Genomic DNA, 55,092 nt, shown 5'->3' with positions numbered 1-55,092 from the left:
ATGTTGGTAGTTATAGGTTAAGAGTAATTGGATAGAATCCGATAACCATATACCGATAACGAACAACTAAATAATATATAACAAACTTTAGGGTGGTTATAGCGGTGGGGCTCACCTGTTCCCATTCCGAACACAGAAGTTAAGCCCACCAGCGCCGATGGTACTGCTAACGCGGGAGAGTAGGTCGCCGCCAGTTTTTATTTTTGAAAAGCCTTTGCATAGTCATGCAGAGGCTTTTTCGTTTTTAGTACTTATCACTTATCAGTCATCACTTTTTATTCTTGATATTGAAAACAAATACTGAACACAAAATGAATAGAATAGTTACGTAAGCTATAGGGATTATTGTAAACACGTAATTTATAAGACTTAAGGTTATAAAACTATAATAACCATAAGACCTATTAGCCTTACAAACTTATAACTTTCTGATTATAAATAATATATAGTTGAAAATAAATAATACAATTCTAATCCGTGAGAATCGAGTATACTGATATAGGATAAGGAAAACTTATTTTTATAAGATTTTCAGAGATTAATTATACAGCTAAATATTTTTACTTGTTTATGGTTATCCTCAAAATAATATAATAATGTCGCCATACTTTTGATTGTATAACAAATTCAATTTTAAAGTTATGACTACAAAATTTATTAAACCCGGACCTAAGCCTAATAAGCCAGACGGAACTCCGGATAGAAGAAGGAGGGTAACCCCAGAAGTAAAACCTAAGCATCCAGAATTAAAACCACATAAGCATAAACCTGGCGCATAAATAAAAATCCCCGATAATTTTATCGGGGATTTTTTATAGTATATTTTCTGATTTTAGACTTCTGTATTCAGATCCCAATTTTGAAGATAATCATGAACATGCTTTAGGAACATTCCTCCTAAAGAACCATCTACTACACGGTGATCGTAAGAGTGGCTCATGAACATAAGATTTCTGATTGCAATAACATCTCCGTCCGGAGTTTCTAATACTGCAGGTTTCTTAACGATAGCACCTACAGCTAAAATTGCAACCTGTGGCTGAGGAATAATAGGAGTACCCATTAAGTTTCCAAAGCTTCCTACATTAGAGATAGTATAAGTTGCGCCTTGTGTATCTTCAGGTCTTAATTTTTTATTTCTTGCTCTGTAAGCTAGGTCATTAATTGCTTTTGCTAAACCAGAAAGAGAAAGCTGATCTGCATTTTTAATTACCGGAACAATAAGATTACCATCCGGAAGGGCAGTAGCCATACCAATATTGATGTTTTTCTTTTTAATGATTTTGTCACCATCAACAGAAACGTTGATTAATGGGAAATCCTGAATAGCTTTAACAACTGCTTTTATGAAAATCGGCATGAAAGTTAGTTTTTCACCTTCACGTTTTTCGAAAGCAGATTTGTGTTTGTTTCTCCATTTTACAACATTGGTAACATCAGTTTCAATAAATGAAGTTACGTGTGGTGCAATCTGCTTAGCTTTCACCATGTTTTCAGCGATAATTTTTCGCATTCTGTCCATTAGAACAATCTCATCTCCTGCAGCAACAGGGATTGTAGATGTCGGAGTAGATACCGGTGCGCTTTTAGCAGCTACTGATGTAGTTGTTGGTGTTGCAGCATTACCTCTGTTAGAAAGGTATGCCAGGATATCTTCTTTTGTAATTCTGCCTTCAAGGCCAGATCCTTTAATAGACTTTAGCTCTGCTTCAGTAATATTCTCCTGCTGCGCGATAGACTTAACTAATGGAGAAAGATATAAATCTGTACCTGATAATGAATCTGTAGCTACAGTCTGTGCAGCGATAGGCTGCATTAGTTCTTTTTCTACTTCTGGTTCAATAACAGTTGGAGTTGCAGCAACCGAAGCTTCTGCAGTAATATCAGCATTTCCTTCCCCGGCAACTTCTAAAATAGCGATAGCCTCACCAACTTTTGCTACTTCATCTTTTTGCTTTAAAATCTTTACAATTTTACCGGAAACAGGAGTCGGAACATCGGAATCAACTTTATCGGTCGCAATTTCTACAACGGAGTCGTCTTCACTTACTGTGTCGCCTTCGTTATACAACCATGTGATAATTGTCGCTTCCATCACGCCTTCTCCCATTGAAGGAAGTAATAATTTATATTCTGCCATAATTACTTTTTCTATATTTTACAAATATAATCAAAAAAACAGTTGTTGCAAATAATTTAATTTAGAGAGCTTTTTTTTGAAAAAAATATAATTAAAAATTCTAAATAAATAGTTCAAGTATTTGCAAAATAATTATTAATCGGGGGAGTATAAAACTATAATCTAAAAAGAATAAAAGAATTAGAAACAAAATAAATAATAGTATTTAGTATTATTATATCTTGATTAAATAGTAAATCTACAGCTTTCGAACTTACAATTTATAACTTATATTCTCTTTTATATTTACCGATATTATAGGGTTTGACCTCTTTTGGGTCCATATGAATGAATAAAGATAAATGTTATTTTCTGATGATTCTGAAAAAGGAATATTCTGGTATAAATACATTCCTCAAAAAGAACCTTTGTAATTACAATTCGCTCTAGAATTTCAAAAGTAAGAAATTTTACAGCTACTAAATACTATATCCATTCAGTTTGGAATACCTCCTGAAAATGTTTTTTAATTTTTAATTTTACTTCTTCTATATCAACCTCCCTTTCCAGTTCTCTTTTAAGAGATGTTACCTGTTTGTCTTTTATACCACAAGGAATAATATATTCGAAATAGCGAAGATCCGTATTTACATTTAATGCAAAACCATGTATTGTAACCCAACGACTGGCTTTCACACCCATTGCACAAATCTTTCTAGCATATGGTTTACCAACATCCAGCCAAACACCTGTTTCTCCTGGAGAACGCTCTCCTTTTAGCCCATATTCGGCAATAGTCCGGATAATAATTTCTTCCAGCTCCCTCATATAACGGTGAATATCTGTATAGAAATTTTCAAGATCCAAAACAGGGTAGCCTACAATCTGGCCATAGCCATGATAAGTAATGTCTCCGCCACGGTTTGTTTTTACATAAGTTGCGTCAATTTCTTTCAGCATATCATTATTAGCAAGCATATTTTCTTCGTGTCCACTTTTTCCCAATGTATAAACGTGCGGATGTTCAACAAAAAGGAGATGGTTTTCTGTTTCTGTTGTATCTTCCGGCTGAAGCTGTCTGTTATTTATTTTGATATCTATATTACTCTTCAGGAGCTTTTCCTGATAGTCCCAAGCAGATTGGTAATCCAATACACCAAGTTCCTGAAAAATAACATTATGATTGATTTTAGAATTCATTTTTCGTAAAAATTTCTATACAAATTTAAAGGTTTTGTAAAGGGAATGCAAGTATATTCATTGGGAAAAACTATCTCTGTATTCGATAGCTTATTTTGTATAATTTTACAAAATAGAAATAGTAACCATGTTATTTTATAAATTTGTAAAAAAGACTTTCAATGCGAGTATTACTTTTGGAGGATGATTTAGTTTTATCATCAGAGATTTCGACTTTCTTAGCATCTAATGATATTTTGTGTGAGACATCGTCCGATGGGGAGGAGTTTCTGACGAAAACTACCGGGGCGGCTTACGATATCTATCTTCTGGATATTAATGTACCTAAGATAAATGGATTGGAAGCTACACAAATTGTAAGAGATACAGATCCCAATACTCCGATCATTATTATTTCTGCCTACGATGATATTTCAGATAAAAAGGAAGCTTTTTTACGTAAAGCAGATGATTATCTTGTAAAACCTTTTTTACTTGAGGAACTTCTATTGAGAATAAATTCTTTGCTCAGAAGGAGAGAAGCACCCAAAAAAGAGGAAGAAAAAATAGTCATTGATGATCTTGAAATTCTTCCTGCAGATGGTAAAGTATACAGAGATGGAACAGAAATAAGCCTTACCGTAAGGGAATTCCAGCTTTTGATGCTTTTGGCTAATGCCAACGGAAGAACCCTGTCTAAGCAACATATTTCTGATCAGGTATGGCAGAATCATTTCCAGACAACCAATAATACTATTGAGGTTTATATTAACTTTCTTCGAAAAAAAATAGATAAAGATTTTAAGCATAAACTAATCCATACCCGTCCGGGCTTCGGATATTATCTTGCCAGTCTGAAATGACTTTAAAACGTAAAATAGCATTTAACTTTAGTATAGCATATTCTCTGATTTTTGCAGTAGTAATGGCTATTATTTACTATACCAGTTATGACTTCAGGAAAGAAAAATTTCTTGAAAGGATGCATAATAAGCTGGAATTTACGATACAGCTTATTTTAAAAAATGAAAACGTTGATGTTAAAGGTGCTAACTTTGAAGTTGATGAAATTGAGGATGAATTATTCCACGATGAAACATTAATCTTTAACAGTAATAAGAAGCTTATCTACAGTACTGTTAAGGATGAAAATATTACATGGGATGGAAACTTACTGGATCAGCTGGATCAGACAAGTGAGGTGCATATCCAGAATAAAGACAGGGAATTACTGGGGGCTCATGTAAAAATTAGAGACAAAGTCTATTATATTCTGGTAACTGCACGTGACCGTACGGGGCAGCTTAAATTAGACTTTTTAAAATATGTATTGATCATAACATATCTTATTACCACAGTCTTTGTCTGGATCTTCAGTTATAATTTCGTTAAAAAGCTGCTGACTCCTTTAGATAAATTTACCAGGCAGATTACGGAAATTACGGCTCATAAACTGACGACTAAATTAGAAGAAAATAAGTCTGAAGATGAGATTAGTGTTCTTGCAAGAGCTTTTAATACGATGATGATTCGTATTAATGATGTTTTTCAGGCACAGAAAGAGTTTACAGCAAGTGCATCACATGAAATCCGTACCCCATTAACAAGGATTACATTTCAGCTGGAGAATCTGAGTAATAAAAGTGATATTCAGCCCGAGACTAAAACTACATTACAGAACGTTACAAAAGATATTCACCAGTTATCTGATTTAACGAGCTCACTTATCCTGCTTACAAAATTTGACAGAGAAAATATTCAGCAAATTTTTAAAGAAGAACGTATTGATGAGATTATTTTTGATGCCTACGAAGTTGTTCTAAAAACTTATCCTCAGTTATATCTCGATTTTAAAATTAATGAAAACGAGGAACTGACATTGGCTGTAAGGGGAATCAGATCATTACTTGAAATAGTCTTTATCAACCTGTTCAAAAATGCAGTTTTATATAGTGATAATGCGGAAGTATCTGTTTCTATACACGAGACAGATAATGAACTTCGTGTTACTATGGAGAATAATGGACCTGTTATTCCGGATGAAGACAGAAATAAATTGTTTGAAGCTTTTATAAGAGGTCAAAATTCACAAAATATCAATGGTTCCGGTCTGGGATTAAAGATTGTGCAACGTATCCTGGAATATCACAAGGCAAATATTTATTATTCTTCTAATTCTAACATTAATATTTTTACATTAATATTTCCTAGACATTCGATAAATAAGTAATTTTAAGCATATTTTAAGGTGAAATTAAGATTGTTTTAAAAATGTAATGACACTTTTGTAATGTTTAAAAAATATAAAATGAAAAAATGTATTCCGTTTTTTCTGTTAACATCTGTATTTGCTTATAGCCAGCAGCGGATGACAATAGAAGAATGCGAAGAAGCATTCCGTAAAAACAACCTGGAATTATTGGCCCAGCAATATAATATCAATCTTGCAGATGCAGATATTATTCAGGCTAAAATCTGGGATCTTCCTGAAGTAACTTTTCAGGCAAATGCCTATAATCCTGAGGGGAAAAAGTTTTTTGATATTGGGAGAAGCAAGAACGCCACTATCCAGCAGCTTATTTATTTAGGAGGAAAGAAAAAAAATGAAATAGAATTTGCTAAATCCAATAAAGAGCTTGCTCAGCTGCAATTCAGTCAACTCTTAGCAGATCTTAGATCTCAAATGAGGGAAACTTATTATGCACTGTACTTTGAAGAGAAAAAACTTCAGAGTGTAGATATCCAGCTAAGGTATATGAATGATCTGTTGGAAGCATATAGAATACAAACTCAGAAAGGAAATACTTCGCTAAAAGATGAAGTAAGATTACAGTCTGTAGTTATTAATCTGAATAATGATAAGGTTACTATTAATAACAATATCCTTCAACAGCAGCAAAGTATGAAAGTACTTACCGGTATTAATGATACTATGCTTACCGGTTTTGCAGATGAAGAAGCAAACAAACTTATGGCCATGCAGCCATTGATGACTGTTGACGAGATTAAACAAAAGGCTCTGGATAATAATGCAGATTATCTTTTCTCATTAAAAACAATTGATAACAATAAAACATTTCTGAAATGGCAAAAATCTCTTAATGTACCGGATATTAATGTCGGTGGGGCTTGGAGCCAGAACGGAGGAACCTATAATAACGAAATCGATTTTACAATTGGTATCCCTATTCCTTTATGGAAAAAGAATAAAGGTAATGTTGTAAGGGCTCAGGTTCAGATTGAACAAAGTCAAAAAACAGTTGAAATGAAAAAGCAACAACTGGAAACACAACTTGACATGGCATATCAAACATGGCAAAACCAATATCAGCAATATTTCACTTTGAAGCCACAGGATATGGATAATCTTGAAGTTGTTTATCAGGGAATTCTGAAAAACTTTCGGAAGGGTAATGTCAGCCTGATAGAATTTACAGATTTTACAGATAGCTATAGACAAACTATTTTGCAGCTGTACGAGATGAAAAAACAAATCATGATTTCTGCAGAAGAAATTAATCATTTAACACAATCCAAAATCTTTTACTAGAATATGAAGAAGATTATTATAAGTTTAGCAAGTGCAGTCTTACTAATGTCATGTAGTAAAGAAGTACCTCAGAAAAAAGGCAATATTGTAAAAGGCTTTGAGGTAAGCAATGAGATGATGAAAACATTAGAGTTTGCTGAAGCAAAAAAAGAATACATTAAAGAGCAAATGAGCTTTTTTGGTAAGATCTCTGCGGACAGAAACAGCTATATCGATATCTATCCATTAGTAGGAGGGAATGTAATGAGTGTAAATGTAGAGCTTGGAGACTATGTACACAAGGGACAGGTTTTAGCAACTATACGAAGCACGGAAGTGGCAGGTTTTCAGAAAGATCTTAGCGATGCTAAGACGGATCTGGCCGAGGCAAAAAATCAATTGCGTGTTGCTGAAGAAATGTATGAAGGAAAGCTAAATACCAGAAATGATGTACTTACTGCCAGAAGTGAGTTAACAAAAGCTCAGGACCAGCTTACAAGAGCAGAAGCCGTTAGCAGGGTATACAATGTAAAGAGTGGAAATATATACTCCGTTGTTGCCCCTATTAATGGGTATATCGTTCAGAAGAATATTAATAAAGATATGCAGCTCAGAAGTGACCGTTCGGACAATATTTTCGACGTGGCCAACACAAAAGATGTATGGGCTTTGGTTAATATTAATGAATCTGATATAGATAAAATAAGTCTTGGTATGAAAGCTGAAGTTTCAACATTAAGTTACCCGGATAAAGTTTTTCATGGCAGAATCGATAAGATATTTAAAATAATCGATCCGCAAACCAATGCTATGCAGGCAAGAGTTGTTCTGGATAATACAAATGGATTATTAGTACCGGAAAGTAAAGCTACTATAAAGGTTGATAATACACTTAACCAGACTGCAGTATCAATTCCTACAAAATCAGTAATCTTTGATAATAACCGTTACTTCATAGTTGTTTTTAAATCCAGAAATGATATTAAAGTCAGAGAGATTAAAATACTAAAACAAAGCGGAGATACTACATATGTTGAAGATGGAGTATCTGATGGTGAAAAAGTGGTTTCTAGTAATCAATTGTTAATCTACCAGTCACTTAATAATTAAATTATTTAAGGAACAAAAAGTCTTTAATAAAAGAGACATGGTTTAATTCAACTAGTATTATGAACAAGTTTATAAAAAGTATAATTGCTTTTTCATTAAAAAATAAAGTTTTTACTTTTTTCCTGGTAGCCGTTTTAACTATTGGTGGTTTTTTCTCTTATCAGTCCATGGCAATTGATGCCTTTCCGGATGTAACGAATACCCAAATTACCATAATTTCCCAATGGCCCGGGAGAAGTGCTGAAGAAGTAGAACGTTTGGTGACAACACCAATTGAAATTGCAATGCAGCCTCTGCAGAAAAAACTGAATGTCAGAAGCCAGACCATGTTTGGGCTTTCTGTTGTGAAGATTATTTTCGATGATGATGTCGACGACCCCTTCGCCAGAAATCAGGTAAATAACTTACTAAGGTCTGTTAGTTTACCTGATGGTGTACAGCCAGATGTACAGCCTCCTTATGGTCCTACAGGTGAAATTTACAGATATATTATTACCAGTAATGACCGCAATTCCAGAGACCTCCAGACATTACAGAACTGGGTTATTGACAGAAATCTGAGGGGTGTACCCGGAGTTGCCGATATCAATACCTTCGGTGGCGAAACTAAGACGTATAATATCAACCTGGACCCACGGGCATTAGAAAAATACAAACTAACATCGGCGCAGGTATATGATGTTGTAAACGGAAGTAATGTCAATGTAGGCGGAGACATTATAGAAAAAAATAATCAGGCATTTGTAGTAAGAGGATTAGGCTTGCTGAATTCTGTATCGGATATAGAAAATATCATTATTACCACAGTAGAAGGTAATCCGGTATTGGTAAAAAATGTTGCCCGTGTAAGTATTGGATCACTGCCAAGATTCGGACAAGCAGGTTATGACAATAAGAATGATGACGTTGTTGTGGGTATTGTTGTTATGCGTAAAGGAGAAAATCCTTCGGAAGTACTGAAAAGGCTAAAAGCTAAAGTAGAAGAACTCAATACGAAAATACTGCCGAAAGATGTAAAAATAGAAGGTATATACGACAGACAGAACCTTATAGATTACTGTACACATACTATATCTCATAACTTAGTAGAAGGTATTGTTTTGGTAACCGTTATGGTTATTATATTCATGGCAAACTGGAGAACAACAGTTATCGTATCTGTTATTATACCACTATCGCTTTTATTCGCATTTCTTTGTTTAAAGCTTAAAGGGTTAGAGGCTAACCTTCTTTCTCTAGGAGCGATAGACTTTGGTATTATTATCGATGGAGCCGTCGTCATGGTCGAGGGTATATTCGTAATGCTGGATCACCGGGCCGCCAAAATGGGTATGGACCGCTTTAATAAAGCTGCAAAAGGCGGATGGATAAAGCAGACTGCTTCAGAAATGGGGAAAAGTATATTCTTTGCGCAGCTTATTATTATTACAGCTTTATTGCCTATATTCTCTTTCCAGAAAGTAGAAGGAAAGATGTTTTCTCCTTTAGCTTTCACATTCGGATTTGCGCTTTTAGGTTCTCTAATTTTTACATTAACATTAGTGCCTGTATTGTGTCATCTATTACTGAAGAAGAACGTTGTAGAAAAGAAAAATCCATTCGTAGATTTTTGGAATAAATCTGTTCAGAAAGCTTTCAAATTTACATTCAATAATAAGAAACTTACAGTTGTAAGTAGTATTACGATTTTAGTATTGACTCTGTTTTCTTTCAAGTTTATGGGAACAGAATTTTTACCACAGCTTAATGAAGGATCTTTATGGGTAACCGCTAATTTGCCAATGAGTAGCTCGCAGGAGTATAGTGTGAAAATGGCAAAAGAACTATCTAATGAAATAAGAACATTCCCGGAAGTGAAGCATGTTGTTTTTATGGAGGGACGAACAAATGATGGTACCGATCCAAACGGATTTAATTTCATTCAGTTTCAGGTAGAACTAAAGCCTAAAGAAGAATGGAAAAGAAGTATGGATGATATTATTGCAGCAATAGATAAGAAGCTTAAAACACACCAGGGAATTCTTTACAACTATTCTCAGCCCATTTCCGATAACGTTGCTGAAGCAGCAGCCGGAATAAAGGCCAATAATGCAATTAAAATCTATGGAAAAGATCTGAATAAACTAAATGAATACGCAGATCAGGCTTTGGCTGCCATCAAGAATGTAGAAGGTATTCAGGATATCGGAATTATTAAAAATATAGGACAGCCAGAAGTAAATGTTACACTGGACAGATACAAAATGGCTGTATACGGTATACAAGAATCGGATGCACAATCTGTTCTTCAGATGGCAGTAGGTGGTGTTGCAGCAACCGAGCTATATGAGGGAGAAATGAAGTTCGATGTAAGAGTTCGTTATGATAAAGATTACCGGAAGGATATGGATGATATTGGTAATCTAATGGTTCCTACAACAGATGGAACATCTAAAGTACCAATGAGACAGATTTCCACAATTGGTATGAAAACAGGAGCTGCCTTTATTTACAGAGACGAGATGAAGAGATACATTGGTATCAAGTTTTCTGTAAGAGACAGGGATTTGGGAAGTACAATTGCAGATGCCCAGAAGAAGTTCAATGAAAAAGTTCAGCTTCCTGAAGGTTATTCATCTGTATGGACAGGAGAATTTGAAAACCAGCAACGAGCTACCAAGAGACTTTCACAGGTTGTTCCGGTAAGTATTGTTGCAATATTTATCCTGTTATTTGTAATGTTTGGTACAATTAAAGATTCTTTACTTGTTTTAGCCAATGTACCATTTGCACTAATCGGAGGAATCTTAGCGCTATTTGCTACCCATATGAATTTCGGAATCTCTGCGGGTGTAGGATTTATTGCCCTGTTTGGTATCTGTATCCAAAATGGTGTAATATTAAATTCTGAATTTCATAAAAATCTCCGGGAGGGACAAAAATTGGTTGATGCCCTGAAAAATGGAGTTCACGCCAGAACGAGACCTGTAATTATGACTGCTCTTATTGCAATTATAGGATTGTTCCCGGCAGCAATATCCACAGGAATAGGTTCTGAGTCTCAGAAGCCGTTGGCAATTGTTATTATAGGTGGATTGATTACATCTACGATAATTACACTGGTCGTTTCACCTATCTTCTTCTGGTTTTTTAACAAAGGAGAGAAAAAAGGTAAATTGGACTAAAATATATATTGTATAATAAATATATAAGCCCTGTCAGAAATTTCTGACAGGGCTTTTTTATGTAATATATCCTTTCTTAAGTATGAGAGGAGTTTTAGTTATAAATTTCCTTTTTCTTTAATAGTAACATCATAAAGGTCTTTTCTTCTGTCTTTCAATGTTTGTACAGCGCCGTTGTGGTGAAGTTCTTTCAGAAGATTAAGATCTACGTCTACGATTAATGTCATTTCCGTATTCGGAGTAGCTTCACCTTTTATAGCATTGGAAGGGAATGCAAAGTCTGAAGGTGTAAATACAGCAGCCTGCCCGAATTGTATATCCATATTGCTTACACCCGGAAGGTTTCCTACACAGCCGGCGATGGCAACATAACATTCATTTTCTATGGCTCTTGCCGCAGCACATGCTCTTACACGGGTATATGCATTCTGAGTGTCTGTAAGGTATGGAACAAATAATAGCTTCATTCCCTGGTCAGCCAGTATTCTGGTTAATTCAGGAAATTCAACGTCATAACATATCATAATACCTATTTTACCACAATCAGTATCAAAAGCTTTTACTTCATCCCCACCCAGCATACCATAGTATTTCCGCTCATTAGGAGTGATGTGTATTTTTCGGTATTCATCGCGCTTACCATCGCGGTGTAAGAGGTAGCTGGCGTTATACAGATTCCCGTTTTCCAGAATAGGCATGCTTCCCGATATAATATTTACATTATAACTTACCGCAAGCTCTGCAATTTTGTCTACAATTTCTGCTGTCAGTTTAGAGAGCTCTTCCATAGACTCTCTTTCATTCAAATGGTTAAATGCTGCAAGGAGCGGGGTATTGAATAGTTCAGGAAAAACACAGAAATCAGATTCGTAATTACTAATGACATCCACAAAAAACTCGACCTGCTGATAAAAAGCTTCGATATCCCGGAACTGACGCATTTGCCATTGTACCAAACCAATACGGATAACACTATCCTGCATTGTGTTTTTCTTCTGAGTATAATAGATGTTGTTCCATTGTAAAAGAACAGCATACTCTTCGGATTCAGTATCTCCTTTCAGATAACCTTTTAATATTTTAATAGGAGAGAAGTTGTTGGAAAGCTGAAAAGATAAAACCGGATCGTATATTTCTTTCTTACGAACTTTATTAATATACTGGCGTGGTGTCAGCTCATTACTATAGGTGTGATAGTTAGGTATTCTTCCACCAATAATAATAGATTTCAGATTTTTAATTTCACACAGTTCTTTTCTGGCATCATACAGCCTTCGACCCAAACGCAGGGATCTGAATTCAGGATGGACAAAAACTTCTATACCATACAATACACTTCCGTTGTTGGTATGGGTATTAAATGTACCACTACCTGTAATTTCATCATAAGTATGCTGATCTCCGAATAATTCATACTGTACTATTATGGAGAGGGCAGCAGCAGCCAGTTTACCGTCCACCGTAATACACAACTGTCCCTCAGGGAATATGGAAGTTAATTTCTGAATATTTCTTTTAGCCCAGGTATTATCCTCTATATCGGGATAAGCTTCCTGCATGGACTCTACAAGCTCATCATAATCGTCTAAGCTTAATTTTCGGATGTCTACTTGCATAATGCTGTATTTTTTTCAATCTAACTATCCGAAAAACCTTTATATGCTTTATGCTAAAGCTTCGGACAGTGTACTAACGAAGTTAACTAATTTACCTTTATTACACTCATAAATAAAATCTTTCAAGCTCTTACTTTCATAACTGAAACTGCCAATAATGGTAAGTTTCATTTTATAATTGGAAAACTTTTGTAAAATTTCTCCAGCCATTTTATTTTTCAGGTCGAAAAAATCAGGAGTAATGTTCTGTTCACCAATAATGATTTTATCGAAGCCCAGGTAATAAAGATCTGCTAAGAGGTCCAATCCATCCTGTATCTGTTGGATTAGCACCTTATCGGAATTCAATTCTGCAACTTTTATTCCATTAACCGTATGTTCTTTTATCGTATACATTTCAATTTATTTATTAACCGGCTCAGCATAAATTTTATAATTAACATTTGATGAAAATGATGTGTACTCCATTAATGAGATTTTAGAAGTAGGGGTTATCCATATTGCTAATGGTTTTTCTCCATTTAGTTTTGCTGAAAAGTTACTGCTGTATACTTCCTCTAAAGATCCGTTAGCCTCAATAGTATATGTGGGTTTTGAATATAGCTTGGTAATATAGTTCTTTAAAATGTCCTTATTTTGGTTCGTATAAAAAAGGTTGTCTGAACTATTTGGAATATCCCAACGGTTTTGCAGAATTATGGAAGGGATATTATCAATTTGTTGCTTCAGAATAGAAAAATAATGAGGCTTAGCTATATTAGAATATCCTGTAGTTATACCATCTGTACTAAAGTCTTTCCAATTTGTGTTCAGAAAGTTTTTGCTGCTTTTTACATTTACCTTTACAGAATCTTTTAAAACAACTTTATTATTTTTATAGCCATACATATATGCAGTACTGGTTTCAGGAAGGTAATAATGATTAGACCATGTCAGAGTCATATGCACAGAATTCTCTTGAGCATCTAGGATAACTACTCCTTTATCTTCACCTTTTGTTTTTACAACTATAGAGTCATAAGACATTCTAAGATCATATATATAGATATTACTATCTTTTTCGGCCGATTCTACATAGAAGTTAACCGTGTCAAAAATATTAACTTCAGATTGTTTTGCTTTTAAACTAAGCTTGGTAAAAGAAGGTTTAGATTCTTCTTTATTTTCCGTTAGTCCATCTGTTCTGTCAGAGCATGAAATAACGGAAATAATAAAAGAAAGAGGTAATATATATTTCTTCATTTTAATGTGATGTGTATAAGATTAGTTACAAATATACTGTATTCATCGTGGTAACAGACATTTTTCTATTTTAATTCCCTGGATTTGGACTTTTTTATAAAATTGTCTAGGCAGGTTTATAAAAGTTGGAGGTAAGATCATATAAAATAAATAAGGCTGCCTAAACAGGCAACCTTATGAAAATCTATATATTGTAGCAATATTTATTTTACAGCTAGTATTTTTCTGTTCGTTAGTCTAAGGAATCTGGCAACCAGGAATAGAGCAGATATAGTAAGTCCTAAACCTAATGCAATCCACATTCCGAATGCTCCCATTTTAAGGGTATAACACAGAAAATATCCTAATGGAATTGTAATGATCCAGTAAGCAACGAAAGTAATTGCGCTTGGTACTTTTACATCCTGAATACCTCTAAGACATCCTAAACATGTCACCTGAATACCATCTGAAAGCTGGAACAGGGCCGCAATAATAAGAAGCTTGGAAGCTAACATCATTACATTGATATCATTATTCTGTACGAAGAAATGCGGAAGTATATTTCTGCCCAGGATAAAGGCTAGCCCACAAACAATCATGAACAAGAATGAAATTTTTATATTATTAATTCCAACATTCCGAAGACCTACAAAGTCTCTTTCTCCCAGCTTTCTTCCGACCATTACTGTAGAAGCAACACTAAATCCAACACATAGGTTGAAGGTGAAAGATGCCATAGATAATGCAATCTGGTGAGCTGCAATATCGGTAGAGCTTACCAGTCCACAAACAAAAGCTGCACCTGCAAAAGCACTTACTTCAAAGAATAACTGTAAAGCAGTTGGGAACCCAATTTTAAGCATTGTACTGAATATGCTTTTGGAGAATCCTGCAATTTTCAGATGGAAAGCTTTAATGTACTGAGAAGTTCTTGGGTCTCTGTATAACACGATGTATAAGAATACCACCATGAATATTCTGGCAATAAGTGTTGCAAGAGCAGATCCTCTTACGCCCATAGCTGGTAAACCAAGTTTCCCTTCAATCAGAATATAGTTTAGTATAATATTTAGAATGTTGGCAATAATTGTTGCTTTGGTTACTCCTAAAGTAAAAGATAGACCTTCTGAAACTTCTCTGAAGGTCTGGAATACCATGAATGGAATCATACTGAAAGCCATAATCGTTAAGAAATGTATGGTATCCGGAATGATTTCTGCCGGTTGGTCCATATGATAGAGCAGCGGCATACCAAAGAGGATAACAAGCATCATAAGAAGCCCTACAGCCAGATTAATGATAAAACCATGGCGAAATACACTATTGATTTTATCGTGGTCTAGTCTGGAGTGGGCTTCGGATACCAGTGGAGGTATTGCATAGGAGAATCCCATTGCAAATACGAAGAACGAAAAGAAGGTGGCATTCCCCAAAGATACAGATGCCAGGGCCTGTGCACCAAGGAGTTTACCTACGATCATATTGTCGAACAAGTTCACCGAAACTTGTCCGAGCTGTGTGATCATAACAGGTAACGCGAGCTTCAGAGAATCCCGCGTATATTTTTGATTTAAAAATTTCATAAATTATTTTTTTACAAATTTGGAGACGTCGTCTGCCGTAACGGGGCTTTGGCCTAAGATTATTAATCTTTCAACAACGTTCCTTAACTCACGGATATTTCCGGTCCAGCTAAAATTCTGTAATGCTTCAATAGACTCATCGCTGAAATTCTTTTTAGCAGTTCCTTGTTCGTCCGCAATGATCTTGGAAAAATGCTCCACTAAAAGAGGAATATCATCTTTACGGTCATCAAGTTTAGGAACACGAATCTCAATTACAGAAAGTCTGTGATAAAGGTCCTCACGGAATTTTCCTTTTTCTATTTCTTCCTGAAGATTCTTATTGGTAGCTGCAATTACACGTACATCTACTTTTATTTCTTTATCACTTCCGACAGGGGAGATTTTGCTTTCCTGTAATGCACGAAGAACTTTAGCTTGTGCAACAAGGCTCATATCACCAATTTCATCAAGGAATATAGTCCCGGTATTAGCCAGTTCAAATTTACCTTGCTTGTCTTTTATAGCTCCTGTAAAAGAACCTTTTACGTGTCCGAAAAGTTCAGACTCAATAAGTTCAGATGGGATAGCAGCACAGTTAACTTCAATCATAGGACCTTTTGCACGCTCAGAAAGATCGTGAACAGCATGTGCTACCAATTCTTTTCCGGCTCCGTTTGGTCCGGTAATCAGAACACGCGCATCGGAAGGTGCTACTTTTTCAATCATTTCCTGAATGTGCTTCAAAGCTTCAGAGTCACCAATCATCTGATATTTCTTGGTGATTCTTCTTTTAAGCTGTTTGTTTTCAGTAAGCAAAACGTTCTTCTGGTGTTGAAGTACTTTTCTGTCCAGAGCATTTCTTACGCTGGTAATAAGTCTGTTGATGTCAATAGGCTTGGAGATAAAATCATAAGCACCATCTTTCAGACATTTTACAGCAGTATCGATGTCTGCGTGGCCGGATATCATAACAAATGTAGTATCTGGCTTTATTTCTAAAGCTTTTACTAATAGTTCATTACCCGCCATTTTCGGCATTTTAATGTCCGAAATAACTAAGGCAAAATCATCCTTTTCGATTAATTTGAATCCCTCCAAACCATCTTCAGCAACTACGATATCATAACCTTTGCATTCATCTTCAAGAATGCTGGACAAAACGCCTGAAATAGCCTTTTCATCCTCAACAATAAGAATTTTTTGCATAGTAGCAAAGATACGGAATGCTTTTGAGTTGAGAAAGTAGGGCTGTTAAATAATTTTGTATCTGATACTTGGCGAAAATTAGCGGTTCTAAGCCTTCTATACAATACAATTTTCCTGCTTACAGTAACCTGCATTCAGGATATGTATATTTATACTATTTACTAAGCTTTAGTACCGGGGATTTTTATCGACAATATCATTAATGACTTTTGCAATCCGTTCTGCCTTAGTTTGTTCTGATTTTGCAGAATATATCCATTCCGTAATTGTTTTCTTTTCCCCATCAGTATAAGCCCTAAATATATCGTATACATAAGGCTCTTCCAAAAGGCAGAGCTCTAGTTCCTGCGTTATCTCATAAGGATTATGATCCTCATATAGTATGATATGAACATAATCTCCTTCCTGTTTTTTTATTTTTTTTCTGATATCAGCTTTTACTGGTAGAAATAAACGACCGTTTCCCATAGGCTGCAGATTATAATTTTTAATCTCGTAACTGTCTATTGTTCCGCGTACTTTTACCCATCCAAACGGAGTATTCTGGCCAGGTGGTATTTCAGGGAGCCTTACAAAAGTCCATCCGCCTTTTCCGCTGAATTTTTCCAGAAGGTATATTTTATCTGTTAAAGGAGTCATACAATTTTTATATCTGCAAAAATAGCGTGGTGGAAAGACAACAGTATGTCAGGAATTACCGGATTAACTGTGATCCTGCAAAAATATATTCTGATGCACCCACAGAGCTTCGTCCTCCGGAGTTACTTTGTCAGTTGTACTGTCAGTTCTGCTAAAAGTTGCAGCAGGATAATCGTATGGTAGACTTTCATTGTAATAAGGTCCTACTACGCCAAGCATCCATCCATTTTCGGCAGCCCAATGAGGCTCGTTTATTCTGTATCTGAAAACTTCATAATGGAAAGCATCATCTTCGTCTGAATTGATGCTTATCCTTTGCAGGTATTCCAATTCGTCGGGAAAAGCATTAAGTTCAGTAGGATACACCAGCCAATTAACCAGATTGGATTCGGCTGCTTTTTCAATGGTGTAAAATTCCTTTGGAAACAGATCTGTTTTATTGTATTCATCCAAAAGCTGGTAGGTAAGCTCACGGGTAGAGGGTTTAACTGCAAAAGGGTAGACGTCCTGTTCGGTAATCGTTTTATCACTATCCAAAAGATTCTGAAGCTCCTGTATAGGTTTGTAAGTTCCCCAGGACTTCATCCATTGATAAAACTCTGCTTTATAACTATTATCGTTTAATCGGGAAATCACATTTCTGATGTACTTGCTGTTGATCTCATAATCAGAAATTGTAAATGTTAGAAATACTTCTTTTCCGGTAATCTGAGTGAAGAAGTTTTCCTGTTTTAATTTTTCCAGTACTTCAACACAAGTTTCATAAAGTTTGTCCTGAAAATCCAAGAACCAGTCGTCATCATCGCCATGTTTGTCCAGTTCTTCTCTTAGTAAGGTACTGATTTCGTTAAATTCCTGATCTGCACCCTGCATTTCATATTTCCATTCTGAAGGTTCAAATTTATAATAAGTAATATCGTTTGTAGGCGTCTTTTCCAAATGCTTTAGAGAGTTGGCAGAAGGACAGACAGTCATAGCGCCTTCATCACTGTACAGTGCAAAAGCATAAAGATTTTCCGATCCTGCTTTTTCATATATTTCTAAGAATGCTTTTTTAGTAGCAGTTTCTATTTTGTGCTTTAGTGTTTCAAAATTCATATTAATGTTTTCGAGGTAACTAAAATACGAAAAATTAAATGTGATAAATATAGACAGAGAATTAATAAATAAAAGCCCTGCCAAAGTTTCAAAGCTCTGACAAGGCTATATACCAATACCAGAGTATTGGTGTAACATAAATTGAACTTCAGATTACTTTTCCGAATGGAGGCCAACTCTGTTTCCTTCAGAATCCAGTATAAACGCAATAAGTCCGGCTTTAATATTTATAACTGGTGATAAAAGCTCGCCGCCTGCAGACTGAACCTTATCTAAAACAGATTGGAGATCGGGGCTCGCATTGATGTATACTATTGTTCCGCTACGGGATGGAGAGTTATTTTCAGACTCTGTGAGTACACCAGTTACTCTGCCGGATGTAGCCTGTATTACTTCCGGATTGTAAGGAAAGAAAGTAAGTGTTTCATTAGTTTCTGCAATATATTGAGTGGTCATCTCAATATTCAGAATTGTTTCATAGAAATTTTTAGCACGCTGAGTATTGCTTACAGGGATTTCGAACCATGTAATAATATTCGTTTCTGAACTAATCTTTTGTAACTTTTGCATAATGTCTTTTTTATGAAGACAAATGTCAAAAATGCCGAGGAGTATTGCCTGTGACAATCGTCACAAAATTAGCCGGAAATTCTCCGTTTGCGAATTCTGCTAAGGGTTTCCCTTGCAACTCCCAGAAAAGAGGCCAGTTGTGAGAGTGATATTCTCTGAGTCATTTCAGGATACTTTTGTTCTATATATTCCAGACGTTCCTGTGCAGAATACAATTTGAATAAAGTGGCAAATTTTTCCTGTTTTGTAGCGATTAAGCGAACGCAGTGTCTGCCGAGATTTTCAATCTCCCTGCATTCCTGTGCCGCCTGAAAAAGTTTTGCTTTATCAAAAATAATAACTGTTAGCGGTTCACATGCAATAATGTTGTAGGCAGACACTTGTCCATTACCAAAGCTTTCTACATTTGTAGCAATTTCGTTTTCAAAGAAAAACTCCGTGTTCTTATCTGTTCCGTTAACATCATAAAAGCTTCTGCAATAGCCTTTTTCAATATAAAAAAGAGAATTGCAAATCTGTCCTTCCTGTAACAACAGTTCGTTTTTTTTATATGTTTTTACAGTAAGCGCAGGCTGCAGCATTTTCCAGCTTTCATCTGAAAACTCAGTAAGGGAACGGATGAATTGTAAAAGAAGATCCATCTCTGGTAAAAGGTTTAAATACTATAATCTCTTGCTCCGAAAATAGAAGAACCTATTCTTACAGAAGTAGAGCCACATTCAATAGCCAGTTGATAGTCGCCACTCATTCCCATAGACAGTGTTTCCAGTTTTTTCTGTACAGAAAGCTGATCAAAAAGCCTTTTCAGAAATAAAAACTCTCTTTTGGTTTGCTCTGTATCATCAGTAAAAGTACCAATGCCCATAAGGCCGGTAATTTCTATATTTTCAAAATGTCCTTGAAGATACTTCAGGAAAAGCTCCTTTGTTTCCGAAACCTCCATTCCGGTTTTGGAATCTTCTTCAGCAATTTTTACCTGAAGCAAGACTTTAATTTTACGGTTATGCTTTGCCGCTTGTTTATTAATTTCTTCCAGTAATTTTTCAGAATCTACGCTTTCAATTGTATCTACAAATTCGGCAACGTATTTTACTTTGTTGCTTTGCAAATGTCCGATCAGATGCCATTGGATATCATTTGGCAGTATAGGCTGTTTAGCGACCATTTCCTGAACCTTATTTTCTCCAAAAACCCGTTGGCCCAAGTTGTAAACCTCCTGAATAGCTTCAGCAGGATGGGTTTTGGATACTGCAACCAGTTTTACGTTTGCAGGTAGGGATTGTATAATTTCTTCGTAGTTTTTCTGTATAGACATCTTGAATATTTATAATGAAAGTTCTTCTCTTTTTTTCTTTGGTAAACCTTTTACAACCTGATCATAGGAATGCTGAATGAGTTCTTTTAAAAATTTTTCGGGAAGTTTTCCTTCAAAATTTACAGTATTCCAATGATTTTTATTCATGTGATAACCGGGCTGTATATCATCATACTCTTCCCGCAGATCGATAATCCGTTCCGGATCGCACTTCAGATTAACAGTGAATGCAAGACTGTCTAATCCACACAATGCAAACATCTTATCTGCCACTTTAAAAACTAATGTATCCGGACCAAAAGGAAAATCCTCGGTAACGGCTGTCATTTGCAGGCAGTATTCTCTAAAAGTTTCTATATCCATAAGAAAGAGATTTGATAACCAAAATTACCGAAATATAAGGGTATAAAGCAAATTGAATCTAAATACTCTTAAATTCCTAATGGTAATAAATTAGATCATTAAGTGCCTGTTTAAATTTTATAATCACTGCTCTTCGACAAGCTCAGAGTGACATTTATAGGTGTCAGACTGAGCTCGTCGAAGTCTAACATTATTTTAATTAAAATTTAAACAAGCTCTAAGTATACAGAAATATAAAAACTTTCTGGATTTTTGAGTAAACAGGTTTGTTAGAAAATATACCTCTTTAAATTCATAGAGCCACAAGTGCATAGCGATGAGAAGACTTTGCTCAATGTTAGTGGCTCTGTGAATCTTTAGAATATAGCATGTTAATGCTTTTTCCTCTGCATTCAATAAAAAAATATTTTGCTTATCTTTTGTAGAGAGCTTCCCGGAATAATTTCATGCCTTCAGTAGCTGAGGTTTTAAAGAAATTTTTCTCGTTTGTAACGTTCTGGCTGAGGTGTGGATCAATTACAAAAATTTCACAGCCCGCAGGAACATAATGGAGCAGTGATGCTGCCGGATATACTTGTAAACTTGTACCGATTACCAGCAAAATATCTGCAGTAGAAGCTATAGTAGCTGCATTTTCAATTTCCGGAACCATCTCACCAAACCAAACAATGTGTGGACGAAGCTGAATTCCGTTTTCATCCAGATCACCCAGGTTCAGATCACCTTCCCATGGTACAATGCTTTCTTCATCATTTACAGGTCTTACTTTTTTTAATTCTCCGTGTAAATGTATAATGTTTTTGGAGCCGGCTCTCTCATGAAGATCATCTACATTCTGTGTAATAATATGTACATCAAAATCTTTCTGAAGCTCGGCCAGAATATGGTGAGCTTCATTTGGATTAACTTCGCTTAGCTGACGCCTGCGCAAATTGTAAAATTCCAGTACAAGTTCAGGGTTTCTGGCAAAACCTTCAGGGCTCGCAACATCTTCTATTTTATGATTTTCCCAAAGCCCGTTTGAGTCTCTGAAAGTTTTTATACCGCTTTCAGCACTGATGCCGGCTCCGGAGAGAACAACTATTTTTTTCATAGGAAATTTTAAAGTCTGTGAAGTTTAGCTATAATTATTTAATTTTTTTAATTGTAATGTCATCTAGTAATACCGCTGAATTGCCTGTGTTTTTTACAGAAATACGTATTGTTTTCATATTGTAGGCCTGGTCTTTTCCGGTAATGAAATCAATGTGTTGTTTAGAATAATTACTGCTTCCTGTAAATTCTGATTTTCTAATCGAAGACAGCGCTCCGGAAACAGGAGCTGTATCATCAATATCAACTTTTATATTACCATTATTTTTAACGGATAATTCCAGCTGATAAGAAGTACTGTGATTTAAATAAACATATTGTTCGATATTCTCTCCGGGATTCAGTAAAGCTGCTGTGCTGTTTTTAATACCTTTTTGTGGTGCTAAAGTCCCATTTCCTTCCCAGGGTATCAGACTTCCGCTGTCTTCGAAGCCGGGATTAGGAAGTTCATTTCCTTTTTCAAATGGCCAGTTATAGGCTCGAATATAGTCAACATCCATATTTACCTGTCCTTTGGCTCCGTAGCTACCCAGAAATACATTCATAAAATGATTAGGAGAGTAGATCTGATGTTTGTCGGTATAAGCTTTAATCAGTTTTCCGTTGATGTAATGCTTGATGCTGGTAGGCGTCCACAGAATACCATGTGTTACCCATTTGTTGATATGATCAATGCCTTCGGCAATATGAGTTGCAAGATTGCGCTGAAAAACACCTTTTTGGTCTACGTGACCATGAAGTACAAACTGAGCATTGAGATACTCAAATACATCGATCTCAAAAAGTTGTCCTTTAGGTCTTATTCCTTCAGTACCGTTCAGATTTGTGCCCTGTTCCAGATAATAGCGTAAGTCAGGGCCTGGCGAATCGAACCAGAATGCTGTATTGGTACCTTCTGGATTCCCGCTGCTGTTTCGTCTTACCTTCACTTCAAAATAACCACCACGGCTATTGTCTAAAAGATTTTCACTGCTTTTCCAATCGTAGGTTTGTATCGATGAAATTTTTTGACCTCCCTTTGGATTATAAGACCGTTTTGGAAGAGAATCACTGACATATAGATTGATAAATTTACCGTTGAGGGTATATGCAGGTTGTGGCAGCTGACCGGCTAACATTTCTTTTTTAGATTCTTCCGAAGTGTAATTGAGAGAAGAGAAGTAATTGGTGGTCCATTTATTTTTATTCAGAAGTTTATCATTGAACTCATCCTGCCAGAAAATTTTCATGCCTTGGGGAACGGCTTCGGAGCTCGGATTGGTATTTAATTCTCTTAATTCCGAAGTATCTAAAGTCCATTTTTTAGAAGTTCTTACGGTTTGCTTTTGTAATCCCTGTGAAGTTTCTGCCCATATATAATACAAGGTTTCCGGTTTTACATTCTGTATGTAGAACGTGTCACTGTTATTGATCGTTGCATTGGGAGACACGGGTTTTTTATTTTCTGTAGACCAATACAGTTTGGAGCTGGTATCTTTTTGTACAGGAAGGTTTACCCGTATCCAGCTTCTTGTTCCCAGTAGCTGGAATGTGCTTCCTGGCTTTATAGATTGAGCAAATATGCTCCCGGTTGAGAAGCATAATAGCAGTAAGATCGTTTTTTTCATGGTATAGTTTTGATAAAATAAAAGCCGAAAAATTTTTCGGCTTTTATTTTGTTTATTTAATGCTCGTAGATTTTGTTGTATAAATCTATGAACTTTTCTTTGATTATTTTACGTTTAAGCTTTAATGTCGGTGTCAGCAAGCCTTCATCTATACTCCAGACAATAGGAGTGAGTTCAAATTTTTTAATCTGTTCCCATTTCCCAAGATGTTTGTTCAGTGCTTCTATTTCCTGAGCGATACGCTGTTTTACATCTTCATTTGCAGCAATCTCTGCATAAGAGGAACCAATATTTAATCCTTTTCTCTCAGCCCATGCTTTTACGAACTCGAAATCTGGCTGAATAAAGGCTGCCGGCATTTTTTCACCGTCGCCAATAACCATAATCTGTTCAATAAATTTAGAAGCTTTAGCGCTGTTCTCTATAACCTGCGGCGCAATATATTTACCACCCGAAGTTTTGAACATTTCTTTCTTACGGTCTGTAATTTTTAGGAATCCTTCATCGTCAATAAATCCAATATCACCGGTTTTAAAGTATCCGTCTTCGGTAAAAGCTTCCTTAGTTTTTTCTTCATCCATGTAATAACCCTTGAATACCGAAGTTCCTTTTACAAGGATTTCTCCATCTTCAGCAATTTTTACTTCGGCGTTTTCAATTGGCCAGCCTACAGTACCAAATTTTCTGTGTTTGAAGCTGTTTACTGCAATTACAGGCGATGTTTCTGTCAATCCGTAACCTTCCAGAATTGGAATACCTGCACCGTGGAAAATTCTGTTTAATCTCGGTGATAAAGCTGCGGAACCAGAAACCAAAGCCACGATGTTACCGCCTAAACCTTCTCTCCATTTGGTAAAGACCAGTTTGTCTGCGATCCATCCCTTTATACCAAGGTTTTTTCCAAGGTCATAATCTTCAACAAGTGATAAAGCCCAAAGGAAAATCTTAGTTTTCATGCCACCGGCAGAAGCTCCCGTATTATAGATTTTGTCATATACTTTTTCCACCAAACGAGGTACTACAGTCATAAACTGAGGTTTTACCTCTTTTAGATTATCTCCAACTTTATCTATGCTTTCTGCAAAATAGATGGAGTAGCCATTATGCTGATAAAGGTATAGCAGCATTCTTTCAAATACGTGGCACAAAGGCAGGAAGCTAAGGCACTTCATTTCTTTGTAATCGATCTTAACTTCAGGAATGCGGGGATTAGAATTCAATACATTGGATACGATATTTTCATGAGTAAGTGCAACGCCTTTAGGACGTCCGGTTGTTCCGGATGTATAAATCAAAGTAGCAATATCATCTGTTTTAATGGTATTGGCAATATCTTCAATTTCGGTTTGTGTGCTGTCATCTTCACCCAGATCCAGAATTTCCTTCCAGTTAGGAGCCCCTTTTACATCATCAAATGCAAATACTCCCATCAGGCTGGATATCTTTGGCTGTACAGAAATCAGTTTATTGTATAATTCTTTATCGGAAACAAAGCAGTATTTTATTTCAGCATTATTAAAGATATATTCATAATCCTCTTCACTGATAGTAGGATATACAGGTACACTGATTACACCTATCTGGGACATTCCGATGTCCATTATAGCCCATTCAGTACGGTTATTGTGAGAGATAAGTCCAATTTTGTCTCCGGGTTTAATTCCCAGTTTGATTAAACCTCTTGATATTTTATTAGCCTGAGTGATATATTGTAAAGTAGAGGTTTTTATCCATTCGCCATTTTTTTTAGTAGCGAAGGCATCCTCTTTTGGATATTTTTCTAATGCTTTATGGGCAAAATCGAAAATTCTTTTTGCGGACATATTGAAATTACTTTAAGGTGAGTTTCGTAAAGATAAAATATTTATTCTTTCTATCAAAAATAAAAATCTTTTTCGGATTTTTAAAAAATTGTATTTTTACGAAAAATAACTTAATAATAATATGGACTTTAATTTATCAGAAGAGCAACTGATGATTCAGCAGGCAGCAAGAGATTTTGCACAGAACGAACTTTTACCTGGAGTAATTGAAAGAGATGATCAGCAAAAATTTCCGGCCGAGCAGGTAAAGAAAATGGGGGAAATGGGCTTCCTGGGTATGATGGTAGATCCTAAATACGGAGGTGCAGGAATGGACAGTGTTTCTTATGTATTAGCAATGGAAGAGATCTCTAAGATCGATGCTTCCGCAGCTGTTGTAATGTCAGTAAATAACTCTTTGGTATGCGCAGGATTAGAGCGTTTCGCAAGTGAAGAGCAAAAAATAAAATACCTTACACCTTTAGCAAAAGGAGAGGTGATTGGTGCTTTTGCTTTATCTGAGCCTGAAGCGGGATCTGACGCTACATCACAAAGTACTACAGCAGAAGATAAAGGAGATTACTATTTACTGAACGGTACTAAAAACTGGATTACAAATGGTAATAATGCTACTTATTACATTGTAATTGCACAGACTCACCCGGAAAAAGGACATAAAGGTATCAACGCTTTTATCGTAGAAAAAGGATGGGAAGGTTTTATAGTAGGTAAAAAAGAAGATAAGTTAGGAATCAGAGGAAGTGATACCCATTCTTTAATGTTTACCGATGTAAAGGTACCTAAAGAAAACAGAATTGGTGAAGACGGATTCGGTTTCAAATTTGCAATGGCTGTATTAAACGGTGGTAGAATAGGTATTGCTTCTCAGGCTTTAGGTATTGCTTCCGGAGCTTATGAACTAGCGCTGAAATATGCTAAAGAAAGAAAAGCTTTCGGAACTGAAATTATCAATCACCAGGCAGTTGCGTTTAAGTTAGCAGATATGCATGTGAACATTACTGCTGCAAGAATGCTATGCTTTAAAGCTGCGGTTGAAAAAGATGCTGGAAAAGATATCTCTGAAAGTGGAGCTATGGCAAAATTATTTGCTTCTAAAACAGCTATGGATACTACGATTGAAGCAGTACAGATCCACGGTGGATACGGATATGTAAAAGAGTATCACGTTGAGCGTATGATGCGTGATGCTAAGATTACTCAGATCTATGAAGGAACTTCTGAAATTCAGAAAATCGTAATTTCCAGAGCAATTGCTAAATAATTAAATAAAACACTAAATTCTGCTATTATGTCTGAAACAATCTATGAAAAAAAGAAAAGCGGCTTCGGAAAAGTTATTTTCTGGGTCGTTCTGGTTTTACTTTTGGTTTTTGGAGGATGGTTTTACTATAAATACTACTTTGTTTTTGGAGAAGGAGTAAAATCCGGAACTCTTAATTATGTAGTAAAAAAAGGAAATATTTTCAAAACCTATGAAGGGAAAATTATTCAGGATGGTTTCGGCAAAGTTAAAACCGGAAGCGGAATTAGTAGTTATGAATTTGAATTTTCGGTAGAGGATGAAGCTGTTTTTAAACAACTTGAAGCCAATAGCGGAAAATATTTTGACCTGCATTACAAAGAATATCACGGTGTTCTTCCCTGGAGAGGAAATACAGTATATATTGTAGACAAAGTAATTAATTCAAAATAAAATTAAAGCTCCCGAAATTTTCGGGAGCTTTTTGTTTGTAATGTCCTCAGATATTAAGGTTTCTTACATTGCGAATAATCTACATCGAATGTATAATTTTTGTCATTTAATTTTTTAATGTTAGGATCGTTATTATGATCCGGCTTATAAGATGCACCAGTGCCAAGATCTACACCAATGCCTATAATTCCCCATCCGAGAACAGTTAATATAAAATTTCCTGTTCTGAATGCTTTGTCAAAAGTTTGGGTTTTAGGTTCACAGTCGTTTTGTTTTACTTCCACTACTAATGGTTTGTTTCGGGGAAATAATTTTGTTGCCTGCCCGGTGCCCAGTTTATTGCCATTTACATAAATATCAGCATTTGGATGATCTTTAACATTGATGGTGCCGGAATACTTACTACCGCCAAAGATAACGCCGCAGCTGTTTAATGATAATACTGTTATTGCAGTAATTGCTAAAAAAATAATTTTCTTCATTTTAGTTTAATTTAAAAATTTCGTAATAAATATATAAAATATATTAATATTTGCGTTATTTATTTTATTTTAAAGAATATTTTGTTTAATTAGTGGTGTTTTTAGTGTAATTTATATGTTTTAATAAAAAAAGCATAAAATTATTATTGATATAAAAAGAACAGATGTATTCTAAAATTTTTCAGAAAGTTTTTATTTTTATTTAATATCTTTGGTGAGATAATAATTCAGTTCTAACAAAATAATCATCTAACTTTTAAAATATTAACACTATGAAAAGAGTAATACTTGCGTCCTGTTTTTTATTGTCTCAATTTGGGACATCACAATTGTTGAAATCTGAAGGGCAAAAAATCGTAAATGATAAAGGAGAGAATGTTTTGTTAAGAGGTTTAGGTTTGGGAGGATGGATGTTACAGGAAGGCTATATGCTGAAAACAGCGGATTTTGCAGGTCCACAGTATCAGATAAAGAATAAAATAGCAGAACTCGTCGGTGAGGATGGTATGCAGGCATTTTATAAAAAGTATCTGGAAAACGGAATTACTAAAAAAGATATAGATGCGCTAAAATCCTGGGGATTCAATTCTGTAAGATTACCAATGCATTATAACCTTTATACCTTACCTATAGAGAAAGAGAAGGTAAAAGGAAAGGATACCTGGCTGGAAGAAGGTTTCCGTATGACGGATAATCTTCTGAAATGGTGTGCAGAAAATAAGATATACTTGTTTCTGGATATGCATGCCTTACCCGGAGGACAGGGGAATGATGTCAATATTTCGGATAATGATAAATCAAAACCGTCTTTGTGGGAGAGTGAAGAAAATCAAAGAAAATCTGTTGCACTATGGAAAAAACTTGCTGAACGTTACAAAGATAGTCCCTGGATTGGCGGGTACGATATTATCAATGAACCTAATTATGGATTTACAGGAAAGAACCTCAATGGTTGCGATGAAGAATCTAATGCACCACTAAGGAAATTCATGGTGGATGTTACAAAAGCAATTCGCGACGTAGATCAGAAGCACTTGATTATAATTGAAGGTAACTGCTGGGGAAATAATTATAAAGGAATATTTCCGCTATGGGATAATAATCTGGTGCTAAGTTTCCATAAATACTGGAATAAGAATGACCAAAACTCTATTAAGCAGATGTTGGAGTATCGTAATCAGTACAACGTACCTATCTGGTTAGGAGAAAGTGGCGAGAATTCTAATGTATGGTTTATGGAAGCCATAAGCCTTATGGAAAATAATAATATTGGATGGGCTTTCTGGCCTATGAAAAAGATTGACAATATTGCCGGAGTAGCCAATGTTAAGATAACACCGGAATATGAGAAGCTACTAAATTACTGGAAAAATGGAGGAGAAAAGCCTTCCAAGGAATTTGCCTATAAAGCAATGATGCAGATAGCTGACAATTACAAATTCGAAAATACAGAAGTAAAAAGAGATGTGATCGATGCTATGTTCCGTCAGATAAAAAGCAATGAAGTATTACCATATGCCAGCCATACAATTCCGGGAAGAATATTTGCTACGGAATATGACTTGGGAAGGATTGATGCTGCTTACTATGACAAAGATGCAATTAACTATCGTATAGATACCGGTGAACAGGTCAACTGGAACTCCGGAGATAAGATGAGAAACGATGGTGTGGATATTTACGGTAATAAAGATAAAATTTCCAATGGTTATTATGTAGGAAAAATTGAAGATGGTGAGTGGCTAAACTTCACTTTGAAAAGTGTGAAATCAGGAAAATATACTCTGGAAATTCGCTATGCAAATGCAAACAGCGCAGGGCAGTTATCCGTAACGAATAGTAAAGGACAGCAAATAGTGCAAACAGAGCTTCCTTCTACAGGTGGGGATCAGATATGGAAAACGATAACCGTAAAAAATGTAAACATAGCCAAAGGAACAGATAAAATAAAGCTTCAGTTTGATAAAGGCGGTTTCAATCTGAATTATATAGAATTTAAATAAAAATACTGACCACTATCTATAATCCATTTATACCGACCACAAGAGAGTTATTTCTTTTGTGGTTATTTTTTATTTGTAAAAGATAGAGAACCATAATTGCTTACTTTTGTTAAAAACAATCTAATGGAGTTTCATGCCTTAAAAATCTTTACTGAACAAAACCTTCAGGATAGTCTTACAATGGGGCATCCATACCATCCCAATAATCCGTTATTTTTATTTATAAAAAAAGGAAAGATGGTAATCAAAGAACAGATTAACATCTTTGAACTCGGAGAAAATTCCATTATTCTAATAGATTCCCGTTCGGTATATGAGATTATGGAAGTAAGCAAAGAGCTGGAAGTAAAAGTGCTTACCTACCATCGTTCATTTATTAGTAAAATCGGACTGAAATTCAACAGACTGAACATTTATCACAATATAAGAATGGAACTTAGGAGAGGTTATACGTTTACAGACAGGGAATTTGAGGTTTTCTGGGATATACTGAAGGGCATAGATTATTTTCTGGACGAAGTAGGAGAGCTGGAGTATGCTGTAGAAAGTATTGAGAGTCTCTTTAGTGCATTCATTTATAACGTTTCGAGTTTCGTGATGCGTAACCGGAAAAATACCAAAGGAATGATGACCCGGAATCAGGAAATTGTTCTGGATTTTATAGGATTAGTAGGGCAGAACTACCTTAGCTACAAGAGTGTTGAGTTCTATGCTCAAACCATGATGATGTCTACACGTCATTTATCTTCAGTTATTAAAGCCGAGACAGGTAAAACCGCAGGGCAGATGATTAATGAATTTATAATAAATGAAGCAAAAGCTTTGCTAGCTTCTACTTTAAAGCCTGTTAATGAGATTGCTAGCATACTTAATTTTAGTGATCAGTATTCCTTTAGTCATTTCTTTAAAAAGCATCAAGGTGTAAGTCCTACTGTGTATCGCAGTCAGTTTTAAAACCTTAATATTACTTTTGAACATCTTTATCTTTTCTTTAATCATTACCTTAGCCTCGTTTTCAGCGTAAATTTGCATTGTAAATCTGATTTCTGAGATTTACGAAAAGCAAGGAAAATGAAAAACAAAGTTATAAATTATGCAATGGCAGTAATGCTTTTGTACGGAAGCCTTATTTCCGCACAAGAAGTAAGAAGCATGACTGCAGATGAGGTGATGACTCTGGCCTTACAGAATCACCAACAACTTAAGCTATCCGAAAAGAACATCTATATTTCCAAACAACAGACAGAGGTAACCAAATTACAGAAGTTACCCACTATTACTGCATCTACAAGTCAGTTTTATTTAGGAAATGCCCTTATTATAGACAAAGATTTCTCTAATTCTACTAATGTTGCCATGCCTCATTATGGCAGTTCTTATGGTGTACAGGCAAGCCAGTTGATCTTTAAAGGAGGGCTGGTAAAGAAATCTATTGAGATGGCTGATCTTCGTGAGCAGCTTGCAGAACTGGATTTGGAGAAAAACCAACAGGATGTAAAGTTCTTAGTGCTATCCAACTATTTAGATGTATATAAATTAAAGAATCAGGAACAGATTTTCCTGAACAACAAGAAGCTGGCCCAGGAACGATTAAAAAACATTCAGAAATTTAACCAGCAGGGAATGGTAACCCGAAATGAAGTAATCAGAGGAGAGTTAGCCATCAAAAATCTGGATCAGGGGCTTCTTACTTTAAGCAATAACAAAAAGATTCTTAACTATAATCTGGATATTGCCTTAGGACTTCCTCAGAATACCGAAATCGATCCCACTGAAAGTCTTGACGGCAAAAAGTTGGGAAAAGACACAGGCTATTATATGGAAATGGCATATCAGAATAATCCTCAACTAAAATCTGCAAATGCCAATATTGCTGTAGCACAAAAAAATATTGAGATTATCAACACAGATAAGATGCCTACACTATCTGGATTTGGAGGATATAATATGCAGCGACCTATTACAACAAGAACACCGGTTCTGGACATGTATTCGAATAGCTGGCAGGCGGGAATTTCGTTAAGTTATAACATCGATAATCTGTATAAAACCAAAGAGCGTTTGAAAGTAGGAGAGTTACAGAAATCACAAGCTCAGGATGCACTGACACTTACGAAACAGAATATAGACATGACGGTAAATGCAGCTTATGTAAAATACCAGGAATCTATAGACCAGGCAAAGCTAATGGATGACGCACAGAAACTGGCAGAGGAAAACTATAAAATTACAGAAGCTAAATATCTTAATCAATTGGCTGTACAGGCAGAAATGATAGATGCTCAGAATCAGAAACTACAGGCGGAGTTAGATTTTGTAACTGCTGAAATCAATGTATTGTATCAGTATTACAACCTTCTGAAATCTACAGGAAGCCTATAGGCTATTTCAATTAATAACTAATAAAGAATAACACAAGGATACATATATGGAAAGCAAGGATAATGTACAACAGGAACAACCGACTCAGGGGACAGGAGCAAAAGTGCAAATGTCAACAAGAGTTGAGGAAAAAAAGAAAGCCAATAAAAAAAATAAAATAAGAAGCACTATTGCAAATTCAATTGTATTTATCATTCTTATTGCAGGTTTTTATTGGTTAGTCAGAGAATATTTTCATATCGGAGATAAAGACTATACAGAAGCTGCTCAGGTTGAAGAATTCATTAATCCGGTAAATACAAGAGTGGCCGGATATATTAAAGAAATTAAATTCATAGAACATCAACAGGTAAAAAAAGGTGATACATTACTCATTCTGGATGATCGTGAAATACAAACCCAGCTGGGGCAGGCAGAAGCAGCTTATCAGAATGCTTTGGCACAAAGAAGTGCTACAAGTTCCTCCGTTAATACGATTTCCAATAATGTAAATGTAATGGAATCTAATATTGCCGGTGCTAAAGCAAGATTATGGAATGCAGAGCAAAATCTGAACAGATATAAAAACCTTTTGGCCGCAGAAGCGGTAACAAAACAGCAATACGACCAGATAAAAACGGAATACGATGCACAGAAAGCGGCTTATGAAACCTTGGTGAATCAAAAGCAATCTGCAAATCTTTCTACTACAGAAGTTAAGTCTAAACTAGGAATTAACGATGCAGAAATTAAGAGAACAAAAGCAGCATTGGATATGGCAAAACTTAACCTGAGCTATACTGTAATTACAGCACCTTATGACGGTGTTATGGGGAGAAGAGCAATCTCCGACGGACAATTGGTACAGGCAGGTCAACAGATTGCAACAATTGTTCTTAATGGTCAGAAATGGGTGACTGCTAACTTTCTGGAAGGTCAAATGCCTAAAATTGCTATTGGAAAGAAAATAATGATGTCGGCAGATGCATTGGGCGGACAGCAATTTGAGGGGGAGGTTACAGCTATCTCGGCAGCTACAGGATCCAGATATTCCAGTGTACCTACAGATAACTCTACCGGTAACTTTATCAAAGTTCAGCAGAGAATTCCGGTAAGAATAGAGTTTACTTCAGGCAATGATAAACAAAAGCTTAATCAGCTTCGCGCCGGAATGAACATGATCATTAAACTGAAAGATTAATCTTATTACAAAAGTGAAATGTGAGGTGTAGATTCTGATAAAAGAACTACTTATTCTTCACATTCACAACTTATATAAAATGTATAACAAAGGACTATTTGCTAATTGGGTTCCAAAACCGCTACAGTTACTTCTTATAGCGATATTTTCTACATTCACGATGTCGTTGTCGGGAGTGAATACAGGGAATATTACCTATATGTACAGCAGTATGGGGAGTATGTCGGAATACTTCTCTATGGCCAATTATGCAACAACAATTGGGATGGGGGCAGTAATGCCTCTGGTCATGCGGTTTAAATTTCGTTTTAAAGTCAGAGATAAATTAACATTCGCATTTGTTTTTATTGCTGCGTTAAGCCTGTTCAGCGCTACAACCAATCAGCCGGAACTTATTGTATTTACAGCATTTCTCGTAGGGTTTATGAAAATGTTTGTTATGATAGAATTCTTTCTGCCACTAATGATGATTCTGAGTCCGGACGGTAACAGAGGGAAATTCTATTCTGTTTTCTATCCGTTTGCTATTATTGTTAGTCAGGTGATCAACTATATTTCTGTAGATATTTCTGTACGTTATAACTGGGAGCATTTCTATATACTGACAGCTATAGGAGCCTTGCTTATGGCATTATTATGCTGGATATTCATGCACAACCAGTATTTTTCCGTAAAGATGCCATTGTATTATATCGACTGGCTGAGTGTATTATTGTTTGCAGCAACTTTTCTGTTTTCTGCTTATGTGTTTACATTCGGAAAACAACAGGACTGGCTGAATTCACCTAAAATAATAGATGCCAGCATTGCTGCATTTGCATGTTTTGTAATGTTGGCCTTCAGACAAACAAGATTGAAAAGACCCTATATATCTTTTAAAATTTTTAAAAGAAAAAATGTCTACAGCGGATTATTGATGTTACTAATGTTAGGTATGTTTCTGGCTACCGGAACAGTACAGAATATATTTGCCGTAAGTATACTGGGATATGATCTTGTAACCAATGCAGAACTGAATCTGTGGATGATTCCGGGAATGGTAGCTTCAGGTGTTATGGGTATGATGTGGTTCCGACAGAATATAAATATTAAATTCTTTGTATTATCAGGCTTTGCAGCATTAATCGCTTATTGTATTATCATGTATTTCTCAATGGTTCCGGAGATGAACTTTGAAAGATGGTACCTGCCAATGATCTTAAAAGGTTATGGTATGTGCAGCCTGTATATTACAGTCTGGTTTTACATGATGGATAAACTGGATATTAATGATATGATGGCGGCTATCGGATTGGCACTTGTATGGCGGTCTTTTATCGCAGTAGCTGTTTTTAGTGCTTTGTTCTATTGGTTCCAGTACGATTTTCAGGTAACAAGTCTTGGAGATATGGCAGTATATCTGGATGGTATTAATCTGAGCCAGCCTGTGGCCATGCAAAATCTGAAAGTATTTCAAATCAATGCTATTTTAGCCGCTAATAAAAAGCTTTTTGGATATATTATTATCGCTGGAATAGGGATTATGATCTATGTATTGCAACATGGTTTTGGTAAAGAAAGATTTACTTCATACAACCGTTATGTACGTCTGATTAAAGGAAGAGGACTTATAGCACAACGAAGAAGAAGAGAGCAGCTTATTCTGGAAAGAAGTGCTGAAGGTATAAAAGATGCAGCCGGATCTGCATTTTAGGAAAAAATTCCTTGTTTTTCATGTGAATCCCCAATGCTTCATTGCTGCGGGGATTCTTTTTTTGTAGTTTTGAAGTCTGAACTGATATTAGCTTAAAAGCATGAAAGATTTGATGGGAAAGGCAATCTGGGATTATTTTCATAATCAGAATCCTGAAGATTTGCAGACAGAAACTTCTATTTCGGAATTAGATGACCTACCGGTTGCTTATTTGTTTCGTGATTTTGATGAAATGAATGATTTGGAGCAAGCGGCTCTTGAACTGGCAACAGGAAAAATACTGGATGTAGGAGCCGGAGCAGGTTCACATAGTTTATATCTTCAGGATGAAAGGAGAATGAATGTAACAGCACTGGATATTTCCCCAAAATCTGTTGAGGTTTGCAAAGAAAGAGGTATCAGCAAGGCTGTATGCAAATCTGTTCTGGACTTATCGGATGAAAAATTTGATACCATCTTATTACTGATGAATGGTACCGGAATTTTTGAAAGCCTGGCAAAGATTGATGTATATCTTCAGAAGCTGAAAACTTTGCTTAATGATGGTGGGCAAATCTTGATTGACAGTACAGACATTTTGTATATGTTCGACAGAGATGAAGACGGTGGTGTTTACATTCCGGCGGGTGGTTATTATGGCGAGCTAGGTTATACCGTTCATTATAAAGGAGAGTCCGAAGAGCCTATTACCTGGTTGTATCTGGATTTTAATACCCTGAAAAATGCAGCGGAACACAATGGCTTTTCTATCGAAAAAGTACTTCAGGATGAAGATTCTTTCCTGGCAAGGCTGACAGTTGATAAATAATATCAGCTTACATGTAATGTAATATTTTGTCCAGGTGCTTCGACAGAGAAAGCTGAGAGTAGTGCCTATTGAATTATAATAATAAACCCTCATAGGTATTCAGAACTTATGAGGGTTTATTTTATTTAAAGAACTGTATTATTTCCGGGATTAAATAATAGGAAAGATACTCGTTGTATGGGTTAAAAAACATGATTACTGCCATTACACCAGTAAGAATAGCAGGCAGAATATAAGATTCCGGTTTATAAGGTAGTTTTTTTGGCATCACTAACGCGGAAATTATAGCCAGAACTGCAATACCTAAAGCCATAACAATAAATTCCGGACTATACCGTGAATAGATATGGTAATCTTTATTATAACCTATAAAAGAAGTGATAAGGTACTTTTGGGCAAAGAAATAGGCAATGCCATATAAAAGAACCAGAAATGCCGCGCTATACTTTTTTACTCTAATGAAATTTATAGATACTAGTATGGCGCCGACAATTATACCACAAAAAATACTTAATGCTACAATTGGTCCGATTGGATAAAGTTTAATAGCAGAAGGATCATCTGTAATATTATCCTCCCATTGTTCCTTATCCTCATTGATTTTTGCGATTTCTGCATCTTTCTTTTCCTGAATCATTTTTTGAATCGAAACACTTTCCTGATCTGAAAATTGATTTCCTCTTTCTTTGAGAATTTCAAGTGCCATTTGTACAGCCTCTGGAGTGAAGCGGCTTTCTGATGATATATATTTTTTCAGTTCAGTATCTGAAAATTTTTCTAAAGTACTTTTCTTTACCATAATACTCATAAAAAATGGGCACATAGTGCCCATTTATATAATTGTAATCGGAAATTATTTAATCTCAATTCCGTTTTCTACTGTTTCATCGGGAGTTACGAAAGATAATTTCCCGTCTGGTTTTGTTGTCAGAAGGAACATTCCCTGAGATTCAATACCACGGATTTTTCTTGGAGCAAGATTCAAAAGAATCATAACCTGCTTACCAATTAAGTCTTCAGGATTGAAGCTTTCAGCTACACCCGAAACTACGGTTCTGATGTCTACACCTGTATCTACTTTGAATTTTAAAAGCTTGTCTGCTTTTTCTACTTTCTCAGCTTCAAGGATAGTTGCTGTTCTTAAATCGATTTTTCCAAAATCATCAAAAGTGATTTCTTCTTTCATAGGATTAGCGTTAGGGTTGGTCTTTTTATTATCTTGTTTTGTCTGTTCCAGCTTTTGGATTTGTGCTTCAATTACATCATCTTCAATTTTTGAGAATAGAAGAGACGCCTCATTGATCTGATGTCCGCTGGCAATAAGAACATTATTATTTTCTAAATCTTTCCAGTCTGTTTTAGTAACGTTGAACATGTTCAACAACTTCTCAGAGCTAAATGGCATAAATGGTTCAGATAGCTGTGCTAAAGCAACTGCTAATTGAGCACCTACAAAAAGAGAATGCGCTGCTTTTTCCGGATTATCCTTAATGGTTTTCCAAGGTTCTTCTGTTTGCAGGTATTGGTTACCAAAACGGGCAAGATTCATCAATGCCGATAAAGCATTTCTAAATTCGAATTTGTCTAAGAATTCAGCAATTTCTTTTGCAGCTTTATTTATTTCAGCCAGTTCAGGTGTATTAGCATCTCCTTGTGGAATAACGCCATCATAATATTTATGAATTAATACCGCAACTCTGTTGATGAAGTTACCGAAAATACCTACTAACTCCGAATTGTTTTTGGTTTGGAAGTCTTTCCATGTAAAGTTGTTATCCTTGGTTTCTGGTGCAGAAGAAAGTAGAGCATAGCGTAATACATCCTGTTGTCCAGGGAATTCTTCTACATATTCATGTGCCCATACTGCCCAGTTTCTGGAAGTAGAAATTTTATCATTTTCCAGATTCAGGAATTCAAATGCAGGTACATTTTTAGGCATAATATAATCACCGTGAGCCTTCATCATGGCAGGGAAAATAATACAGTGGAATACAATATTATCTTTTCCGATGAAATGGATCAGGTCGCTGTCTTCATTTTGCCAGTAATCTTTCCAGTCCTTACCATTTTTCTCAGCCCATTCTTTGGTAAAAGAAATATAACCAATAGGAGCGTCGAACCATACATACAATACTTTTCCTTCAGCACCCGGTAACGGAACCGGAACTCCCCAGTTCAGGTCTCTTGTCATAGCACGAGGTTTCAACCCGTCATTTAGCCATGATTTTACCTGTCCGTATACATTCGGTTTCCAGTCATCCTTATGACCTTCAATAATCCATTCGTTCAGGAAGTTTTCATAATCGTTTAATGGAAGATACCAGTTCTTTGTTTCCTTCAGAACCGGAACATTTCCACTTAGCATAGACTTAGGGTTGATAAGCTCGGACGGAGAAAGGGTAGAACCACATTTCTCACACTGGTCACCATAAGCATTTTCGTTGCCACAGTTAGGGCATGTTCCAACGATATAACGGTCAGCAAGGAATTCTCCTGCCTGCTCGTCAAAGTATTGTTCAGAAACTTCTTCAGTGAACTTTTCTTTATCGTAAAGCGTTTTGAAGAAATCTTGTGAAGTTTCATAATGTTTTTTAGAAGTCGTTCTGGAATACTCATCAAATGAGATCCCAAGATCTGCAAAAGACTTCTTAATAATCTCGTGATATTTGTCTACTATATCCTGAGGTGTTACACCTTCTTTTTTAGCACGTATAGTAATTGGGATTCCGTGTTCGTCGGAACCACAGATAAAAGCAACATCTTTTCCTAATCTTCTCTGAAATCTCGCATAGACATCTGCAGGAATATAAACACCTGCTAAATGCCCAATATGAACCGGTCCGTTTGCATAAGGCAAAGCTGCCGTAATCATCTTTCTTGTAGACATTATTTTCTAGTTTTTTGCAAATATACGGATAATGCTAAAGAAAAAGGTCAGGCATCATGCTTGACCTTTACTGTATTTAAATAATAAGTGATTAGAATGCTAAACCTAAGCCTACCTGGAATACGTTATTTTTCGATTTGCTATAGCTGTATCCGATAGGATTGTCTGTTTTACCGATATTCGTTAAACCTGCTACATAACGGGCATTGATCCCTAGATTTGGTGTAATATTGAAACCAAGACCTACTCCTAAACCAAAGTTGAATGTATTCAAATTATCTGTAGCTGTTTTTGTCCAGTCATCTACAGAAACATTACCATTACCATCTTTTAATTTGTTTTTAGCGCTTACCAGAAAACTGAATTCCGGACCTGCTTCTAAATAAAACTGTTGAGTGGCATTGAACTGAAACATAACCGGTACAGAAATGTAGCCTAAGTTGGTACTGTAAGAATTCTGATTGTCTCTTCCGAAAGTTACTTTAGAGCCTAAATCGTTGTAAATAACCTCTGGCTGAATACTGAAATTAGAAGAAAGGGGAGCGTTTAAGAAAACACCAGCGTTGAAACCTATCTTAGACTTTGTATCGCTTAGGCCTCCGTTTTCAGAGATTGAAGAAACGTTCATACCCGCTTTAATACCGAATTTCGGACCTACTTGTGAAAAGGCAAAAGTTCCTGCCAGTAATCCCAGTCCTAAAAATAGTTTTTTCATAAATCAAATTTTAGTTCCCGAAAACCTACAAACCGAATGCCAAAAAATAAGTCCAGATTTCAGGAAATAAAGAAAGCCCGATTAAATCGGGCTTCTTTTATTGAAATCAATAATTGATATTTTTCTTTTCTGATTAGAAAGTGTAGCTCAATCCTAACTGGATGTTTTCATTTCTAGAATCGTTGAAGTATTGACCTCTAGGAGTATCATTCTTACCGATTTTAGTGAATCCTGTTATGTATCTAGCGTTAATACCCCAGTTGTCAGTAATTCTGTAACCTAAACCGATAGCACCTGCAGCGTTGAATCTCTTAAGATCATCCAGAGCTTTGCTATCCCAGCTATTAGTTACGGTTTGACTGCCTTCTTTTAATTTGTTGTTAGCGTTTACTAAGTAACTGAATTCAGGACCAGCTTCAACATAGAATTTAGGCGTTACATTGAACTGTACCATTAATGGAACAGAGATGTATCCTAAATTAGTTTCGTTTTTTATTTTTTCACCATTTACATCAGCAGTAGATTTTGAACCCATGTAGTTGTAAATAACTTCTGGTTGGAAGTTGAACTTGTCAGAGATTGGCATGTTCATGAATACACCTCCGTTAAAACCAAATTTGTGTTGAGTATCGCTGAAGTTCCCTTCTGTAATTCTAGAAAGGTTACCACCACCTTTGATACCAAATCTGATTCCACCATTATTCGTAGTTTGGGCAAAAGCCATTGTACCTAGAACAATCCCTAGGCCTAAAAATACCTTTTTCATAATTTTAAATTTTACTTTACTTTGAGGTCATAACAATTACAAACAAAGTGCCAAAGAGGGTTTTTTGGGTATATAAAAGACGCTAAACATGACGAAAGTCATGTTTTTATACGTTTTAAATTATAGATTCAATATCTTTTTAAGAGAAATTATAATATTATGATAAATAGCCTTAGCGAATTGATACAGAGCAGGGAAAATAAATATAAAAGGATAAAATCTTGGTCATTCGGAAGAAAAATAATCCAATCCGAGTTCTTTGAATTATACTTTCAATTTAGAGTGGAAAAAAATAAAATGTCCAGATTTCAAAATTGATAACAAACTATTAGGTAAAAAAATACTGAAGAGTAGGGAGCAAAAAAAGGACTGTCAACTGACAGTCCTCTTATAATAATTGATGTTGCTTTTTCTTAGAAAGTATAACCTAATCCTAATTGGAAGTTGTTATTTCTTACAGAATCACCGCCGTTATTTTTCACGATATTTGTAAAACCTGCTGTATAACGAGCGTTGATGCTAATGTTTGGTGTAAATCTGTAACCTGCACCTAGCCCCATACCGAAGTTAAAAGTGTTATAACCGTCAGTACCACTGGTGTTCATATTTATGCCACTTACTTTGCTTTTATCTTGTGCATCCACTAAGAAACCAAATTCAGGACCAGCTTCAAGATAGAAATCCGGAGTTGCATTATACTGAACCATCACTGGTACATTAATATACCCTAAGTTTGTTTTTTGATCTGTTACATTTCCAAAATCTTTGAATTTAGCACCTTGCTGGCTGTATACAACCTCTGGCTGAATGCTGAAATCTGAAGAAATTGGAGCGTTCATAAATACACCTGCGTAGAATCCTATTTTAGATTTTTCACCATTTAAGTTTGTTAAATCAGAAAGGTTACCACCAGCTTTAATACCGAATCTTGGACCAGCTGTAGATTGTGCGAATGCCATTGTACCTAATACAATACCTAATCCTAAAAATACCTTTTTCATAATTTTAAATTTTACTTTTTTTAATAATTTTAAACTTAATCTCTTTTTTGATGCTAGCATTATTTCAAATGGAATGCCAAACTTTATTTCTTTTGACAAAAATGTCAAATTACTTTTATAGTTAACATTTAAAACATTGGTAATTACAATGTTTATGTTTTAATTTGGAATAAGTTTAAATAATTGTATAAAGCTTAAATTATGCCTTATAGGCTTCTCGGTAGTACTGAATGGCAGTTTCTGTCTGACTTTTTGTTACCTCATAATCATACAGGCAGTGACCTATTTTATCTATAATTGAGAATTTTATAATACCATTACTATTCTTCTTGTCATTTAGCATCAGATTGTAAATATCCTCATGGCTAAAATTATCAATAGATAGATATGGGTATATTGTTGTAATAGCATTAGTAATTTCTGCTAGAGTAGCTTCATCTATCAATTGGTTAGAGTAGGATAGGTGAGCTTCCATAATCATTCCTGCCGCTACAGCTTCGCCATGTGGAATTGGGGCTTCCTGCTGAAGAAAAAGACTTTCTATAGCATGTCCTATTGTATGGCCGAAGTTAAGCGTTTTCCGAACATTCTGTTCTTTGAAGTCTTGCTCTACCACATATTGCTTAATGTTCATAGAGTCCACTACAAATGGCTCTATATTCTCTGGTGTTAATTCCAGTTGTTTTAGATTGTTCCAATGTTGGTCGGAAGCGATCAGTCCATGCTTCAGCATCTCGGCAAAACCGCTTCTTAGCTCCGTAAATGGTAACGTCTGTAAAAACTTTGGGTAAGCAAATATTTTTTCAGGTAATGCGAAGGTGCCGATAATGTTTTTGTAAAACTGATGGTCTATTCCTGTTTTTCCTCCAATGGAAGCATCTACCATAGACAATAGAGTTGTCGGGATATTAATGAATTTAATACCTCTTTTATATGTAGAAGCAACAAAGCCACCCATATCAGTAATAACACCACCACCAATATTAATCATTAAGGCATTTCTGTCAGTACCGAATTCCGAAAGGATTTCCCATAACTGAGCAGCAGTTCCTATATTTTTTCCTTCTTCTCCGGCCTCAATCTCAATGATTTCGAATGGAATAGTAGTTTCCAGATTTGCCAATACAGCAGGAAGGCAATATTCATGAGTATTTTCGTCTACCAATAATAGAAGCAGGCTAGGATTGATTTTACTAATATATTCGTTAAGCTGGCTGAAGTTGTCGTCTAAAAAGCTGATCATTCTGATTACTAATTTTTATATCATGCAAAAATACCGTTTTTGAATTGAAAAAAGTACTTAAAAGATAGTGTATTGTCCAGCATACTTTTACTAAATTTGCGAATCATAAATTTAATAGAAATAGAGATGAGTATTTTTGATAATACACAGATTGCATTTGCAGATAAAACAACAGACCAGTTGAGAAAAGCATACTGGATGTTCAAAGGTATTGAAAACCCTACACTAACAAACATGGGAGTTTCTATGCTGAATTTTACCGTAAAGAACAACTTTCCTTTTGTAGACGGAATTGTAAAGAAAACTTTATTCGAACAATTCTGTGGTGGTGAAACCCGCGAAGAAAGTATACAGGCGGTAAACAAGCTATGGAAGAGAGGAGTAGGTAGCATCTTCGATTATTCTGTAGAAGGTAAAGAGGATGAAGAAAGCTTTGACAAAATCTGCAATGAGATTAAAGATATTATCAAATTCTCTAAAGGTAATCCCGCGATACCGTTTGTGGTATTCAAACCAACGGCTTTCGGAAGAATAGATCTTTATGAAGAAGTTGGAAAAGGAAGAGAACTTACAACAAGCGAAAAGGAAGAGTGGGAGCGCGTAAGAACCCGTTTTGATGAAGTTTGTAAGTTATGCCATGAAAACAATATTAAAGTAATGGTGGATGCTGAGGAATCCTGGATGCAGGATGCAGCAGATCACCTTACTGAAGAAATGATGGAAAAATACAATAAGGAAACTCCTATTGTATGGAATACCATCCAGATGTACAGAACCTTCAGATTGGAATATATGGAAGGGCACTTGCAAAGAGCTCGTGAAAAAGGTTATTTTATTGGTTATAAAATTGTTCGTGGTGCTTATATGGAAAAAGAGCGCGACAGAGCCATAAGAATGGGGTATCCTTCACCAATCCAGCCTACTAAGCAAGCTACAGATGATAACTATAATGCAGGTATCGACTTTATTATGGGGCATCAGGATATTGTTTCAGCGTTCTTCGGAACTCACAACGAGAAAAGTACCGAGCTGATAATGGATAAGATGAAAGCCGCAGGACTGTCAAACGATTCATCTCATGTATATTTCGGTCAGTTATACGGAATGTCCGATAATATTACGTTCTATCTTTCCAGCTTACATTATAATGTAGCTAAATATTTACCTTATGGTCCTGTAAAAGATGTAGTACCATATTTAACACGCCGTGCGCAGGAAAATACTTCTGTGGCAGGACAGACAGGAAGAGAACTTTCTTTGATTCAGAAAGAAATCGAAAGAAGAAAGAAAAAATAAATAATCTGAAAATCTGAGATTGAGAAAATTTTCTGCTATAGAACTATAGAAGAAGTACTCACTCTCAGATTTTTTATATTTTTAAACAAAAATGATGTTTGCTCAGCTCATTTTACCATTAAATATTAAAGGAACTTATACCTATAAAGTTCCTGTTTTTTTATATGGTAAACTGGCGATCGGAATGCGTGTTGTAGTTCCTTTTGGCGGAAAAAAACTTTATACGGGTATTGTTGCTGAAATTCATGACAGAGAACCGGAAGCATTTTTACCAAAAGAAATTATTTCCGCTTTGGATAATGAAGCTATCCTGCCGGAGGAGCAACTGAAATTCTGGCAATGGGTTTCGGATTACTATTTGTGTAATGTAGGTGAAGTATACCGTTTTGCATTTCCTTCTTCTTTAAAACTGGAAAGCGAAACTTATGTAAAGAGGAATCCGGATGTAGAAGTTGATTATGAAGTGCTGGATGTCCACGAGATACATCTGATGCAGGCATTGGAAGTAAAGTCTGTGATTAATCTCCAGGAACTTGAAGCATTTATTCCCAGAAAAGAGATCATGAAGACGCTTAACAGTCTAATCGACGAGCGTCTGATTGTTATTGATGAGAAAATTAGCGAAAAGTATAAAGCTAAAGAGGTTTCATATATCAGATTGAAAGAAGGACTGCTGGAAAGCGTAGCACTCCATGAAATCCTTTCTATACTGAATAAAGCGCCTAAACAAAAAGATCTTTTTCTGGCCATTCTGGATAAAGCAACATCCGAAGATCCGTTTGTAAAAAAATCAGAACTTTTTGAAGATAAATTTTTCAGCAGTCAACAGCTAAAAGCACTTGTTGACAAAGGCTATGTAGAAGAGTTTTATTTGCAAAAAGATCGTATAGACTCGTATGACGGGGATTTGGAGCAAATAGAACAGCTTACAGATCTTCAGCAAAAAGCTTTGTGGGAAATTGTAAAGCAGTACGAAGAGAAAGATGTTGTCTTGCTACATGGTGTTACGGGGTCTGGTAAAACCCACCTGTATATTTCCAAAATAGAAGAAACGGTAGCTTCCGGAAAAAATGTATTAATGCTTTTCCCGGAAGTCGCATTGACTAAGCAGATTACCCAAAGATTAGAGAAAAAATACGGACAGTTACTCGGTTTTTACCATTCCAAATTAACCGACTTTGAAAAGGTTGAAATTTGGAGAAAGGTGAAAAATAACCAACTGAAAATTGTTCTGGGAACTCGGAATGCACTCTTTTTACCATTTCAGAATCTCGGGATGGTAATTGTAGATGAAGAACACGATTCACAATATAAAACAACAACTGTTCAGCCCTTTTTCAATGCCAAAGATGCGGCAATTGTTTTAGGTAAATTTTACAAGGCTAAAGTTCTGCTGGGCAGTGCAACACCTTCAGTAGAATCTTATTATTCGGCCTTAACCAATAAAATTGGACTGGTAAAATTAGATGAACGTTTTGGCGAAAGCAAGGTTCCTAAGATCAACCTGATTGACTTTAAAGAAGCACAGAATCTGAAAACAACCAATGGCAGCTTTACAATGCAGATGATTATGGAGATCAGGGAGCAATTGGAGCAGAAGAAGCAGGTTATCATCCTTCACAATCGCCGTGGATATGCCAATGTGATAGAATGTGAAAGCTGTGGTTATACACAATATTGTAGCAATTGCGATGTTGTGATGACTTATCATAAAGTATCCAACGAGCTGAAGTGTCACTATTGTGGTCAGAGATCAGCTGTGCCTAAGCAATGTCCATCCTGTCGTTCAGAAAATCTTACTACAAAAGGTTTGGGGATTCAGCAATTGGAAGAAGAAGTTCAGCGTCTATTTCCGGAAGCAGAAGTTGGACGAATGGATCTGGATGCTATGCGGACTAAATTTGCTTACGAGAAGTTCTTCGAAAGAGTAGAAAATCAGGAACTGGATATTATTATTGGTACCCAGATGATTTCTAAAGGACTGGATTTTGATCATGTGGATCTTGTTGTGGTTCCAAAATCAGATGCAATGCTGCATATTCAGGACTTTCGGGCAGAAGAAAGAGCTTATCAGCTTTTCACTCAGATGGCAGGACGCGCCGGAAGAACTTCGCAACACGGAAGAATGCTGCTTCAGACTTATAATCCCTACCAGACCATTTTTGAGAAATTGTCAAAGGATCCGGATCACATATACGAATACTTTATTCAGGAAAGAAACAGATTCTTATATCCGCCTTTTGTGAAATTAATTTTCATAGAATTAAAGCACCGCCGGGAAGATAAAGTAGAAAGAGCATCCCAGTTTCTAGGCTCTGTCCTAAGAAAGTATTTGCCGGAAGAATGTATACTGGGACCAGAAAAATCACAGATTTTCAGGATTAATAATTTATACCAGTATCAGATTTTACTAAAACTTCCTAAAGGAAAAAAATACAATCTGTTCAAACAATTTGTCTCTACTTCAATAGATGAATTCAATGAAATTTCAGGTTACAAAAGTGTGAAATTGAATCTCTATGTCGATTTTTAACTTTTTTTAACAAAAGTTATGAAGCTTTAGTACAGCTCACTCATTGATTAGGCATAATAATTAGTATTTTTATTTCGTTATAAGATGTGGAATATTTATATTTTTTAAATATTCAGCATTTTACATGTTTTTATAAATATTTAATAAATGAATCTAGAGAAACTTATCTCGGGGAACCTAATCCTCTTCACTTCATTTCTTTTAGCACAAACCTCTGCTCAACCATCTGTACAAACATATTATCCGCAGGTATATGCGGAGCAGCAGCTTGTGGGAAAAGAAATGACGGCTGAGAAATCCCTGTTGAGCCCTAAAATTCAGTTAGACACTGAGTTGAACAGAGTTCAGAGTGATCCCGTTCTGCGTTATGCAACATGGGGCTTCGCGGTTTATGATCCGCAAACGAATAAGATGATTACCTGCTACAACGAGAATGTACCATTGGTACCGGCTTCTACAACGAAGCTGTTAACAACCGATACAGCATATTCTCTTTTTGGAAAAAAATTCCAGTGGGTAACTCAGTTGGAATATTCCGGAGAAATTACCCCGGAAGGAGCTTTGAATGGAAATCTGTATATTATTGGTAGTGGAGACCCCAGCCTTGGAACCAATCAGGCAGGAGCAGACTCTTACTGGACAATTATCGCTAATTTTAAAGATGCTTTAAACAGGGCAGGAATCAAAAGAATTAATGGTGGAATTGTAATAGAATCAGGGATTTTTAAAACATCCGAAACAATTCTTCCGCCAAATATCGTATGGTTAGAACACAATAACTATTATTTGCCTGTAGGGAATACCCAGAACATAAATCCTCAGAACGAAAAAATGGTGGTTAAAGCCAAAAGACCATCATCCGGAGAGAAAAGCTATTTCTATATTTCGCCATATAGCAAGCAGCTGGTTTATGCAGATAAGTTTGAAGGAAATACATACTTACAAGGGAAATTACCTGATGCTCCAGCTTATCTGGCTAATAATCTTAAATCTTCTTTAATTAAAAGCGGAACGGCTGTAACGGGTGCAGTAACTACGCGTACTGTAGATACTAATCCTGAAGAAAGAGTTTTTCTTGCAGAACAAAAATCTCCGACACTGGAAGATATAATATATTTTACCAACCAGAACAGTAATAACAGATATGCCGAGGCATTGATGCGTATTTCCGGGTTTTATACCAATGGGGATCTTTCGCTGGAGTCTGGTAAAAGTGCTGTTGTAAGTCATTTGGGAGCTATAGGTTTTGACTTTGCAGGACTGAATTATGCAGATGGAAGTGGTCTTTCTAAAAGTAATACTGTAACACCTTTGGCACATGTGAAATTTTTGGCACAGCTAATGAAACAGCCCTATTTCAAAACTTATTTTGATTCATTGCCTATTGCCGGAAATTCAGGAACACTGAAAAAAATGTTCTTGTATAATGAAGCTAACGGACAAATTTTCGCCAAAACAGGAACACTGAACAGGGTGAAAACACTTGCAGGCTATATTAAAACGAGAACAGGGAAGACACTTACATTCTCATTACTCATTAATAATTATAGTGGTTCAGTCGATCAGGTAAAACGAAAAATGGAACAATTGCTGGAACCAACATTACAATTATAAAATTTTCTTAAATACATACGAAAGCCTTCTTTACTGGAGGCTTTTTTTATAAATTAGCGTCTCAAATTTAATAATATGATTAGCCCAAAATTTTTAGAGAATCTTCAAAACGAATTGGCACAGATTGATGCTGACGGACTATACAAAAGAGAAAGAATTATTACCTCTTCGCAGGATGCGGAAATAGTAGTAAATAATAAGACCTTATTAAATTTCTGCGCAAACAACTATTTAGGATTAGCGAATAATCCGGAAGTTGTAAAAGCTTCTCAGGCTGCAATGGATACTCATGGATACGGAATGGCTTCAGTAAGATTTATTTGCGGTACACAGGATATTCACAAGAATCTGGAAAAGAAGATTTCTGAATTTTTAGGAACAGAAGATACAATACTTTATGCAGCATGTTTTGATGCTAATGGTGGGGTTTTCGAACCTTTGTTTACAGAACAGGATGCGATTATTTCGGATGAATTAAACCATGCTTCAATTATTGACGGGGTTAGATTATGTAAAGCTGCCCGTTACAGATATAAAAACAATAACATGGAAGATCTGGAAGCACAATTAATAGCTGCTTCTGAAAAAAATCACAGATTTAAAATTATTGTAACTGACGGTGTTTTCTCTATGGACGGTATTGTTGCTGACCTGAAAGGGGTTTGTGATCTTGCTGACAAGTATGATGCATTGGTAATGGTGGATGATTCTCATGCTACTGGTTTCATTGGCAAAACAGGCCGTGGAACTCATGAAGCAAATGATGTAATCGGAAGAGTAGACATTATTACATCTACATTAGGTAAAGCTTTAGGTGGTGCTCTTGGTGGTTTCACATCCGGTAAAAAAGAAGTTATCGATATGCTGCGTCAGCGTTCAAGACCATATTTATTCTCTAACTCATTAGCGCCTGGTATCGTAGGAGCTGCAACTAAGGTATTGGAATTAATTTCTGATGATACTTCCAGAAGAGACAGAGTAATGGAAAATGCACAGTATTTCCGTACTAAAATGCAGGAGGCAGGTTTCGATATTCCTGAAGGAGATGCTGCTATTGTTCCGGTTATGTTGTACGATGCTAAGCTTTCTCAGCAAATGGCTGATAAGTTATTGGATGAAGGTATTTACGTAATTGGTTTCTTCTATCCGGTAGTACCAAAAGGTAAAGCTAGAATCAGAGTACAATTATCTGCTGCACATACACCTGAACATTTGGATAAAGCAATTGCTGCATTCACTAAAATTGGTAAAGAACTAAGAGTTATCTAAATTTAACTCGGTCTTAAATATATTGATCCCCACAGAAATGTTGGGGATTTCTTTATTCTATTGTTGTAGAATTGAATTATTTTACTATTTTTATTCTATTCAAGTAGAATATGAATAAGCTTTTTTCTTCATTGATTGTGTTAACTTTATTGTTCTCCTGTGGGATTAACAAAAGAGATCGTGCAAAGCAAAGGCATGGGTATTGGAATGAAACAAAACCTGCGGCCGGCGGAATGTTAACGAGTAAAGGACGATACCGGCATGGTGAACAAAAAGGGAAGTGGCTTTATTCCTTTGGAGATACTTTATATCAAAAGGACAAGATCAGGAAGAATATTATTACCACAACTTATTACTATCCGGATAAATTGCTGATGGCTAAAGGGCAGTCCAGGCTGGATATAACAAAAGATGGGAAAAGGCATTGGTATAAATTTGGACCATGGCATGAATATGATTCAAAAGGCAATCTACTTTGGATTAAATATTACAAAGAAGGCCATTTATACCAGTACCAGGAAGGAGGTATAATGAAATACGATGTGAAGAAATTTTACGGACACTAAATTTATTAATATGAATATTAAAGATCTACTACTATTGACTGTTTTAACTGTGGCAAGTTGTTCTACCAAATACAATCAATATGATGCCAGACACCAACGACATGGAAAGTGGAAAGAAACATTGCATACGGGTGATGGAGATATGCTGGCGACAGGTAAATATAGAAATGGAGAAAAAATTGGAAAATGGACCTATAAATATGGTGATAGATTATATGAAACGGAGAAATTTAAAAAAGAAACATCAGTAACCAAATCTTATCATTCAAATGGCAGATTATCTGCTATAGGAATGTCCAGAACTAATATTACTGATCAATACCGGAATTGGTATAAATATGGAGTATGGAAATATTATGATGAAAGTGGTAAATTAGCTAAAGAAATTGACTTTAATAAGGCTGCTAAAGAAACAACTAAAGAAGTTGATCAGGCAGGGAACAAAGAACTGCAGGATAATATGAAAAAGATAAATAAAGCATTGAATGGAGGATCGAATTAATTCATTTCCACCTTTTATAGATAAAGACTCAAAAATTCTGGTTTTGGGGTCCGTACCCGGAGTAAAATCTCTGGAGATGCAGCAATATTATGCACATCCGCAAAATCATTTCTGGAAGATTATGTTCCATCTGCTGGCTGAGCCTGTGACTTCTGATTATAAAGAAAAGGTAGCTATGCTTCAGCGAAATGGAATTGCAGTATGGGATACGATAGAAAGCTGTGTGAGAAAAGGAAGTAAGGATACCGATATAAAAAATGAAGAAGCAAATGACATCGCAAAACTTTTAAAAGAGTTTCCAAATATCAGGGCTGTTTTCTGTAACGGACAGAAAGCTTTCAAAAATCTTAGTAAACAGCTAAAAAATAAAGAAGTGGGGATTAATTTTTATGGATTACCCAGTACAAGTCCACTTCATACTGTCGGATTCGAAAAGAAACTTCCGGAGTGGGAACAGATTCTTCAATACCTGTAAATTTTGACGTTTCAGAATCTATAAAGCTAACCACCAGCCTTATAGATCTCAAAAGTCTGTAAGGTTTTTTGCTTTATATGTGTTATTAGAGGCCAACCAGAGAGGTTATAAAATCTTTAATTCTCAAAGACTTGACAAAGGGGTATTCGATGTCGTATATTTGCAGTCTGAAATTTTTTAACTGTAACATACGATTTTATATAAATGAAAACTTCTGATTTTAATTTTAACCTACCTGATCATCTTTTAGCTGAACACCCATCCGAAAACCGTGATGAAGCAAAATTGATGGTTTTAGACCGTAAAACTCAAACAATCGAGCACAAGCTTTTTAAAGATGTAATCGATTATTTTAACGAAGATGATTTATTTATCTTCAACAATACAAAAGTATTCCCGGCTCGTCTTTATGGAAATAAAGAAAAGACAGGTGCTAAAATTGAAGTATTCTTACTTCGTGAATTAGATCGTGAAGCTCGTGTATGGGATGTATTAGTAGATCCGGCAAGAAAGATAAGAATTGGTAACAAACTTTTCTTTACAGAAGACGAAAGCTTGGTTGCTGAAGTTATCGATAATACAACATCAAGAGGTAGAACACTTCGTTTCTTATTCGATGGTAGCTACGAAGAGTTCAGAGCTAAATTAACTGAACTTGGAGAAACTCCACTTCCTAAATACATCAAAAGAGATGTTGAACCAGAAGATGCAGAGCGTTACCAGACAATTTATGCAGAAATAGAAGGAGCTGTAGCAGCACCAACTGCAGGACTTCACTTCTCCAAGCATTTGATGAAGAGAATGGAGATTAAAGGAATCAACTTTGCAAATGTAACATTACACGTTGGTTTAGGAACTTTCAACCCTATTGAGGTAGAAGACCTTTCTAAGCACAAAATGGAATGTGAGCAGGCTATCATTACTCAGGATAACGCAGATATCATTAATAAAGCAATCGAAGAAAACCGTAGAGTGTGTGCAGTAGGAACAACTACTATGCGTGCTATCGAGACTTCGGTTTCTACAAACAGAAGACTTAGTGCTTACGAAGGATGGACTAACAAATTTATCTATCCTCCTTACGATTTTGGTATTGCAAATGCAATGATTACCAATTTCCACACACCAAAGTCTACATTAATTATGATGATCGCTGCTTTTGCAGGTAGAGATTTTGTAATGCAAGCATACGAAGAAGCTATTAAGAATGACTACAAGTTCTATTCTTATGGTGATGCAATGCTTATTCTTTAATAAAGACTAAAATAAACAGTTGGCAGTAGCAGTATTTTACTGTGCATTGCCAACTGTTTGCTTTTTTATACTATACAACTGACAATTGTCAACTCAATGAAAGACATCCGCACACTTTCCCTGGACCAGCTAAAAGAATACTTTGTATCGCTTGGAGAGAAGCCTTTCCGCGCGAAACAGGTTTATGACTGGTTATGGTCCAAAAACCTGCACTCTATAGACGAAATGACCAATCTCTCGAAGCCTTTGAGAGAAAGAATTGCACTGGAGTATACGATTAATCCGGTATCTGTAGATTTAATGCAGAAAAGTACAGACGGAACTATTAAAAACGGAGTAAAGCTACATGATAACCTGATGGTAGAAAGTGTGCTTATTCCTACAGAAACCAGAACTACTGCTTGTGTATCTTCACAGGTTGGCTGTTCATTGAACTGCGAATTTTGTGCTACAGCGAAACTAAAACGTATGCGTAATCTTGAAGTTGCCGAGATCGTGGATCAGGTAGCTTTAATAGACAGACAAAGCCGTTTATATTTCGACAGGCCGCTTTCCAATATCGTATTTATGGGAATGGGAGAGCCTATGATGAATTATAAAAACGTTGTGGAAGCCATTCATAAAATTACCAAGCCCGAAGGTTTGGGAATGTCACCGAGAAGAATTACCGTTTCTACATCCGGTATACCGAAGATGATCAAGATGCTGGCGGATGAAGAGCTAAAAGTAAAATTAGCACTTTCCCTTCACTCAGCGATTGAGCATAAGCGTAATGAGATTATGCCATTCTCGGATAAGTTTCCTTTAACCGATATTATGGAAGCTTTGCAATATTGGTATCAGAAAACAGGATCCGTAATTACTTTTGAATACTGTGTATGGAAAGGAATTAATGATGGTGATGAAGATATTAAAGCGCTGATTAAATACTGTCGACAGATTCCTTCTAAAGTTAATCTTATTCAGTACAATCCGATTGGTGAAGGTAAATACGATCACAGAAGTATTGCTGCTGAAGAAAAGTATGTTCGCGAATTGGAAAAAGCAGGTATAACTGTAATGGTAAGAAAAAGCCGTGGTGGTGATATCGATGCAGCTTGTGGTCAGCTGGCCAACAAAACAACTGAAAGTGAAGCTTAAATACCTTTTCATAGCTTTGGTAATGGCTCAGGTTTCCTTTGCACAGGAAGTCCGGACCTTAAAGCTAAAGCCTTTTGAAAAGACTCTTATCTCTGATACACTAAAAGAAAGTTCGGGTTTAACCATTATAAAAGGAAAGCTGCTAAGCTTTAATGATAGTGGTAATCCTGCCGAAATCTATGAGCTGAACCCAAATAACGGTAGCATTGGTAAAACTTATAAAACTAATGCTGTAAATATAGACTGGGAAGCAATAACCAATGACAGCGAAAATATCTATGTAGGTGATTTTGGCAATAATCTGGGAAACAGAAAGGATCTCACTATTTATAAAATTCCTTTCAATCCGGAAACTGAAAACCTGACATATACTTCCAGAATTAATTTCTTCTACCCGGAACAACAAGATTTTTCATCCAGAAACAGGAATAATGATTTCGATGCAGAAGCCATGATTTTCCTGAATGGAAAGATCCATCTGTTCACCAAAGAGTGGAAGAGCAAATCAGTATCTCATTATATTATAGATCCAACCACCGAAACCCTGCAGCCTGCACAAAAAACAGAATCTTATCAATCCGATTTTGTAGTGACAGATGCTTCTTATTATCAGGGAAAACTATACCTTATTGGCTATACTAAAGGAGCTAATATCTATTTATTATCCTGTGAAGAAACTGCCCCAGGAGTGTTTTTTAGCGGGAAAATACAGAAGTATTTTTTAGGAATGGCTACACGCTTCGGGCAAATAGAAGGGTTAACAGCTACAGAAGAAGGTTTGTATATTTCCGGAGAGCAATTCAGATTTAAAATCATTAATGCCAGACAACGATTATATTTCTTACCATTTAAAGAACTTAATTGATTATATTTGTCTTTCGAAAATTTAACATCACCCAGATTTAACCAGCGATCCAGTGGCTAATATTGTAGAGGAAATCAAAAGTCCGATAAAAGAAAACATGAAACTTTTTGAAAAGAAGTTTTATGAATCTATGAAAAGTAATGTTTCATTATTGGATAAAGTGACGCAGTTTATTGTAACCACCAAAGGGAAACAAATGCGTCCTATGTTTGTATTTCTGTGCGCTAATCTGGTAGGAGAGGTAACCGAAAAAACCTACAGAGGGGCTTCCATGATAGAGCTTATTCACACGGCTACTTTGGTACACGATGATGTAGTGGATGAATCTTTCAAACGTCGTAATTTTTTCTCTATCAATGCACTTTGGAAAAACAAAATTGCCGTTTTAGTAGGTGATTATTTACTTTCGAAAAGTGTATTGCTTTCTACAGACAACAAGGATTTCGATTTGTTGGCAGTAATCTCCAGAACAATAAGGGAAATGGCAGAAGGAGAACTTCTTCAGCTGGAAAAAGCCCGTAAGCTGGACATTACGGAAGATGTTTATTACGAAATTATCCGTCAGAAAACAGCTACGCTTATTGCGGCTTGTTGTGAAGTAGGTGTCCGCTCTAATAATGTAGATGAAGAGATAGCTCTTAAAATGCAGCAATTTGGTACTTATACCGGAATGGCTTTCCAGATTAAAGATGATTTATTCGATTATCTGAGCAGCAACATTATAGGTAAGCCTGTAGGAATTGATATCCAGGAGCAAAAAATGACATTGCCGTTAATCTATACATTGAGAACAGCTGATCCGGAGAAACGTAAATATTTTTTCGAAACGATTAAACGTTATAACAAGAAACCTAAGCGTGTTAAAGAACTTATTGAGTTTGTGAAAACTTCTGGTGGTCTTGATTATGCAATTGGTGTTATGAAGGATTTCCAACAAAAAGCTGTAGATATTCTGGATACTTTCCCGGATTCTGAAGCAAAGAAATCTTTACGTCTGATGCTGGATTACGTTATCGAACGTAAATTCTAATTTTTCTATAATTTATAAATCAAAATAGTACAATCTATTAATGTTAAGCTCTTCGGCTATGCCCAGAGTGTGACATAATAGGTTCTAAATTTAATTATCCCTGCCAAGGTTCCAAACCATGACAGGGTTTTTTATAACTTTTGGTTTGTATCAAATGCTTATTTAGAATTTAGAAATACAAATAGAGTATTTTCTATAACATCAAATTTTATCTCAATAAATTGCTGTACACAGTGTCACTCTGAGCGTAGTCGAAGAGTATTCTGATGGTCTATTATTAAATCAAATAATTTATTAGCCTTGTCAAGGTTTTAAACCTTGACATTCTATGTTAATTAGCAAGTTTTAAAAGTTAAAATATTCATATTTCATTAATAATTGAGTTGATATTGTATTTTACTATTTATAATTCCAAAAGCCTGTCTTAACAACTTATTACAAACAGCGATTAATGCCACTTTTTTACACTTTTTCTT

Annotated in this window: 48 protein-coding genes, 1 rRNA gene and 1 pseudogene; 26 read left to right on the top strand and 24 right to left on the bottom strand. The window is 35.8% G+C overall.

Going from position 1 to position 55,092, the window contains the following annotated elements:
• The first annotated feature begins 88 nt into the window (after nt 1-88).
• Nucleotides 89-196: ribosomal RNA gene (rrf, locus tag ATE49_RS09985) — 5S ribosomal RNA — on the top strand.
• Nucleotides 197-641: 445 nt separating this feature from the next.
• Nucleotides 642-779 (top strand): hypothetical protein, encoded by a 138-nt coding sequence (locus tag ATE49_RS20350; RefSeq protein WP_168189527.1) that lies wholly within the window; start codon nt 642-644, stop codon nt 777-779.
• Between the two features lie 53 nt (nt 780-832).
• Here ATE49_RS20350 and ATE49_RS09980 read toward each other — a convergent pair whose 3' ends face one another.
• Together ATE49_RS09980 and lipB are read right to left on the bottom strand one after the other, a co-directional pair.
• Nucleotides 833-2,140: a dihydrolipoamide acetyltransferase family protein gene (locus tag ATE49_RS09980; protein WP_065082051.1), complete on the bottom strand. Its 1,308-nt coding sequence runs from the start codon at nt 2,138-2,140 to the stop codon at nt 833-835.
• 465 nt (nt 2,141-2,605) lie between these two features.
• Complete coding sequence (lipB, locus tag ATE49_RS09975; protein ID WP_059322596.1) at nt 2,606-3,319, bottom strand: lipoyl(octanoyl) transferase LipB; 714 nt, start codon at nt 3,317-3,319, stop codon at nt 2,606-2,608.
• 161 nt (nt 3,320-3,480) lie between these two features.
• Here lipB and ATE49_RS09970 point away from each other — a divergent pair, with 161 nt between their 5' ends.
• The 5 genes from ATE49_RS09970 to ATE49_RS09950 all read left to right on the top strand — a co-directional run bounded on the left by ATE49_RS09970 (nt 3,481) and on the right by ATE49_RS09950 (nt 11,101).
• On the top strand, nt 3,481-4,161 hold the full coding sequence (locus ATE49_RS09970) for a response regulator transcription factor (RefSeq protein ID WP_065082050.1): 681 nt from the start codon (nt 3,481-3,483) through the stop codon (nt 4,159-4,161).
• Nucleotides 4,158-5,528 (top strand): sensor histidine kinase, encoded by a 1,371-nt coding sequence (locus ATE49_RS09965; protein ID WP_065082049.1) that lies wholly within the window; start codon nt 4,158-4,160, stop codon nt 5,526-5,528. Before ATE49_RS09970 ends, ATE49_RS09965 begins: the two co-directional genes overlap by 4 nt.
• Before the next feature lie 78 nt (nt 5,529-5,606).
• Complete coding sequence (locus ATE49_RS09960; RefSeq protein ID WP_233174442.1) at nt 5,607-6,848, top strand: TolC family protein; 1,242 nt, start codon at nt 5,607-5,609, stop codon at nt 6,846-6,848.
• Between the two features lie 3 nt (nt 6,849-6,851).
• Entirely contained in the window at nt 6,852-7,937 is a 1,086-nt protein-coding gene (locus tag ATE49_RS09955) for an efflux RND transporter periplasmic adaptor subunit (RefSeq protein ID WP_065082048.1), read from the top strand.
• 59 nt (nt 7,938-7,996) lie between these two features.
• The gene (locus tag ATE49_RS09950) at nt 7,997-11,101 is read left to right on the top strand and encodes an efflux RND transporter permease subunit (RefSeq protein ID WP_065082047.1); all 3,105 of its coding nucleotides are present in this window, start codon (nt 7,997-7,999) and stop codon (nt 11,099-11,101) included.
• A gap of 98 nt (nt 11,102-11,199) precedes the next feature.
• Here ATE49_RS09950 and ATE49_RS09945 read toward each other — a convergent pair whose 3' ends face one another.
• From ATE49_RS09945 to ATE49_RS09875, 14 genes are all read right to left on the bottom strand, one after another.
• Nucleotides 11,200-12,717 carry a carbon-nitrogen hydrolase family protein gene (locus ATE49_RS09945; protein ID WP_059153816.1) on the bottom strand — a complete coding sequence of 506 codons (1,518 nt, stop codon included), beginning with the start codon at nt 12,715-12,717 and terminating at the stop codon, nt 11,200-11,202.
• A gap of 48 nt (nt 12,718-12,765) precedes the next feature.
• Nucleotides 12,766-13,113: a DUF4180 domain-containing protein gene (locus tag ATE49_RS09940; protein WP_065082046.1), complete on the bottom strand. Its 348-nt coding sequence runs from the start codon at nt 13,111-13,113 to the stop codon at nt 12,766-12,768.
• A 6-nt stretch (nt 13,114-13,119) separates the two neighbouring features.
• The gene (locus ATE49_RS09935) at nt 13,120-13,959 is read right to left on the bottom strand and encodes a hypothetical protein (RefSeq protein WP_233174441.1); all 840 of its coding nucleotides are present in this window, start codon (nt 13,957-13,959) and stop codon (nt 13,120-13,122) included.
• A 203-nt stretch (nt 13,960-14,162) separates the two neighbouring features.
• Nucleotides 14,163-15,524: an MATE family efflux transporter gene (locus tag ATE49_RS09930; RefSeq protein ID WP_065082045.1), complete on the bottom strand. Its 1,362-nt coding sequence runs from the start codon at nt 15,522-15,524 to the stop codon at nt 14,163-14,165.
• A gap of 3 nt (nt 15,525-15,527) precedes the next feature.
• Entirely contained in the window at nt 15,528-16,712 is a 1,185-nt protein-coding gene (locus ATE49_RS09925) for a sigma-54-dependent transcriptional regulator (protein WP_034867613.1), read from the bottom strand.
• A 168-nt stretch (nt 16,713-16,880) separates the two neighbouring features.
• Entirely contained in the window at nt 16,881-17,351 is a 471-nt protein-coding gene (locus ATE49_RS09920) for a YdeI/OmpD-associated family protein (RefSeq protein ID WP_065082044.1), read from the bottom strand.
• Between the two features lie 63 nt (nt 17,352-17,414).
• The gene (locus tag ATE49_RS09915) at nt 17,415-18,449 is read right to left on the bottom strand and encodes a DUF4303 domain-containing protein (protein ID WP_081278453.1); all 1,035 of its coding nucleotides are present in this window, start codon (nt 18,447-18,449) and stop codon (nt 17,415-17,417) included.
• Nucleotides 18,450-18,602: 153 nt separating this feature from the next.
• Nucleotides 18,603-19,019 carry a VOC family protein gene (locus ATE49_RS09905; protein WP_065082042.1) on the bottom strand — a complete coding sequence of 139 codons (417 nt, stop codon included), beginning with the start codon at nt 19,017-19,019 and terminating at the stop codon, nt 18,603-18,605.
• A 68-nt stretch (nt 19,020-19,087) separates the two neighbouring features.
• Nucleotides 19,088-19,660 (bottom strand): Crp/Fnr family transcriptional regulator, encoded by a 573-nt coding sequence (locus ATE49_RS09900; RefSeq protein WP_065082041.1) that lies wholly within the window; start codon nt 19,658-19,660, stop codon nt 19,088-19,090.
• A 14-nt stretch (nt 19,661-19,674) separates the two neighbouring features.
• Nucleotides 19,675-20,334 (bottom strand): YggS family pyridoxal phosphate-dependent enzyme, encoded by a 660-nt coding sequence (locus ATE49_RS09895; protein WP_065082040.1) that lies wholly within the window; start codon nt 20,332-20,334, stop codon nt 19,675-19,677.
• Nucleotides 20,335-20,343: 9 nt separating this feature from the next.
• On the bottom strand, nt 20,344-20,697 hold the full coding sequence (locus ATE49_RS09890; RefSeq protein ID WP_065082039.1) for an MmcQ/YjbR family DNA-binding protein: 354 nt from the start codon (nt 20,695-20,697) through the stop codon (nt 20,344-20,346).
• A 412-nt stretch (nt 20,698-21,109) separates the two neighbouring features.
• Entirely contained in the window at nt 21,110-21,790 is a 681-nt protein-coding gene (locus tag ATE49_RS09885) for an SIR2 family NAD-dependent protein deacylase (RefSeq protein WP_065082038.1), read from the bottom strand.
• 34 nt (nt 21,791-21,824) lie between these two features.
• Entirely contained in the window at nt 21,825-23,396 is a 1,572-nt protein-coding gene (locus ATE49_RS09880) for a glycoside hydrolase family 16 protein (RefSeq protein WP_065082037.1), read from the bottom strand.
• A 56-nt stretch (nt 23,397-23,452) separates the two neighbouring features.
• A complete protein-coding gene (locus ATE49_RS09875) occupies nt 23,453-25,219 on the bottom strand; it encodes an AMP-dependent synthetase/ligase (RefSeq protein ID WP_059153831.1) in 1,767 nt (588 codons plus the stop codon).
• A 121-nt stretch (nt 25,220-25,340) separates the two neighbouring features.
• On the opposite strand from ATE49_RS09875, the gene ATE49_RS09870 reads away from it, so the two are divergent.
• Nucleotides 25,341-26,480, top strand: a complete 1,140-nt coding sequence (locus ATE49_RS09870; protein ID WP_059153832.1) for an acyl-CoA dehydrogenase — start codon at nt 25,341-25,343, stop codon at nt 26,478-26,480.
• A gap of 27 nt (nt 26,481-26,507) precedes the next feature.
• Nucleotides 26,508-26,912, top strand: a complete 405-nt coding sequence (locus ATE49_RS09865; RefSeq protein WP_045179183.1) for a hypothetical protein — start codon at nt 26,508-26,510, stop codon at nt 26,910-26,912.
• 53 nt (nt 26,913-26,965) lie between these two features.
• Here ATE49_RS09865 and ATE49_RS09860 read toward each other — a convergent pair whose 3' ends face one another.
• A complete protein-coding gene (locus tag ATE49_RS09860; RefSeq protein WP_065082036.1) occupies nt 26,966-27,394 on the bottom strand; it encodes a hypothetical protein in 429 nt (142 codons plus the stop codon).
• A gap of 272 nt (nt 27,395-27,666) precedes the next feature.
• Between ATE49_RS09860 and ATE49_RS09855 the strand changes: the two genes are divergently transcribed.
• From ATE49_RS09855 to ATE49_RS09830, 6 genes are all read left to right on the top strand, one after another.
• Nucleotides 27,667-29,397, top strand: a complete 1,731-nt coding sequence (locus tag ATE49_RS09855) for a cellulase family glycosylhydrolase (protein WP_065082035.1) — start codon at nt 27,667-27,669, stop codon at nt 29,395-29,397.
• Between the two features lie 123 nt (nt 29,398-29,520).
• Complete coding sequence (locus ATE49_RS09850; RefSeq protein WP_059344857.1) at nt 29,521-30,351, top strand: helix-turn-helix domain-containing protein; 831 nt, start codon at nt 29,521-29,523, stop codon at nt 30,349-30,351.
• A 117-nt stretch (nt 30,352-30,468) separates the two neighbouring features.
• Nucleotides 30,469-31,779: a TolC family protein gene (locus tag ATE49_RS09845; RefSeq protein ID WP_065082034.1), complete on the top strand. Its 1,311-nt coding sequence runs from the start codon at nt 30,469-30,471 to the stop codon at nt 31,777-31,779.
• A gap of 46 nt (nt 31,780-31,825) precedes the next feature.
• Nucleotides 31,826-32,959 carry an HlyD family secretion protein gene (locus ATE49_RS09840; RefSeq protein ID WP_065082033.1) on the top strand — a complete coding sequence of 378 codons (1,134 nt, stop codon included), beginning with the start codon at nt 31,826-31,828 and terminating at the stop codon, nt 32,957-32,959.
• 79 nt (nt 32,960-33,038) lie between these two features.
• Complete coding sequence (locus tag ATE49_RS09835) at nt 33,039-34,652, top strand: MFS transporter (protein ID WP_179195571.1); 1,614 nt, start codon at nt 33,039-33,041, stop codon at nt 34,650-34,652.
• 100 nt (nt 34,653-34,752) lie between these two features.
• Nucleotides 34,753-35,460: a class I SAM-dependent methyltransferase gene (locus ATE49_RS09830; RefSeq protein WP_065082032.1), complete on the top strand. Its 708-nt coding sequence runs from the start codon at nt 34,753-34,755 to the stop codon at nt 35,458-35,460.
• A 121-nt stretch (nt 35,461-35,581) separates the two neighbouring features.
• Here ATE49_RS09830 and ATE49_RS09825 read toward each other — a convergent pair whose 3' ends face one another.
• The 6 genes from ATE49_RS09825 to aroB form a co-directional block, all read right to left on the bottom strand.
• Nucleotides 35,582-36,292 (bottom strand): hypothetical protein, encoded by a 711-nt coding sequence (locus tag ATE49_RS09825; RefSeq protein WP_260256173.1) that lies wholly within the window; start codon nt 36,290-36,292, stop codon nt 35,582-35,584.
• 21 nt (nt 36,293-36,313) lie between these two features.
• Nucleotides 36,314-38,347, bottom strand: a complete 2,034-nt coding sequence (gene metG, locus ATE49_RS09820; protein ID WP_065082031.1) for a methionine--tRNA ligase — start codon at nt 38,345-38,347, stop codon at nt 36,314-36,316.
• A 91-nt stretch (nt 38,348-38,438) separates the two neighbouring features.
• Nucleotides 38,439-39,062: a porin family protein gene (locus ATE49_RS09815; RefSeq protein ID WP_045179223.1), complete on the bottom strand. Its 624-nt coding sequence runs from the start codon at nt 39,060-39,062 to the stop codon at nt 38,439-38,441.
• 133 nt (nt 39,063-39,195) lie between these two features.
• Entirely contained in the window at nt 39,196-39,828 is a 633-nt protein-coding gene (locus tag ATE49_RS09810; protein WP_065082030.1) for a porin family protein, read from the bottom strand.
• 413 nt (nt 39,829-40,241) lie between these two features.
• Nucleotides 40,242-40,829, bottom strand: a complete 588-nt coding sequence (locus tag ATE49_RS09805) for a porin family protein (RefSeq protein ID WP_065082052.1) — start codon at nt 40,827-40,829, stop codon at nt 40,242-40,244.
• Nucleotides 40,830-41,028: 199 nt separating this feature from the next.
• The gene (gene aroB, locus ATE49_RS09800; protein ID WP_065082029.1) at nt 41,029-42,072 is read right to left on the bottom strand and encodes a 3-dehydroquinate synthase; all 1,044 of its coding nucleotides are present in this window, start codon (nt 42,070-42,072) and stop codon (nt 41,029-41,031) included.
• A gap of 126 nt (nt 42,073-42,198) precedes the next feature.
• On the opposite strand from aroB, the gene ATE49_RS09795 reads away from it, so the two are divergent.
• The 11 genes from ATE49_RS09795 to ATE49_RS09745 all read left to right on the top strand — a co-directional run bounded on the left by ATE49_RS09795 (nt 42,199) and on the right by ATE49_RS09745 (nt 54,616).
• On the top strand, nt 42,199-43,368 hold the full coding sequence (locus ATE49_RS09795; protein ID WP_034867658.1) for a proline dehydrogenase family protein: 1,170 nt from the start codon (nt 42,199-42,201) through the stop codon (nt 43,366-43,368).
• Nucleotides 43,369-43,459: 91 nt separating this feature from the next.
• Nucleotides 43,460-45,901 carry a replication restart helicase PriA gene (gene priA / locus ATE49_RS09790; protein ID WP_065082028.1) on the top strand — a complete coding sequence of 814 codons (2,442 nt, stop codon included), beginning with the start codon at nt 43,460-43,462 and terminating at the stop codon, nt 45,899-45,901.
• Between the two features lie 147 nt (nt 45,902-46,048).
• Nucleotides 46,049-47,515, top strand: coding sequence for a D-alanyl-D-alanine carboxypeptidase/D-alanyl-D-alanine endopeptidase (gene dacB / locus ATE49_RS09785; RefSeq protein WP_065082027.1), 1,467 nt, complete (start codon nt 46,049-46,051; stop codon nt 47,513-47,515).
• Between the two features lie 75 nt (nt 47,516-47,590).
• On the top strand, nt 47,591-48,784 hold the full coding sequence (locus ATE49_RS09780) for a glycine C-acetyltransferase (RefSeq protein ID WP_034867664.1): 1,194 nt from the start codon (nt 47,591-47,593) through the stop codon (nt 48,782-48,784).
• 110 nt (nt 48,785-48,894) lie between these two features.
• Complete coding sequence (locus tag ATE49_RS09775) at nt 48,895-49,350, top strand: hypothetical protein (RefSeq protein ID WP_065082026.1); 456 nt, start codon at nt 48,895-48,897, stop codon at nt 49,348-49,350.
• Between the two features lie 10 nt (nt 49,351-49,360).
• Nucleotides 49,361-49,852 carry a toxin-antitoxin system YwqK family antitoxin gene (locus tag ATE49_RS09770; protein ID WP_065082025.1) on the top strand — a complete coding sequence of 164 codons (492 nt, stop codon included), beginning with the start codon at nt 49,361-49,363 and terminating at the stop codon, nt 49,850-49,852.
• Nucleotides 49,836-50,327, top strand: coding sequence for a DNA-deoxyinosine glycosylase (locus ATE49_RS09765; protein ID WP_065082024.1), 492 nt, complete (start codon nt 49,836-49,838; stop codon nt 50,325-50,327). Before ATE49_RS09770 ends, ATE49_RS09765 begins: the two co-directional genes overlap by 17 nt.
• A gap of 204 nt (nt 50,328-50,531) precedes the next feature.
• Nucleotides 50,532-51,581 carry a tRNA preQ1(34) S-adenosylmethionine ribosyltransferase-isomerase QueA gene (queA, locus tag ATE49_RS09760; protein WP_034867672.1) on the top strand — a complete coding sequence of 350 codons (1,050 nt, stop codon included), beginning with the start codon at nt 50,532-50,534 and terminating at the stop codon, nt 51,579-51,581.
• Between the two features lie 96 nt (nt 51,582-51,677).
• Complete coding sequence (rlmN, locus tag ATE49_RS09755) at nt 51,678-52,721, top strand: 23S rRNA (adenine(2503)-C(2))-methyltransferase RlmN (RefSeq protein WP_034867674.1); 1,044 nt, start codon at nt 51,678-51,680, stop codon at nt 52,719-52,721.
• On the top strand, nt 52,711-53,586 hold the full coding sequence (locus ATE49_RS09750; RefSeq protein WP_081278454.1) for a hypothetical protein: 876 nt from the start codon (nt 52,711-52,713) through the stop codon (nt 53,584-53,586). Before rlmN ends, ATE49_RS09750 begins: the two co-directional genes overlap by 11 nt.
• A gap of 52 nt (nt 53,587-53,638) precedes the next feature.
• Nucleotides 53,639-54,616: a polyprenyl synthetase family protein gene (locus ATE49_RS09745; protein WP_065082022.1), complete on the top strand. Its 978-nt coding sequence runs from the start codon at nt 53,639-53,641 to the stop codon at nt 54,614-54,616.
• A 371-nt stretch (nt 54,617-54,987) separates the two neighbouring features.
• On the opposite strand, the pseudogene ATE49_RS20685 reads toward ATE49_RS09745, so the two are convergent.
• Nucleotides 54,988-55,092, bottom strand: a pseudogene (locus tag ATE49_RS20685) (IS110 family transposase); the annotation flags it as partial.

This window comes from Elizabethkingia miricola, from assembly GCF_001675285.1.
GTDB lineage: Bacteria > Bacteroidota > Bacteroidia > Flavobacteriales > Weeksellaceae > Elizabethkingia > Elizabethkingia miricola.
The sequence above is the reverse complement of the archived record's forward strand: the minus strand, read 5'-3'. Positions and strand labels throughout refer to the sequence as shown.

Bases quoted from the DNA above. Each gene is read 5' to 3' on its own strand.
- ATE49_RS09805 (WP_065082052.1), bottom strand. From the start codon at position 40,829: ATGAAAAAGGTATTTTTAGGATTAGGTATTGTATTAGGTACAATGGCA.
- ATE49_RS09955 (WP_065082048.1), top strand. From the start codon at position 6,852: ATGAAGAAGATTATTATAAGTTTAGCAAGTGCAGTCTTACTAATGTCA.
- ATE49_RS09935 (WP_233174441.1), bottom strand. From the start codon at position 13,959: ATGAAGAAATATATATTACCTCTTTCTTTTATTATTTCCGTTATTTCA.
- ATE49_RS09765 (WP_065082024.1), top strand. From the start codon at position 49,836: ATGGAGGATCGAATTAATTCATTTCCACCTTTTATAGATAAAGACTCA.
- ATE49_RS09830 (WP_065082032.1), top strand. From the start codon at position 34,753: ATGAAAGATTTGATGGGAAAGGCAATCTGGGATTATTTTCATAATCAG.
- ATE49_RS09865 (WP_045179183.1), top strand. From the start codon at position 26,508: ATGTCTGAAACAATCTATGAAAAAAAGAAAAGCGGCTTCGGAAAAGTT.
- ATE49_RS09890 (WP_065082039.1), bottom strand. From the start codon at position 20,697: ATGGATATAGAAACTTTTAGAGAATACTGCCTGCAAATGACAGCCGTT.
- ATE49_RS09860 (WP_065082036.1), bottom strand. From the start codon at position 27,394: ATGAAGAAAATTATTTTTTTAGCAATTACTGCAATAACAGTATTATCA.
- ATE49_RS09825 (WP_260256173.1), bottom strand. From the start codon at position 36,292: ATGGGCACTATGTGCCCATTTTTTATGAGTATTATGGTAAAGAAAAGT.
- ATE49_RS09795 (WP_034867658.1), top strand. From the start codon at position 42,199: ATGAGTATTTTTGATAATACACAGATTGCATTTGCAGATAAAACAACA.
- ATE49_RS09905 (WP_065082042.1), bottom strand. From the start codon at position 19,019: ATGCAAAAGTTACAAAAGATTAGTTCAGAAACGAATATTATTACATGG.
- ATE49_RS09855 (WP_065082035.1), top strand. From the start codon at position 27,667: ATGAAAAGAGTAATACTTGCGTCCTGTTTTTTATTGTCTCAATTTGGG.
- ATE49_RS09875 (WP_059153831.1), bottom strand. From the start codon at position 25,219: ATGTCCGCAAAAAGAATTTTCGATTTTGCCCATAAAGCATTAGAAAAA.
- ATE49_RS09940 (WP_065082046.1), bottom strand. From the start codon at position 13,113: ATGTATACGATAAAAGAACATACGGTTAATGGAATAAAAGTTGCAGAA.
- ATE49_RS09900 (WP_065082041.1), bottom strand. From the start codon at position 19,660: ATGGATCTTCTTTTACAATTCATCCGTTCCCTTACTGAGTTTTCAGAT.
- ATE49_RS09970 (WP_065082050.1), top strand. From the start codon at position 3,481: ATGCGAGTATTACTTTTGGAGGATGATTTAGTTTTATCATCAGAGATT.
- ATE49_RS09770 (WP_065082025.1), top strand. From the start codon at position 49,361: ATGAATATTAAAGATCTACTACTATTGACTGTTTTAACTGTGGCAAGT.
- ATE49_RS20350 (WP_168189527.1), top strand. From the start codon at position 642: ATGACTACAAAATTTATTAAACCCGGACCTAAGCCTAATAAGCCAGAC.
- ATE49_RS09945 (WP_059153816.1), bottom strand. From the start codon at position 12,717: ATGCAAGTAGACATCCGAAAATTAAGCTTAGACGATTATGATGAGCTT.
- ATE49_RS09925 (WP_034867613.1), bottom strand. From the start codon at position 16,712: ATGCAAAAAATTCTTATTGTTGAGGATGAAAAGGCTATTTCAGGCGTT.
- ATE49_RS09850 (WP_059344857.1), top strand. From the start codon at position 29,521: ATGGAGTTTCATGCCTTAAAAATCTTTACTGAACAAAACCTTCAGGAT.
- lipB (WP_059322596.1), bottom strand. From the start codon at position 3,319: ATGAATTCTAAAATCAATCATAATGTTATTTTTCAGGAACTTGGTGTA.
- ATE49_RS09950 (WP_065082047.1), top strand. From the start codon at position 7,997: ATGAACAAGTTTATAAAAAGTATAATTGCTTTTTCATTAAAAAATAAA.
- ATE49_RS09810 (WP_065082030.1), bottom strand. From the start codon at position 39,828: ATGAAAAAGGTATTTTTAGGCCTAGGGATTGTTCTAGGTACAATGGCT.
- ATE49_RS09930 (WP_065082045.1), bottom strand. From the start codon at position 15,524: ATGAAATTTTTAAATCAAAAATATACGCGGGATTCTCTGAAGCTCGCG.
- ATE49_RS09895 (WP_065082040.1), bottom strand. From the start codon at position 20,334: ATGTCTATACAGAAAAACTACGAAGAAATTATACAATCCCTACCTGCA.
- ATE49_RS09880 (WP_065082037.1), bottom strand. From the start codon at position 23,396: ATGAAAAAAACGATCTTACTGCTATTATGCTTCTCAACCGGGAGCATA.
- ATE49_RS09980 (WP_065082051.1), bottom strand. From the start codon at position 2,140: ATGGCAGAATATAAATTATTACTTCCTTCAATGGGAGAAGGCGTGATG.
- queA (WP_034867672.1), top strand. From the start codon at position 50,532: ATGAAAACTTCTGATTTTAATTTTAACCTACCTGATCATCTTTTAGCT.
- ATE49_RS09815 (WP_045179223.1), bottom strand. From the start codon at position 39,062: ATGAAAAAACTATTTTTAGGACTGGGATTACTGGCAGGAACTTTTGCC.
- metG (WP_065082031.1), bottom strand. From the start codon at position 38,347: ATGTCTACAAGAAAGATGATTACGGCAGCTTTGCCTTATGCAAACGGA.
- ATE49_RS09960 (WP_233174442.1), top strand. From the start codon at position 5,607: ATGAAAAAATGTATTCCGTTTTTTCTGTTAACATCTGTATTTGCTTAT.
- aroB (WP_065082029.1), bottom strand. From the start codon at position 42,072: ATGATCAGCTTTTTAGACGACAACTTCAGCCAGCTTAACGAATATATT.
- ATE49_RS09840 (WP_065082033.1), top strand. From the start codon at position 31,826: ATGGAAAGCAAGGATAATGTACAACAGGAACAACCGACTCAGGGGACA.
- ATE49_RS09915 (WP_081278453.1), bottom strand. From the start codon at position 18,449: ATGAATTTTGAAACACTAAAGCACAAAATAGAAACTGCTACTAAAAAA.
- ATE49_RS09775 (WP_065082026.1), top strand. From the start codon at position 48,895: ATGAATAAGCTTTTTTCTTCATTGATTGTGTTAACTTTATTGTTCTCC.
- ATE49_RS09870 (WP_059153832.1), top strand. From the start codon at position 25,341: ATGGACTTTAATTTATCAGAAGAGCAACTGATGATTCAGCAGGCAGCA.
- ATE49_RS09920 (WP_065082044.1), bottom strand. From the start codon at position 17,351: ATGACTCCTTTAACAGATAAAATATACCTTCTGGAAAAATTCAGCGGA.
- ATE49_RS09885 (WP_065082038.1), bottom strand. From the start codon at position 21,790: ATGAAAAAAATAGTTGTTCTCTCCGGAGCCGGCATCAGTGCTGAAAGC.
- dacB (WP_065082027.1), top strand. From the start codon at position 46,049: ATGAATCTAGAGAAACTTATCTCGGGGAACCTAATCCTCTTCACTTCA.
- ATE49_RS09845 (WP_065082034.1), top strand. From the start codon at position 30,469: ATGAAAAACAAAGTTATAAATTATGCAATGGCAGTAATGCTTTTGTAC.
- rlmN (WP_034867674.1), top strand. From the start codon at position 51,678: ATGAAAGACATCCGCACACTTTCCCTGGACCAGCTAAAAGAATACTTT.
- ATE49_RS09965 (WP_065082049.1), top strand. From the start codon at position 4,158: ATGACTTTAAAACGTAAAATAGCATTTAACTTTAGTATAGCATATTCT.
- ATE49_RS09835 (WP_179195571.1), top strand. From the start codon at position 33,039: ATGTATAACAAAGGACTATTTGCTAATTGGGTTCCAAAACCGCTACAG.
- priA (WP_065082028.1), top strand. From the start codon at position 43,460: ATGATGTTTGCTCAGCTCATTTTACCATTAAATATTAAAGGAACTTAT.
- ATE49_RS09780 (WP_034867664.1), top strand. From the start codon at position 47,591: ATGATTAGCCCAAAATTTTTAGAGAATCTTCAAAACGAATTGGCACAG.